This is a genomic window from Bacillus sp. AL-1R, from assembly GCF_052180195.1.
In the GTDB taxonomy this organism is placed as follows: Bacteria; Bacillota; Bacilli; order Bacillales; family Bacillaceae_G; genus Gottfriedia.
Window position 1 is genome coordinate 519,043 of the sequence record NZ_CP197469.1, and the last position, 57,671, is coordinate 576,713.

Below are 57,671 nucleotides of genomic sequence, written 5' to 3' on the forward strand. Positions count from 1 at the left end.
TAAATAATCATAATTAAAGCTGTAGAGAAAGCGAGTGGATAAGCGACTGTTGAAAATGGTGAATTTTGCAATCTAAATAATTCAGCTAATTTTAAACAAACGATCAGAATAAAGCTTATATAAATAGAAGCTAAGGCAGCACGAGTTAAATATTTAATTAAGCTTTGGTCCAGTATTTTCTTTTTTTTAAGAGCTAAATCAATACAGTATTTTATACTAACTTGTTCCAAATTGTTTCACTCCCTATGTACTTTTTGTTTCACACAAACATAGTATACAAACAAAAAATGATCGTAAGTTTGTGAAAATATGAACAAATTATGAAAATGCACAGATAGATACGCTTTATTATTTATACTTTACATTTTTTAATAATCATCTAAATAGTGGTTGAAGATATAATATAATCTCATAGTAAACAGTTTTAGGTAAAAAAAGGAAGATTCAACTTAACAATAATATGGAGAGGTGATTTCGTTTGGAAAATGAATTTGAAGGAAAATTTGATGCGTTACTAAAAAAATATACGGAATTGTTATTAGGAGATTGGTCTGAGGAAAAACAGGCAAAAGTGGAAAAGTGGGTTATGTATACATACATATCAAAATCAATGCCCGCATTAGTAAAACATTGGAATGATACATATCCGCAAGCTAAAGATGAAGTTGTTCATTTAATAAAAGAAATAAAAACGCTAAATGACCAGCATAGAGAAGCTTTAGCGAATAAAAATAAACAATAAATTTTATCCATAATTTTCAAAGATGACGGCACCTATTAATTATGATAATATAATATCAAGTAAGGGCATACATTTTTCAATAAACAAAATTCGACAAATTATTAAAAAATTGTTTTAACAAATTTCATTAGATGATACATTAGTAATAGATAGAGAGAAAAGAATAGTTAAATTTTTGGGGGTAGAGTAATGGAACAAGTTATGAAGAATGCTTTTTTATTTATGTCTAAAAATAAGTTTTTAACTAAAATGGCTAAAAAGTATGGCCTAAGATTTGGTGCAGCTCGTTTTGTTGCAGGCGAAACAATCGATTTAGCTACAAAAGTTATTAAGGATTTAAATAAAAAGAATTTAAAAGTAACAATTGATTATCTTGGAGAGTTCGTAGATACAGTTGAAGAAGCAAATGAAATGGCTGATCACTGTATCGAAGCAATTGAGGCGATTGGAAAAGAAAAATTAGATTCACAATGTTCTCTTAAAATGACTTCAATGGGACTTGATATTTCTGACGAGCTAGTTTTAGCAAATATGCGTCGTATTTTAGAAGCAGCTAAGAAAAGTGGCGTATTCGTTACAATCGATATGGAAGATTTCTCTCGCTGTGAAAAAACAATTCGTATCTTTAAGCAATTAAAATCAGAGTACGATAATATTGGAACTGTTATTCAAGCTTATTTATACAGAACTGAAAACGATATTAAAGATTTAAACAGTTTAAAACCAAACTTACGTCTAGTAAAAGGTGCTTATAAAGAGCCTGCAGAAGTAGCATTCCCAGACAAAAAAGATGTGGATGAAAACTTCAAAAAAATCATTAAAATGCACCTATTAAACGGTAACTTTACTGCAATTGCTTCACACGATGAAGCAATGATTGAGTATACAAAACAATTAGTAAAAGAGCATAATATTCCTAACGATCAATTTGAGTTCCAAATGTTATACGGAATTCGTACAGAGCGTCAATTAGAACTTGTTAAAGAAGGATATAATATGCGAGTTTATGTTCCTTATGGTACTGACTGGTACGGTTACTTCATGCGTCGTCTAGCAGAACGTCCTGCAAACGTTGCATTCGTATTAAAAGGTATGTTCAGTAAATAATTATTAAAATTAAAGAGGCTAACTAAAAAGGATTGAGTGAGGATCCTTTTTAGTCAGCCTTTTTCTCTTTATACAGGATTTTCTTGTGATAAGTAGTTAGTAGTAAAACAACATTATTCATATAAATGATTGAATATGTAAGGTCCTAGTTTTGCTATTAAATTTGAGTGAAAATTGCTTAATGACCCATATTTTTTTTACCGTACTGCTGATTGTTACTTTGTCTACCTTTTTCTTCTCTTTGATCTCCATGACTTGCATTACCTTGAACACTTGCTGCACTAACTCCACCCTTTGATGGATTTCTTTCACGTTTCATATCTTATCACCTCCATTTCTTAGACTAACCTATTTAAATAAACTTATTAGTAAAAAAATGGAGTGTAATAAAAAAAGCAGAGGAAGAATATTAATCGTAATAAAATTTTTTGTTAATTCGAACTTTTTGTTTATTGCGAAAAATAAGAATTTATCATATAGTGGAAGTAGAGGGCTCATTGATAATGGATTGTTTTATCCAGAAAGTGAATGAGTATTCATTCAAAGATATGAGGAGGAGAAATGCATATGATCCAAAAAATTAAAAAAGCCGCTGTACTCGGCTCAGGTGTGATGGGATCTGGTATCGCTGCACACTTGGCAAACATTGGAATTCCAACATTATTACTTGATATTGTCCCAAGAGAACTATCTGAGGAAGATGCTGCAAAAGGTCTAACTACCGACTCCAAAGAATTTCGTAATCGATTTAGTCAAACGGCTATTCAGAAATTATTAAAACAAAAGCCAGCTCCTCTTGCATCTAAGAAAAACTTAACGTTAATTCAAGCAGGTAACTTTGAAGATGACATGAGTCGTTTAAGCGAAGTTGACTGGATTATTGAAGTAGTTGTTGAAAATTTAGCAATTAAAAAACAAGTATTAGCTAGTGTTGATGCGTACCGCAAACCAGGCTCAATCGTGAGCTCAAATACATCAGGTATTTCAATTGAAGCTATGTCTGAGGACTGTTCGGATGACTTCAAGAAACATTTCTTAGGCACTCACTTTTTTAACCCACCACGTTATTTAAAATTATTAGAAGTTATTCCTACTAAACATACATCTGAAGAAGTACTTACATTTATGAAAAGTTTTGGAGAAGACGTTTTAGGCAAAGGCGTTGTATTAGCAAAAGATACTCCAAACTTTATTGGAAATCGGATCGGAACTTATGGATTACTTGTAACTGTACAAGAAATGCTAAAAGGCGGATACAGTGTTGGAGAAGTTGATTCAATTACTGGTCCAATGATTGGGCGCCCTTCTAGTGCTACATTCCGTACATTAGACGTTGTTGGATTAGATACATTTATCCATGTTGCAAATAATGTTTATGAGCTTGTAGAAGGTGAAGAAAAAGAAGTATTTAAAGTTCCAGAATTTATGAAGGAAATGGCAAAGCGTAATTGGCTTGGAAGTAAGTCTGGGCAAGGATTCTTCTTAAAACAAGGTAAAGAAATCTTAGAATTAGATCCAAGCACATTTGAATATGGAGAAAGAAAAAGCTTGAAAACAGCTTCAACTGAAAGCATTAAGCAAGTTAAAGGCTTAGCGAATAAATTGAAAGCGCTTGTATACGCTGATGATCGTGCAGGTAATTTCTTATGGAGCATTATTAGCCCAGTATTAGTGTATTCAGCTGAATTGTCTGATGAAATTTCTGATAACATCGTCGGAATTGACCAAGCAATGAAGTGGGGATTTGGCTGGGATTTAGGACCATTTGAAATTTGGGATGCTATTGGTGTATCTAAATCGGTCGTACGAATGGAAAGCGAAGGCCTAACTGTACCAAATTGGGTTAAGAATATGATCGATAGTGGAAACGAAACATTTTATAAAAAAGACAATGGAGTTACTAGATTCTATCATAATGGTCAATATGAAGAGCTAGTAAGAAATGAAAAAGAAGTTAAGTTAAGTGTTTTAAAAGAGCAAGGTCGAATTATTAAACAAAATTCAGGTGCAAGTTTAATTGATCTTGGAGATGGAGTTGCATGTTTAGAATTCCATACAAAAAGCAATGCAATAGGTATGGATATTACACAAATGATTAACTTCGCAGTTGATGAAGTTTCAAAAAATTATAAAGGCTTAGTTATTGGTAACCAAGCTAAAAACTTCTGCGTTGGTGCTAATTTAGCAATGATATTAATGGAAGCGCAAGATGACAACTATTTTGAAATTGAAATGGTTGTTAAAGGATTCCAACAAGCAATGATGAAAATTAAGTATTCAGATAAACCAGTAGTTGTAGCTCCTTACGGTATGACACTAGGTGGTGGTACTGAAATTTGTTTACCAGCAGCTAGCGTAGTTGCTTCTTCTGAAACTTATATGGGCCTAGTTGAAGTTGGAGTGGGCTTAATCCCAGGTGGGGGCGGTAGTAAAGAGCTTTACATTAAACAATTAAAACAGTTTCCAGAAGGTGTTGAGTTTGACCTACAAGCTCTTGCAAATCGTGTATTTGAGACAGTTGCAATGGCAAAAGTATCGACTTCAGCTCAAGAAGCATTTGAAAATGGTTTCTTAAATCATGATGATCGCAAAGTATTTAATGCAGATCACTTAATTTATGAAGCAAAACAACGAGTACTTGAGTTATATGAAGCAGGTTATAGCGCTCCGATTCGTGAAAAAGTACCGGTAGTAGGTGAGTCTGGTTATGCAACTTTATTAGCTGGTGCAAACTCAATGTACTATTCTGGCTATATTAGTGAACATGATTTAACAATCGCTAAAAAATTAGCGTATGTAATTGCAGGTGGAAAAGTGCCATTTGGAACGTTAGTTGACGAAGAGTATTTATTAAATATTGAACGTGAAGCATTTATAAGTTTAATTTCTGAAATGAAATCTCAAGCGCGTATGCAACACATGCTTGTAAAAGGAAAACCGTTACGTAATTAATCGAAAGATGGAGGGAAGAACATGAGAGAAGCTGTTATTGTAGCGGGTGCGAGAACACCTGTAGGTAAAGCGAAAAAAGGATCACTAGCAACAGTTCGCCCAGATGATCTAGGGGCATTGGTTGTAAAGGAAACATTAAAGCGTGCGGGTAATTATGATGGTCCAATCGATGATATTATTTTTGGTTGCTCATCCCCAGAAGCTGAACAAGGATTCAATATGGCACGTAATATTGGAGCGTTAGCTGGATTACCTCATTCAGTTCCAGGAATTACGGTGAACCGTTATTGTTCTTCAGGTCTACAAAGTATTGCTTATGCAAGTGAACGAATTATGTTAGGTCATTCTGAAGCTATTATTGCGGGCGGAGCAGAGTCAATGAGTTTACTTCCAATGGGAGGACATGTTGCTCGTTTAAATAGTAGATTAGTAGAAAATGCTCCAGAGTACTATATGGGGATGGGGCATACTGCTGAACAAGTTGCCAATCGCTATGGCATTTCAAGGGAAGACCAAGATGCTTTTGCAGTACGTAGTCATCAGCGCGCAGCAGCGGCTATTAAAGAAGGGCGTTTTGTTGATGAAATCGTACCAGTGGATGTAACGCTACGTACAGTTAACGCAAACAATAAATTAGAAGAAAAGAATTTTACGTTCTCTCAAGATGAGGGTGTTCGTGAAGGTACATCTTCTGAAGTATTAGCTAAATTAAGACCAGCATTTAATGTGAGAGGTTCAGTAACGGCTGGAAACTCTTCGCAAACAAGTGATGGGGCAGCAGCAGTATTAGTAATGGATCGCGAAAAAGCTGAAGCCCAAGGACTAAGTCCATTATTAAAATTCCGTTCTTTTGCAGTTGCTGGAGTAGCTCCAGAGGTTATGGGGATTGGACCAGTTGAAGCAATTCCAAAGGCTCTTAAATTAGCAGGATTAAGCTTATCTGACATCGGAATATTTGAATTAAATGAAGCCTTTGCTTCTCAATCAATTCAAATTATTCGTCATCTAGGTCTTGATGAGGACCGTGTAAATGTAAACGGTGGGGCGATTGCATTAGGGCATCCACTTGGTTGTACTGGTACTAAACTAACTTTATCTCTATTACATGAGATGAAACGTCGCGGGGAACAGTTCGGAATTGTAACGATGTGCGTTGGTGGCGGAATGGGTGCTGCCGGAGTATTTGAATTAGTTTAATAGTTGTACGAAATAGATTGTTAGAATCATGTCTTCAAACTAGTAAATAGATAATAGGAGGAATTAACGATGGAAAAAACAATCGGTAACTTACTTAAAGGCGGCAGCTTTTTAACAACAGAAGTGACTTTTGATAAAGTTTTTACACCAGAGGATTTTACAGATGAACATAAATTAATTGCAAAAACAACTGAAGATTTTGTAATTAATGAAGTTTTACCTGAACTAGAATATTTAGAGCAACACGAATTTGACCGGACTGTAAGATTATTAAAACAAGCTGGTGAGCTTGGTTTATTAGCTGCAGATGTGCCAGAAGAGTATGGTGGAATTGCTCTAGATAAAATTAGCTCAGCATTAATTACTGAAAAAATTTCACGTGGTGGTGGATTTTCACTTTCTCAAGGCGCACACGTAGGAATCGGTACACTTCCAATCGTATTATTTGGAAATCATGATCAAAAGCAACGTTATTTACCAGGTTTAGCATCAGGTGAGAAATTTGCAGCATATGCATTAACTGAACCAGGTTCAGGATCAGATGCATTAGGAGCAAAAACTGTTGCTAAATTAAATGCTGAAGGAACTCACTACATTTTAAATGGTGAGAAACAATGGATTACAAACTCTGCTTTTGCAGATGTATTTATTGTATATGCAAAAATTGATGGCGAGCACTTCTCAGCATTTATCGTTGAAAGAGATTATGAAGGTGTTTCGACTGGTCCAGAAGAAAAGAAAATGGGTATTAAATCATCTTCAACTCGTACTTTGATTTTAGAAGATGTAAAAGTTCCAGTAGAAAACTTATTAGGTGAAATTGGTAAAGGTCATGTTATTGCATTTAATATTTTAAATATTGGTCGCTATAAATTAGCTGTAGGTACAGTTGGTGGATCAAAACGTGCTTTAGAATTATCTGCAACATATGCTAATCAACGCCAACAATTTAAAACACCAATTGCTAAATTTAGTTTAATTCAAGAAAAATTAGCGAATATGGCTACTAAAATTTATGCAAGTGAAAGTTCAGCGTATCGTACAGTAGGACTTTTTGAGGATCGCTTTAGTCAATTAACGGAAGAGCAAGCAAAAGATCCAAAAGCAGTAGCAGCTGCTGTAGCAGAATATGCGATTGAATGTTCATTAAATAAATTCTTCTGTTCAGAAGTATTAGACTATGTAGCTGATGAAGGAGTGCAAATCCACGGTGGATATGGCTTCATGGCTGAATATGAAATTGAGCGTATTTACCGTGATTCTCGTATTAACCGAATCTTTGAAGGTACAAACGAAATTAACCGATTAATTGTACCAAGCACTTACCTTCGAAAAGCAATGAGCAAAGAATTGCCATTACTTCAACAAGCTCAACAAATTCAAGAAGAATTAATGATGTTAATGCCTGAAGAAGTTGGCGATGCTCCTTTAGAACAAGAGAAATATTTAGTTCGCAATGCGAAGAAAATCGCAATCATGATTGCAGGTTTAGCAGTTCAAAAATTCGGTAAAGGATTAAGTAATGAACAAGAAATTCTAGTAAATATTGCAGATATCGTAAGTAATCTTTACGCAATGGAATCGACAGTTCTACGTACTGAAAAAGCAATCAATAAAGTAGGCTTAGAAAAATCTAACCAAAAGTTACTTTATACTCAGGTATTCTGCCAAGAAGCATTTAATGAAATCGAAGCTCACGCAAAGGAAACACTTGTTGCTGTAGAGTCTGGTGATACTTTAAGAATGATGACTTCAGCACTTCGTAAATTTACACGTCATACGCCTGTTAATGTCATTGCGAAGAAGCGTGAAATTGCAGCAAATGTTTTAGCTGAGGAACGTTATACTGTTTAAGAATAGAAAAACTGCCGATCTGTTGATTGGCAGTTTTTTCTTCCTGAAGCCCTATTTCGAGGGTTCCTTAACAAAATCAAATAACTTTATATTTTCTATTTATCTTAAATAGATAAGGATAATTTTGCCATAACTTGTGCCATACTAGTATAAGTTGAGTACTCTTTTAAAGGGAAATCAATGGTTTAGGAAATTACGTTTAATTTTAAAAAGTATTTACGGTTTTTGTATAAAACTGTCGAAAAACACGAATATTCTACTGGTTTAGTGTGATGAATATTGCTATAATGTTGTTGGAACTAACTTATTACAGAATTTTCGAACGGAACTATTTTAACTCGCTTATTCCCTGTGATAAAATAGATTTTGGGAGGAGTTGCTAAAATGAGTATTATTTTTTATACATATCCAAAATGTGGAACTTGTCGAAAAGCCGCTTCTTGGCTTAAAGAACATAATATTCCGGTTGAAGCAATTGATATTACATTAAATCCACCTTCAAAGGAGTTACTTGCTGATGTTTATAAAGCAAGTGGAATTTCTATAAATAAATTATTTAATACAAGTGGCGTTAAGTATCGTGAGCTTGGGTTGAAGGATGTTATTCCAACAAAAACTGAGGACGAGCTATTAGAACTACTAAGTTCAGATGGTAAATTAATTAAAAGGCCTCTACTTTTTGATGGAGAAAAAGCTACAGTTGGTTTTAATGAAGAAGTATTTGAAAAGGTTTGGTTATAAAATAACTATATAATTTAAGGTAATTAATCAGAGGAGGATTTCACAATGTCAATTCCAAATGAACTACGTTATTCAGAAGAACATGAGTGGGTAAAAGTTGAAGGTAATAAATATTATATCGGTATTACTCATTTCGCTCAATCAGAGCTTGGAGATATCGTATTTGTTGAACTACCAGAAGTAGGCGATGAGCTTACTGTTAATGAGCCATTCGGTAGCGTTGAGTCTGTAAAAACAGTATCTGAACTATATGCTCCAATCAGTGGTAAAGTAATTGAAGTAAATTCTGATCTAGATGAAAATCCTGAATTCGTAAACGAATCTCCATACGAAAAAGCATGGATGGTAGTTGTTGAAGCTACAGACGCTTCTCAACTTGATGAGTTAATGACTGCTGGTCAATACGAAGAAATGATCAATCAAGATTAATTATCTAAAAAAGCGTCCTTTTGGGCGCTTTTTTATTTTGAGTGTATAATAAAAGTAATAAAGCTTAACTTATTTACATAAAACATAATTTAAAGGGACATTTTCATTAAGGGAAAAAAAGGAAACAACAAAGAGGAAATCGAATATACTATATACAAAAGATTTTTAGTCAAAAGTTTTTGAGTCCTATACATTAGGTGATGCCCAGTGAATATTGAAGATCAAAGAAAAGTTATCATTGTCGAAGGTACTACTGATAAGAGAAAGATACAGACGATCATAAAGGAGCCTGTTGATATTATCTGTACGAATGGTACAGTTGGTACTTCAAAGCTAGATGAGCTTGCTGAAATGTTAGATTTAAGAGAAATCTATGTGTTAGTAGATGCAGATGAGGCCGGTGAAAAGCTTAGAAGACTGTTAAAAAGAGAATTTCCACAGGCAGAGCATCTGTACATTGATCGAAGTTATCGAGAAGTGGCAACAGCTCCGAGTCAACATTTAGCTAGTGTATTATTAGGGGCGGATATTTTAGTATTTACAGATTATTTACGTACAAATTAAAAAGGAATAAAGATTATGCAGCAATGGACAAAGAATGAAATAATGCAAAGAGTTCAATCAAAAGAGACAACAGTTATTTATATCTATACCGCAATGTGTGGTACATGCCAAGTAGCGTCAAAAATGCTAGAAATAGTAAATGAGATTCTGCCAAATTTACCAATCTGTAAGGTGAATATTAATGAAATAGTGGAGGAAGCTCAAAGTTGGAAAGTTGAAAGTGTACCTTGTTTACTTATTTTTGAAAATGGGGAAATGAAACAAAAAATTTACGCTTTCAAGTCTGTACCTTATTTACATGAATTGTTAAAAAAATATAATTTATATATTAAACGATGAGTGCATACTGTTAGTTGCACTCTTTTTATATGGCTAAAACTATTTCCTGATTTTAGACATATTTCTTGGGAAATGAGTTGAATGTTGTAGAAATAAAATTAAAATATAGATTTTTATCAAGGTAAATGTCGAGAGAAATATAAAGAATACACCTCTTATCTATGAGAAAATAAGATTAAAGAATTCGGGAGAGGTGTTTATTATGGAAATCAAGGAGTGGGTTGGACAAGCAAGAAACTTATTTATAAAAAAGGAATATTTACAAATCATTTTGCCAATTGAAGAAAAGATTGTAGAAATTAATTGTCTGAATGAAAAAGTTTTTATAAAGTTAAGCAAAAAGGCTCCTTTTATTGAGGTAATTGATCGTTCGATTCCGCAACTCAGAGTTAGTTTTTCAAAGGATGGATGGGAATATCTAAATTCAGGTTTGCAAAGATTAGGGCTTTTATTAAAACTAAATGACGCTTCTTTTGAAGGGAACTATCGATTATTACTACTTATGGAAACCATTTTTCAATATACGAGTGTTGAAAACGAAAAAAAACTTATAGAAAATTGTTGACAACTTGTGTCTATCTTTGTAGAATTGGACTTACGTTAAAGAAATTGCACTCAACAACTAAATAGATCGTAAGTTAACTCTTATCGAGAGAGGTGGAGGGACTGTGCCCTGTGAAACCCAGCAACCGTCAATGATCGTCATTGAAATGGTGCTAATTCCTGCAAAGCATATGCTTTGAGAGATGAGAGAAAGGAATACTTTTTGTATGTTAAACCTTTCTGCTCATGTGAGTTGAAAGGTTTTTTTGTTTTATGCGACTAAAAAAGTACTTTCTTACAAAAAATTGAAAGAAAAGTTGTTAGAATGTTTTGAAAGGAGAACAAGTGTATGATTCAAATAAATAATGTAAGTAAAACATACAAGGGTAAAAAGGGCACAGTTACCGCAGTACAAAATGTTTCGTTAAATATTGAAGCAGGTGAAATTTTTGGCATGATCGGATATAGCGGCGCAGGGAAAAGTACGTTATTACGTATGCTGAATGGACTTGAATCACCTACAACAGGTGAAGTTATTATTAATGGTCAATCGATCTCTAAATGCTCATCTAATCAGTTAAGAAAAGCAAGACAGAAAATAGGAATGATTTTTCAGCATTTTAATTTATTGTGGTCAAGAACTGTATTAGAAAATATACTTTTCCCACTTGAAATTGCTAAAGTTCCAAAAAAGGAAAGCATTAATCGTGCGAAAGAATTAATTAAACTTGTTGGTCTTGAAGGTAGAGAAAATGCTTATCCTTCTGAACTGAGTGGAGGTCAAAAGCAACGTGTCGGAATTGCAAGAGCACTTGCTAATAATCCAGATGTTCTTTTATGTGATGAAGCGACTTCTGCACTAGATCCAGAAACAACGGATTCAATATTAGCTTTACTAACTAATATAAATAAACAGCTTGGCATTACAATTATCCTAATTACTCATGAAATGCATGTCATTCAAAAAATCTGTCAAAGAGTAGCTGTAATGGAAAACGGAAGTGTAGTAGAAGAAGGCCATGTTGTTGATGTATTTACTCGTCCTAAACAAGCAATTACAAAGAAATTTGTGACGCAAATCAAAGGCGATGAAGGTGAAGTAATTTCTCATGGTGATGGGAAGGATAATACTTACAAGCTTACCTTTAAAAATGGTCAAGCAGATCAGCCACATATTTCTGAAGTTGTTAAGCATTTTGATATTGAGATTAACATTCTGCAAGGGAAAATTGTTCAAACTGCTGAAGGCTCTTATGGGACAATGAAGATTCAACTTGTTGGAGACATAAATAACATCAAAGAGGCAATTGCTTATTTAGAATCAAAACAAGTTGAAGTGGAGGTAGCATAAGATGACACAACTTTTTCCGAATGTTGATTGGGATGCAATGCTTTTAGCCACTCAAGAAACATTATTCATGACAGTAATAGCTGCACTTGCAACGTTCATTTTTGGACTAATAATAGGTTTATTCTTATTTTTAACTAGCAAAGATCAGCTTCTTGAAAATAAATTTTTTAATACTATCCTAGCAGCGTTTGTAAATATTTTTCGTTCAATACCGTTTATCATTTTAATCATTTTATTAATTCCATTTACCATCTTTATTCTTGACACTATGCTTGGAGCAAAAGCTGCATTACCAGCATTAATAATTGGTGCTGCACCATTCTATGCAAGGATGGTTGAAATCGGATTACGTGAAATTGATAAAGGTGTAATCGAAGCTGCAAGAGCAATGGGAGCTAGTACCTTTACAATCATCGTAAAAGTATTAATACCAGAAGCATTACCAGCAATTATTTCAGGTTTAACTGTTACTACAATCGCAATTGTTGGTTATACAGCAATGGCTGGTGTAGTAGGTGGTGGTGGACTCGGTAACTTAGCATTTATGGAAGGGTACCAACGTTCAAATAACCAAGTAACACTTGTAGCGACAGTAATTATTTTATTAATCGTATTCATTCTTCAATTTATTGGTGATTTAGTAACAACAAAAATAGATAAAAGAGCTTAATCATATAAGGGAGGAACTGACAGTGAATTTCAAAAAAATCGTAGGATTATTAGGAGCAGGTGTTTTAGCATTATCTTTAGCAGCATGTAATAAAGGTGGAGAAGATAAAAATAAGGAATTAGTGGTTGGTGCATCAAATGTACCGCACGCAGTTATTTTAGAACAAGCTAAGCCAATCCTTGAAAAAGAAGGAATTAATTTAAAAATTGTTAAATTCCAAGATTACGTTTTACCAAATAAAGCACTAAATTCTAAAGAATTAGATGCAAACTATTTCCAACACATTCCATACTTAGAAGCTCAAATGAAAGAAAATGGTTACAAATTTGAAAACGCTGGTGGCATCCACATCGAGCCAATCGGAGTTTATTCTAAAAAATATAAGAGCTTAGATGATCTACCAAATGGAGCTAAAATTATCATGAGTAGCTCAGTAGCTGACCATGGTCGTATGTTAAGCTTATTACAGCATGAAGGTTTAATTAAACTTAAAGCTGGAGTAGATCCTACTACTGCTCAAATTAAAGACATAGCAGAGAATCCAAAAAACCTAAAATTCCAAGCAGATGTTGACGCTGGTATGCTTCCGAAAGTTTATCAAAACAATGAAGGCGACGCAGTGTTAATTAACACAAACTACGCGATTGATGCTGGTTTAAACCCAATGAAAGATGCTATTGCTTTAGAAGGTAAAGAATCTCCATATGTAAACATTATTGCTGTTCGTAAAGGTGATAAAGATAAAAAAGAAATTAAAGAGCTTGTAAAAGTATTACACTCTAAAGAAATTCAAGATTTCATCATTAAAAAATATAAAGGTGCTGTAGTACCTGTAAGTCAATAATAAAAATAGAGGGTACCCCAAGTAACTTTTGATGGGAACCCTCTTTTTTATTTTTAATTCTTCACTAGAATTTGATTTACAGGTGAGATTGGTGGTCGTTCAGCAATAACTTCAATAATATTTTTAGCTGCTATTTCCGACATAGCATCACGAGTTTCATATGTTGCATTTCCAATATGAGGTGTTAATACAACATTTGTAAGTGATTTTAGTTCTTCTGTTATTTTTGGTTCGAATTCAAATACATCGAGAGCAGCGCCCGCAATAATACCTTCCTTTAATGCTTCTACTAATTCCTGTTCGTTCGCTAAAGGACCTCTAGCTGCATTGATAAAAAATGCCGAGTCTTTCATCTTGCAAAACTCTTCTTTACCAAATAAATGGTGTAGCTCAGGTTTATAAGGACAATGAAGGGTTATATAGTCAGAAGTCTGTAGAAGTTCATCCAGCGATACGTAAGTGGCATTTAATTGTTGTTCTAGTTCATTACTCAATCTTCTTGGTTGATGATAAATAATATTCATATTAAACGCCTTAGCTCGTTTAGCTACTGCTTGTCCGATATTTCCAAAACCATAAATACCTAAAGTTTTTCCTGATACTTCTGTTCCTCTAAAGAATAATGGAGCCCATCCTTCAAAACCTTTTGTTCGGCAAAGTTCGTCTCCTTCGACTATTCTTCTGGAAACAGCTAAGAGAATTCCTAAAGTTAGCTCAGCGGTAGCGTCTGTAGAAACGAGTGGAGTGTTTGTCACATGAATCCCCTTACTAGTTGCATAATCTACATCGATATTATTAAATCCTGCTCCGTAATTAGCAATAATATTTACATTTTTAGCAGCATCAATTACTCTTTTTGTGATTGGAGTGGATAGTAAACTTAAAATTGCATCTACCTCACTAACAAGTTCACACAATTCATCTTCTGTAATTAATTGCTCATTTTCATAAACAATAACATGATGATCTTTTAATAATTGCTCAGCCTTTTCTGGAATTTTCCCCGCTACTAAGATATGTGCCAAATTAGAAACCTTCTTTCAACAGTTTAATAATGGATTGTTAATGTTTTTATTATAAATGAAGTTTCAAGTTTTTGTTCACTTTAGTATTTGGTTAGTTTAAAGAATCTATTTATTTTTAAGATTTGTTATCAATGGGAAAAGCAGATCGTAGTCTGCTTCACCGTTGAAATAAAGCATAATCAATATAGAACAAACGGAAGTCTAATTGTGTATTTTAGCAAAAATTTAAAATGTAATTCTTAATAAGAGGTTCATGAGGAAGGAAATCAGTGAAAAATGGAAAGGTACTTCCTCATAGGAGGTTCATGAGGAAGGAAATCAGTGAAAAATGGAAAGGTACTTCCTCATAGGAGGTTCATGAGGAAGGAAATCAGTGAAAAATGGAAATGTACTTCCTCATAAGCGGTTCATGAGGAAGGAAATCAGTGAAAAATGGAAAGGTACTTCCTCATAAGAGGTTCATGAGGAAGCAAACAAGCGAAAAATGGAAAGGTACTTCCTCATAAGCGGTTCATGAGGAAGGAAACCAGTGAAAAATGGAAAGGTACTTCCTCATAAGAGGTTCATGAGGAAGCAAACAAGCGAAAAATGGAAAGGTACTTCCTCATAAGCGGTTTATGAGGAAGGAAACCAGTGGAAAATGGAAAGATACTTCCTCATAGGGGGTTCATGAGGAAGAAAACCAGTGAAAAATGGAAAGATACTTCCTCATAGGGGGTTCATGAGGAAGAAAACCAGTGAAAAATGGAAAGGTACTTCCTCATAGGGGGTTCATGAGGAAGAAAACCAGTGAAAAAATGGAAAGGTACTTCCTCATAAGAGGTTCATGAGGAAGAAAACAAGCGAAAAATGGAAATGTACTTCCTCATAAGAGGTTCATGAGGAAGGAAACCAGTGAAAAATGGAAATGTACTTCCTCATAAGAGGTTCATGAGGAAGGAAACCAGTGAAAAATGGAAAGGTACTTCTTCATAAGAGGTTCATGAGGAAGGAAACAAGCGAAAAATGGAAAGGTACTTCCTCATAAGAGGTTCATGAGGAAGGAAATCAGTGGAAAATGGAAAGATACTTCCTCATAGGGGGTTCATGAGGAAGAAAACCAGTGAAAAATGGAAAGGTACTTCCTCATAGGGGGTTCATGAGGAAGAAAACCAGTGAAAAAATGGAAAGGTACTTCCTCATAAGAGGTTCATGAGGAAGAAAACAAGCGAAAAATGGAAAGGTACTTCCTCATAAGAGGTTCATGAGGAAGGAAATCAGTGAAAAATGGAAATGTACTTCCTCATAAGAGGTTCATGAGGAAGGAAATCAGTGAAAAATGGAAAGGTACTTCCTCATAGGAGGTTCATGAGGAAGAAAACAAGGGAAAAATGGAAAGGTACTTCCTCATAAGCGGTTTATGAGGAAGGAAACTGTGAGTAAAATGAGCTGAATAACTGTCCGTGGATTGAATGTAAAATTTTTGACTCTTATAAAATATTTCATAAATAAATTAAAAGAAACTCATACTATTTTTTAATAAAGATAGTAGGAGGAGTCTAGTGAAAAAGTTTCTATATTATTTTTTATTAATCATCATGACTAGCAGTATTAATTTGTGCTCTATTAAATTTGTTAATGCGGAATCGAAAGCCGAAATCAATGAAAACGCATTAACGAGACATATTAAAATTACTGAACAAAAACTAAATGATGCCCCGATTAAGTATCCTCAAATAAGTGGAGCATCTAATTCAAAAGCACAACAAAAGATCAATGGGATCTTAAAACAAGGTGCTGATTTAGCCAATAGTAATCGTTTGAAGCTATTAGAAGACGAGAAAGAAGCAAAGTCAAAATGGGATGCTAGCCAAGGGCCGTGGAGACCATATGAATATGTTTTTATTTATAAAGTACTATATAATAATCTTGATAAATTAAGTGTTATTTATAATGAATATTCATATACAGGTGGAGCACATGGAATGACAATTGGTACTACATATAATTTTGACGTAAAAACAGGTGAAGTAGTTCCGTTGTCTAAGTTAATAAACGAAAATACAAAATCCGTACAAGAATATGCTTATCAGCAATTACAAAAGAAATATAAAGAATATGTATTAATAAAATCTCCTAACGAGATTGACTTAAGTGACAAAAATCGATTATGGGCATTTGACCATGCGGGCATAAAATTAATTTTTAAAGAATATGAAGTAGCTGCATACGCTGCAGGCATGCCAGAAGTCTTTATACCTGTGCAGGTTTATCAATAAAGTATATTTATTAACAAAGAAAAAGGACCTTCATGTAAAAAAAAGGTTCTTTTCTTTGTTTATTTGATAAACTTGATTAATGAAAATAAACATTTTCGTAAATAATGGTAGAGTCTGCATGAAAACATTCATTTGTTTTAACAATATAAGAATAAGTTGAACAACTATATTAATATTGAATAATCTAAAATAAAGTATGTACGATTAAGAAGGTGTGTTAAAGGTCGTAAAAAAACAAAAAACAAAGAAGTTTACTAAAACAACTTAATCTTCAATCTGTTCTTTTAGTAATAAAGCATAAAGATCTTCAACTCGTTCGGACATAAATTTTTGGGAGTCTTCAACTCCCTTATTGTAAAACATTGGTCCAAGTTTTTGTGATATAAAGTCTAATAGCAACATTGAACTTAATTCACTTAACTCTTCGTCTCTTTCTTGTATGAAATACGTTTGTAGTTGATGAATCGCAAATTTTTGTTGATCTGGCGAAAGCTTAGTAGTTTTAGACATTTAATTCTCCTCTTTTTTAGTTGTAATATTAGATTTTTTATTTCCTATATATATAGTATCTCTATTCATTCATTTTTTGAGAAAAATATTTACACGTAATAAAACTTTTTTGGTAAAATAGTGCACGGCTTGAAAATACTTTTTAATTGCTTTAAGATTAGAATGAGAATAAAATGAGAATGAACTTAAAATAGCCATTTTCTATTTTATAGAATTTTTATGTAATATTATGGAGGGTGTAAAATGGGAGCTTCTACATTAAAAATAAAAGACCTTCAAGTAGCAATTGAAGGAAAGCAAATTTTAAAAGGTGTAAACCTTGAAGTAAAAGGTGGAGAAATTCACGCAATCATGGGACCAAATGGTACAGGTAAATCAACTTTATCTTCTGCGATTATGGGTCATCCTAAATATGAAGTAATCGGTGGTAGCATCGAGCTTGATGGCAACGATGTTTTAGAAATGGAAGTTGATGAGCGCGCTCAAGCTGGTCTTTTCCTTGCTATGCAATACCCAAGTGAAATTAGCGGAGTAACAAACGCAGATTTCTTACGTTCAGCAATGAATGCACGTCGTGAAGAAGGCGATGAAATTTCATTAATGAAATTTATCCGTACATTAGATAAAAACATGGAATTCTTAGAAATGGATCCAGAAATGGCTCAACGTTACTTAAATGAAGGCTTCTCAGGTGGAGAGAAAAAACGTAATGAGATTCTTCAAATGATGATGATCCAACCTAAAATTGCTATTCTTGACGAAATTGACTCAGGTTTAGATATCGATGCATTAAAAGTAGTTTCTAAAGGTGTTAACGAAATGCGTGGAGAAGAGTTTGGTTGCTTAATCATCACTCACTACCAACGCTTATTAAACTACATTACTCCTGACTTCGTTCACGTTATGATGCAAGGTCGTATTGTAAAATCAGGTGGTCCTGAATTAGCAGCTCGTTTAGAAGCTGAAGGATATGACTGGATTAAACAAGAGTTAGGTATCGAAGACGAGACTGTTGGGCAAGAAGCTTAATCGGATAGGAGGGATTCTCATGACAACTGGTACTACAATTCCATTTAGTCAAGAAACAGTTAAGCAGCTTTCTGCATTACTAAATGAACCTGCATATTTCACAGAGTTTCGTTTGAATGCACTAGCAAAAGCTGAATCACTTTCTCTTCCAAAGCCAGATAAAACAAATATCTCTAAATGGGATTTCTTTGGAAAAGAATTTAATGTTACAACTGGAAATGTTCCTACAAAAGATCAATTACCAGAGTCAGTAACATCTTTAATGAATGAAGACACTGATCAATCAGTTTATGTACAATATAATGGTTCTGCTGTATATCACTCTCTTTCTTCTGAAGCAAAAGAAAAAGGTGTAATATTCGTAGATTTACACACAGCGATTAAAGATCACGAAGATCTTGTGAAAAAATATTTTATGACAGAGGCTGTAAAAGTCGATGAAAATAAATTAATCGCTTTACATGCAGCATTAGTAAATGGTGGAGCTTTCTTATACATCCCTAAAAATGTTGTATTAGAAAAACCAATCCAATCTATTTTTGTTGTAGATGGAGAAAACGTTCCTGCATATAACCACGTTCTTGTTGTTGCAGATGCATTCAGTGAAGTTACTTATGTTGAAAACTATGTTTCTACATCTGCTGATTTAGAGGCAGCTGTTGTTAATGTCGTTACAGAAGTAATTACATTAGATAATGCAAAAGTACGATATGGTGCTGTTGATACTTTAGCTAAAGGTGTTACTGCTTATGTTGTTCGTCGTGGTCACGCTGGTCGCGATAGCAAAATCGAGTGGGCACTTGGCCTTATGAACGATGGAAACTCAGTTTTCGAAAATGTTACAAACTTAATTGGAGACGGTTCTTTCGGTGACATGAAAATGGTTACTGTTGGCCGTGGTGATCAAACTCAGAACTTTACTACAAACATTACGCACTTTGGTAAAGGATCTGAAGGTTGGATTTTAAAACATGGTGTATCAAAAGATTCTGCTACTTCAATCTTTAATGGTATTGGGAAAATTGAACACGGCGCATCTAAGTCTAATGCACAACAAACTTCACGTGTATTAATGCTTAGTGAAAAAGCTCGTGGAGATGCAAACCCAATTCTATTAATTGATGAAAACGATGTAATGGCAGGTCACGCTGCTTCTGTTGGTAAAGTAGATCCAACTCAACTTTACTACTTAATGAGTCGCGGTATTCCGAAGAAAGAAGCAGAGCGCTTAGTTATTCACGGATTCTTAGCACCTGTAGTTTCGGAATTACCAATTGAAGAAGTTAAAAAAATGCTTGTAGACGTAATTGAGAGGAAGGTTAAGTAATGGATGTTAAAGCAATCCGTGAAGCCTTTCCGATATTAAATCAAGAAGTAAATGGACATCCTTTAGTATATCTGGATAGTGCTGCAACTTCACAAAAACCTGTTCAAGTAATAGAAGCTGTTGCGAACTACTATAAAGAAATTAATTCTAATGTTCATAGAGGTGTACACACTCTAGGAACAAGAGCTACTGATGCATACGAGGGAGCTCGTGATAAAGTTCGAAAATTTATAAATGCATCATCAATTGAAGAGATTATTTTTACTAGAGGTACAACTACTGCAATTAATACAGTTGCTGCTAGCTACGGAAGAACGAACTTAAAAGCTGGAGATGAAATTGTGATTTCTTATATGGAACATCACAGTAACATTATTCCTTGGCAACAAGTTGCTAAAGCTACTGGTGCAACATTAAAATATTTACCATTAGAAGAAGATGGCTCAATCAGCGTTGAGCAAGCAAGAGCTACAATTAACTCAAATACAAAAATAGTTGCGATTATGTACGTTTCAAATGTACTTGGTTCAATTAACCCTGTAAAAGAGATTGCTGCAATTGCTCATCAAAATGGTGCAATCATGCTTGTTGATGGCGCACAAAGTACTCCTCATATGAAGGTCGACGTTCAAGACTTAGATTGTGATTTTTACGCATTTTCTGGTCATAAAATGTGTGCTCCTACAGGTATTGGTGTACTTTATGGTAAAAAACATCTACTTGAAAACATGGAACCAATTGAATTTGGTGGGGAAATGATTGATTTCGTTGACTTACAAGATTCTACTTGGAAAGAACTTCCATGGAAATTTGAAGGCGGTACGCCAATCATTGCTGGTGCAGTAGGTTTAGGCGCTGCTATTGATTTCTTAACAGAAATTGGTATGGATAATATCGAAAAGCATGAACATGAGATTGCGAATTATGCACTTGAACAGTTATCTACTGTAAAAGGAGTAACAATCTATGGTCCGAAGCATCGTGCAGGGTTAGTTACATTTAATGTGGAAGATGTGCATCCACATGATGTTGCAACTGTTTTAGATGTTGAAGGAATTGCTGTTCGAGCTGGCCATCATTGTGCACAGCCATTAATGAGATGGTTAAAGGTATCTGCTACTGCTCGTGCAAGTTTTTATCTGTATAATACAAAAGAAGATGTAGATGCTTTTGTAAGAGGATTACTTAAAACGAAGGAGTATTTCAGCGATGTCTATTAATCGAAACATTGATCTAGATGCATTATATCGTCGCGTGATAATGGACCATTATAAAAACCCTCGTAACAAAGGGGTAGGGGCCATATCAGAAAACGATGTAACAATAAACATGAATAACCCTACTTGTGGTGATCGCATTGAACTTCGTTTAAAGGTTGATGATGGAATTGTATCAGATGCTCGTTTTGACGGTGAAGGATGTTCAATTTCAATGGCGTCAGCTTCAATGATGACACACGCAATTAAAGGAAAAAAAATAGAGGAAGCCCTACAGCTTGCTCAAATATTTTCAGATATGATGCTTGGAAAAGAATACGATGAATCAATCGATTTAGATGATATTGAAGCACTTCAAGGTGTTTCAAAGTTTCCAGCACGAATTAAATGTGCAACACTTGCATGGAAAGCGATGGAGAAGGGCTTAAAATCAGAGGAATAATCCTCTGAGCTTTAATCCTCCTCTTCTATAAGAAGGGAGTATGAATAATGTCTACTAATTTGCCGGATATTAGTGATTATAAATATGGTTTTCATGACCGTGACGTATCAATCTTCCGTTCAGAGCGTGGTTTAACAAAGGATATCGTTGAAGAAATTTCACGTATGAAAAATGAACCACAATGGATGTTAGATTTCCGTTTAAAATCTTTACAACATTTCTATGATATGCCAATGCCTCAATGGGGTGGAGACTTAGCAGATTTACGCTTTGATGAAATTACTTACTATGTAAAACCATCAGAGAAAACAGAAAAGTCTTGGGATGAAGTACCTGAAGAAATCAAAAATACTTTTGATAAATTAGGTATTCCTGAAGCCGAACAAAAGTATTTAGCTGGTGTATCTGCACAGTATGAGTCTGAGGTAGTTTACCACAGCATGAAACAAGACTTAACTGATCTTGGTATCTTATTTACTGATACAGACACAGCATTACGTGAGCATGAAGAAATTTTCAAAGAGCACTTTGGAAAAGTAATTCCGCCTACAGATAACAAATTTGCTGCATTAAACTCAGCTGTTTGGTCTGGTGGATCATTCATCTACGTACCAAAAGGTGTTAAAGTTGATACGCCATTACAAGCATATTTCAGAATTAACTCAGAAAATATGGGTCAATTTGAGCGTACATTAATTATCGCTGACGAAGGTGCACACGTACATTACGTTGAAGGATGTACTGCTCCTGTTTATACAACAAACTCACTTCACTCTGCAGTAGTAGAAATCATCATTAAGAAGGATGCATACTGCCGCTATACAACAATTCAAAACTGGGCGAATAACGTATTCAACCTAGTTACGAAACGTGCTGTATGTGAAGCGAACGCAACAATGGAATGGATCGATGGAAACATTGGTTCAAAATTAACAATGAAATACCCAGCAGTTATCCTTAAAGGTGAAGGTGCTCGTGGCCTAACACTTTCTATTGCAATTGCAGGTAAAGGACAACACCAAGATGCTGGTGCTAAAATGATTCACTTAGCTCCAAATACTTCATCTACAATTGTTTCGAAATCTATTTCAAAACATGGTGGTAAAGTAACGTACCGTGGTATCGTTCACTTCGGTCGTAAAGCAGCTGGATCACGTTCAAATATCGAGTGTGATACGTTAATTATGGATAATGCATCAACTTCTGATACAATTCCATACAACGAAATCTTAAACGACAATATTTCTCTTGAGCATGAAGCGAAAGTTTCAAAAGTATCTGAAGAGCAATTATTCTACTTAATGAGCCGTGGTATTTCTGAGCAAGAAGCTACAGAAATGATCGTAATGGGCTTCATTGAGCCATTTACAAAAGAATTACCGATGGAATATGCAGTTGAAATGAACCGTCTGATTAAATTCGAGATGGAAGGTTCTATCGGTTAATATTGTTTTTAGTGGAGGCGAACTTTTTTAGTTCGTCTCTTTTTTAGTAGTTTTAAGAAATTTTCCTACCATGCAGAACAAGCTAACTATCGTGTTCGTCATTACAGTAAAGTGGCGGTAAAATAATGAAGAAATGAGCTCTGCAAAAAAGCATTCCCCAAAAAAGTGAAGAATGGTTTTTTATGACTATCTGTTTTAGGAAATGATCTTTCTACTATACAACTCATTAAGATAAATAATGGTTTTGATAAAATAGATAGACCATTTATGATAAAATTTAACTTGAAAGATAAGAGAGTAAGTGGAATTTATTTCTATGTGGGAGGGTTTTTTATGAATTTTAACCTTGAAGAAGCGATTGGAGTTTTAGAAAGAACACCTAAATCATTAGAGTACTTATTATCTGGTTTATCTCAATCTTGGTTAAATTGCAATGAAGGTGAAGGAACGTGGAATGCTTCAGAAGTAATCGACCATTTAATCGAGTGTGAAAAAACAAATTGGATTCCAAGGTTGAACTGTATTCTTAATAAAGAAGGAAGCAATCATTTTCCTCCATTCGATCGTTTTTCTCATTTGCATGAAAAACATGAAAAATCAGTAGAAGAAAGATTACTTGAATTCAAGAATTTAAGAGCAGAAAATATTACAAAACTACGATCATTGGTTAACCCTGATTTACATCTAGAATTAGAAGGGGTTCATCCAGATTTTGGAACAGTTAAATTAAGAGAATTACTATCTACTTTTGTTGTACATGATCTAACGCATATAACTCAAATTACAAGAGTGATGGCAAAAAGATACAAAACTGACGTAGGACCTTGGATTGCTAATTTAAGTATATTAAAGTAATAGCTAGTGTTTAAAATAGGTATTATTTATACTCGGGGATTTCCGAGTTTTTTTATGTTAAACTATTATTTAAACTATAGAGAAAATAGGGGAGAAATTTAGCTTGGATATCTTTCTACAAATTCTTATACTCATCAGTATTGGACTTGCTGCAGGAACGGTCGGATCATTGATTGGTTTAGGTGGAGGAATTATAATTGTTCCAATGCTACTTAATATTGATCACTTTTTATCCGCATTTTCGACAGTACCAATTCATGTTGCAGTTGGAACTTCATTGATTACAATTGTTTTTTCTTCACTTTCATCTACCCTTTCGTACCATAAACAAAAACGAATCGATTATAGGAGTGGTATTTTATTTTTAATAGGTAGTATTCCTGGTAGCTTAATCGGTACATATATCAATTCGCTTTTGAATACAGAGCGGTTTACTTTATTTTTTGGTATATTTTTAATCTGTATATCAATCTTTTTATTTATTTCTTCAAAGTTAACTAAAAAATCAAAGGAAGTACATAAGGGTATTATACGAACATATACGAATGATGAAGGCGAGGCATATACTTATAGTTATAGTCTTCCATTGGCGATTTCTTTATCAATTTGTGTTGGAATCATATCAGGATTATTTGGAATTGGTGGAGGAATATTGTTAGTACCAATGATGGCGTTTTTATTTGGTTTTCCACCTCAATTAGCTGTTGCGACTTCAATGTTTGTCGTGATGTTTACGACACTTGGAAGCTCGATTTCATATATCACATTAGGAGAAGTAAATTTCTATTATATTCTTTTACTTATTCCTGGCGCATGGTTTGGTGGAAAAATCGGGGCGTATATTAATCAAAAATTAAAAACTGAAACAATCTCATTAATTTTAAGGTTAGTCGTATTATTTTACGGCATAAAATTAATTATAGAAAATAGATAAAAAAGGATGGCGGAACAATGGAAACAAATCAAACTATAAATATTCGGTTGTTCCATACAAATGATATTCATAGCCACTTTGAATCGTGGGCAACAATCGTCGGTTTGTTGAAGTCTAAAAGAGAGATAGCTAAAGGAAAAGGTGAGGCTACACTTACTTTCGATATTGGGGATTTTGTTGATCGATTTCATCCAATTTCGGAGGCCACTTTAGGTAAGGGCAATGTGGAACTTTTAAATGATGCAAAGTTTGATGCAATTACAATTGGAAATAATGAAGGAATTACTTTATCAAAAGGTGAGTTGTTAAACCTTTACGAAAATGCAAAGTTTGATGTATTAGTCGGTAATTTAACCATTACAGATGATGGTATTGAAAGCTTTAGTAAGCCTTTTGAAATATATGAAAAAAATGGAGTAAAGCTAGGCGTAATTGGGTTAACTGTCGCTTACCCTGTCTTTTATGAAACTTTAGGATGGCGTATAAAAGATCCGTTTGAAATGTTAAGACACATCCTACCAATTGTCAAAGCGCAATCAGACATTGTTATTATACTTTCTCATTTAGGTATGAGAGACGATCAGAGAATCGCTGAGCAATTTTCAGGAGTCGATATTATCTTAGGTGCACATACTCATCATTTATTTCCAAATGGTGAGTATGCTGGTGAAACTTTACTATGTGGAACAGGTAAACACGGTAACTATTTAGGCGAGGTTTTAATTACTGTAAATAAAGAGACGAAAAGTATTATCAATACAGAAGCTTCAGTTACTGAAGTACATACAGTCCCTAAATATTATCAAGATGAAATGACGAAAATGATGTTGGCTAATTTAATGAGACTAAGTGAAGAGATTTTAAGTGAACCAGTGACACAACTACCGAGTAACATGGATGTAAATTGGTTTAAAGATAGTCCTTTACTGAAATTATTAGCGAATGCACTTCGCAAATGGACTAAATCAGATATCAGTATACTAAACTCTGGTATTTTATTGGATGGCTTAACGCAGGGGCTTATAACAAAGGGGGACATTCATCGAATTTGCCCACATCCTATTAATCCATGTGTCGTTCATTTGTCTGGTAAGGAATTACTTGAGGTTTTAAATCGATGTGAAGAGAAAGAATTGACTCATTTAAAGATGAAAGGTTTTGGATTTAGAGGAAAAGTAATTGGAAAAATGGTTTATGATGGGATCACTATTGTAAAAAGGGATAAGAAAAGGCTTTTTTATCAAGAGGATCTTTTTATTAATGGAGAAATGCTAGATTTAAATCGAATATATGAGATCGGAACTTTGGATTTATTTACGTTTGGACATTTAATTCCTACAATTCGTGATGCTAGTCATAAAAGGTTCTTTATGCCTGAATTTATTCGCGATGTGTTGTTTTGGGCTTTAAAAGATGAATAAAATTTATCAAGATTAGACAGGTTACACTTTTGCTTTTTTCTCATATTTTAGAATGAGAAAGGAGCGTTGAACTTGATCAATTTAAGTCCAATTCAAATCGAAAATCATACATTTAATGCTGTTACGGTTTTACTTCCAAAAACTACTTTATTGGTCGTTATGAATGATAAAGGGTATATAATGTGTGGAGCATTAGATGTAGCATTATTAAATGACAGACTGCGCGACCGTCAAATTATCGCAGGCCGAGCAGTTGGTGTAAAAACAATCGAAGAATTATTAAATGCGCCTTTAGAATCCATTACTGTTGAAGCAGAAAAGTTAGGCATTCAAAAAGGGATGATTGGAAGAGACGCATTATTAAAGATGATATAAAAAAGCCACTAAGTTATTTTAGTGGCTTTAGTTTATAGATAAAGTACATCCCCTTAGTCTGAATGCTCCAAAAATTGATTATTACAAAGTATTAACTGATTAGAATCAGCCATATATTTAATTATAAAATTGTTCAAGGAGAAAACAATGAGAGTTGTTGAAGCTTCAACACTTGTTCCAGGCTCGATCTTAAGAAAACCTGTTTTTAATGAACATGGAAAAATAATCGTTAATGCAAATATTCCTTTAACAGGAGAGATGATTAAGCGAATTCATAAGTTAACCATTCCATTTGTTATAGTAGATGATCAATTATCAGAACTTTTAAAGGAAAAGACAATAATTTCGGACGAACTTCGCATTGAAATCACCCAAAAAATAGAAGATGATTTTGTTAAATTAATTAATACAGATTTTTCTTTACGATGGCTATCTTCAGAAAAAAACTCATCAAGGCTCAAAGAAATGATTAAATCACTGCAAAACGAACTATGGCAACAAAAAGATGTTTTATCTCTATTAATTGACGTATTACGATATGACAAGGATATCTTCACTCATTCACTGAATGTAGCTATGTATTCTTTAGGTATTGGAATGAAATTAAATTTAAATAAAACCCAGCTTAATTTATTAGGATTAGGTGCACTTTTACATGATGTTGGGAAAATAGCTATTCCGAAAAAGATTTTAAATAAACGAGATCGCTTAACTGAGGATGAATATGATCTCATTAAACAACATACAATTGCTGGATACGACCTCCTACGACAAATACCTTCTATTCAAAGAGTTGTTTCTGATTGTGCATTACAGCATCATGAAAGGATCGATGGGAGCGGCTATCCAAAAGGATTATTTGGTGAGGAAATGCATCTATTCGCAAAGATTATTGGAATTTGTGACTTTTTTGATGCGGTTACTTCAAACCGAGTTTATCGACAAGCAATGCTCCCATGTGAAGGCTTAACATTATTAATTAGTGGGAGTGCTAAATTATTTGATGCTAAATTAATTAGCATATTTAGCTGTCTTCTAACCATTTATCCAACGGGATTACATGTAAAATTGAATGATGGTAGATGCGGGATTGTTTCTAGGCAAAATGATGCATCTTCAGAACGTCCATTTGTCCAGATAATTGAAGAAAACGGAATAAAGGTAAGTACTCCTTATGAAGTGAATTTAGATAAAGAAGTGAAATTAGAAATTATCGAGTGTACTCAAATAGTAAAAAAAATCGTTTATTAATTGTTCAAATCCTATAAGAATGAACAGGTAATGACATGCATACCCATTAATAAGGGGGCATGGATTCGATGAAAAGATTTAAATACAGACGTGTTCCAAAAAGAAAACTTTTTGTTTCAAAAAGAAAATCTTTTGGAGGATTTAAAACTGGTTCAACAACGAAAATTACTCAATCAATCCGTAATCTATTTCCAAATAAATTCGTAGTTATTAGTATTGTCTTATTATTTTTCTCCTTATATGCATTTTGGGAAATCGATAAAATTTTATCCCCAACGATCTTAAAATATTCTGAGAAACAAACAAAACGAATTGCTTCTTTAGTAATCAATGAAGCATATGAATCTGCTTCTAAAGAATTACAAGGGCAGGAAATTATTATTCGTGATATAGATGAAAACGGTAAAGCAGTAATCAGTACGAATACATATTTAATCAATAAAATAATCGGTTCGACGACTAAGCAAGTTGAAGAAAATATACGTAGGGTTGAAAATGGGGATATATCATTTTTATCGTTATCAAAAGCCGAAATGGAAAAAATGAAAGCAGATAATGATGGTTTTTATTTAAAAGTACCTATTGGAGTCGTTACTAATACAGTACTTTTAGGAAAACTTGGACCGACTATACCAGTTCGCTTTTCTGTAGTCGGTGATGCCGTGGCTAATGTTACCCAAGAAGTTAAGCCATTTGGATTTGATAATTCTGTTGTAGAAATTATTATGAATGTAGAAGTAAATATGAATGTAATTATCCCTTTTAGTACTAAATCAACAAAGGTGAAAGTAGAAGTCCCAATTGCAACTGAAATTATCGATGGAGAAGTTCCTAATTTCATTCCATTTACTCAAGATACTCAGCAAACTCCATCAACTATAAAAGGAAAAAAATAAATTTAAAATAGAGCAGACTAACTTAGTACAGTTGTATAAATTAGTCTGCTTTTTCATTTTACTTTCGAGAAACTTTCTCTTATAAGCTCGTCAAGTCTGCGAATTTTTATTTGCTTCTATCCTGACGCTCCCAAAGACGTAATTTTGGATAAGGATCAAAAGACCACTCTGCGTAGCCATTGTCTTTGTATATGCCGTAGTGCAAATGCGGAGGAAACTTTCCAGACGTCCCTGGAGGTCCATAACCAGTACTTCCAACATATCCGATGAGTGTTCCAGGCTCTACAACTTGTCCTCTTTGAATATCTTTATTGAATCCACCTAGATGAGCGTAATAATGATAATTATTATTTAAGTCTCGAATTCCGATTCTCCATCCTCCAATTCGATTCCAGCCTTTTGTCTCAATAATTCCATAACATGTGGATCTAACAGGAGTACCATAATTTGCAAATATGTCAGTACCCTCATGAACTCTTCGTCCACCAAAGCTTCGAGGTGCACCCCAAGTACTGCGATAACTATGTGTACTACGAATTGGTAATGGGAATGCATTACCTTCTATATTTAATTTTCCGTAGTATTGGTACAATTTTGCATATTCATCGATAATATCAACAGTTATTGCTCTTTGGTAGTAATCCCATAGCATCATTCGAATATATTGCCTAGTTGGGCCATAGAAATGTAATCGGTGAATGAAAGTGTACAGAATATCCTCATCATCTTCTAATGAAGCTTTTCCATCATTATTTCCATCTAAACCGATTCCACTAAATAAATGAATAGTAGGAGCGTATGTGTCTTTCTTAACTGGATTGGTTAATCCGCTCCAATCCTCTGGTTTAATATAGATCGAAAGGACTCCATTTTCACGTTTTGGTATATCGTTTCGTACACTCCGTACATTTCGTTCATAAGTATCTATCGCTGCAAAGTAATACCATGGAATAAAGGTTAGTGTTTCACCTTTTTTATATAAGGCCATTCGTTCTTTGTTAAGCTGAGCTTGATCTATTTCTTCTGCATTTGCAAATGATGGCATAATGAAGATAACCACCATACATAAAAGTACAATTATTTTTTTCAAAACCATCATCCTTTAAATTGATTTACATCTATAGTTTGGTTAAAGGAGCGACTTTCATAAATGGAAATTATAGGATAATAGAGATATTAATACGAAAGTTTTTCATATCCTCGAAAAATGTAGTAATATATAAACTATTGGAAGAGAAAATGAAATATGTCGTAAACGAATAAACGTTGGAGGAATTTCAAATGGCATCAAAAAAAGAAGAATATTTAAGAAAGCCTGAGTGGCTAAAAATAAAATTAAACACAAATGAATCTTACACAGAATTAAAGAAGATGATGCGATCAAAAAATCTTCACACTGTTTGTGAAGAAGCTCGTTGTCCAAATATCCATGAATGTTGGGCGGTTAGAAAAACAGCTACATTTATGATACTTGGTGCAGTTTGTACTCGTGCATGTCGTTTTTGTGCAGTTAAAACTGGTTTACCAACTGAACTTGATCTACAAGAACCAGTTCGAGTTGCCGAATCAGTCACTCAAATGAATTTAAAGCACGTAGTAATTACAGCGGTTGCTCGTGATGACTTAAGAGATGGCGGAGCAGCTATATTTGCAGAAACTGTTAGAGAAGTTAGAAAAGCAAATCCATTTACTACAATTGAAGTATTACCATCTGATATGGGTGGGAAGTTTGAAAACCTTAAAATGCTAATGGATGCAAAACCAGATATTATGAACCATAATATTGAAACGGTTAGAGAATTAACTCCACGTGTTCGTGCAAGAGCTACGTATGAAAGATCACTTGAATTTTTACGTAGAGCAAAAGAAATTAACCCTAGCATCCCTACAAAATCAAGCATCATGCTTGGATTAGGTGAAACAAACGAACAAATTTATGAAGCAATGGATGATCTACGTGCTGCAGGTGTAAATATCATTACATTAGGTCAATATTTACAACCTACGAAAACTCATTTAACTGTAAAAAAATACTATACTCCTGACGAGTTTGCGGCTCTAAAAGAAATTGCTTTAGGAAAAGGTTTCTCACACTGTGAGGCTGGTCCTTTAGTTCGATCATCATACCATGCTGACGAACAAGTAGAAGCTGCTAAACAAGCATAAAAAAAAGCACTAGCTGATGCTAGTGCTTTCAGTGTGTAGACAAAGTACAAAAAACTTGATTTTCAGACTGATTGCAAGCGCTTGTCTTTCGAAGCGCGAAGCCTGGTGAGGAGCAGAGTTACCCTAGACGGTAATGAGCACCGCAGACAGGCGAAGCAACGAAGAAAGCGAGCGTTTGTCAACAGTCTGAAAGCACTAGCTGATGCTAGTGCTTTTATTTTGTGATTATTATTTTGAAATCTGATCAAAATGCAAGCTTTGTTTATCGATATCAAAACCTTTAGCCAATTCTTTTATTTGTTGCTCTAATTGACCATCATTAAGCTGACCGTATTTATTTAGGTCCTCGATATTATTTATATTTTGAATTGAATTTGAAGTAAAGATATGGTAATAACTAGGAAGTGCAGATTGAGCAGTTTTTTCAACTTGTTTTCTAGCTAGTTTTTTATCACCATCAGATCGATAAGCAATCAATACTTCCTGGTCTGTTACTAGTGTAGCTGCATCGTCAATATTAGGAAGCTTTACAACTAAATAAGAAATGAATTTTGACACTTCTTGTTTATCAATTGTTAATGTATAATCACCATCTTTACCTAAAACATCTTGCTTTTGTAGTCTAGAAAAGCCATAATCTTTGTAAGAGTTATTTGACATTTTTGCATTAACATCGCCTAAATCCATTGGACTCGTATTTAATTGTTTAGGTGTTGGATTTGATCGATGTTCATTTTTATATGTTACATCCTCATAATCGAACTGTCTCGATTTACTTGGACCGAATGAACATCCTGTTAATAAAAATAAAGTTAATAAACAAACTAAATATTTACGCATATTAAATACCACCTTTTAATAATCAATGTAAAATTAGTATGCCTTAATATTGGTTACATATTAATGGGAGTAAAAGGAAGGAGAATACAAAGTGGTTTGCATACAGAATATTTGCTATGAAATAGTTGAAAATTATCGTGAAGGATTTAATGAAGAAGCCTTCAAAGCGAGATATGCAGAAATCCTTTCAAAATATGATTACATTGTTGGGGATTGGGGCTATGAGCAATTAAGACTTAGAGGATTTTTTGATGATTCTCAAAAAAATGTTCCATATGATTCAAAAATAAGTACGTTACGTGAATATATTTATGAGTATTGTAATTTTGGTTGTAAATATTTTGTAGTTAAGAAAGTAAAAAATTGATGGGGAAAAAATCCCATCATTTTTTTATTTTATTTTGTGGATAAAATATTTTTTGATTTTTTGAAACAGTATAAACCTTGTGGATAAGTTTGAATCTTTCAACAAAACATGTGTATAACTATAGACTTAATCACAAAAATAGTGGACAACTCTTTAGTTATCCACTATTTTTCAGATTATTTAGTAAAAATAATTTATTTATCCACAGAAATGTAATATTAGAAAATTATTTCACCAAGAAAATCTAATAATTCTGCAGCCTTTTCTTCAGAAATTCCGAAAGCAAATTCTAAGTAACCTTCTTCTTTTAAATCATCTGGACCAATAATTGCAAATCGATTACTTTGCATGTCCATTATCATTACTTTGCCATAATGACGATCAGAATATACTAAAGCAAGATCATGTCTTTGTTCTTCTCCCATAAAGCTTACAAAACGAGTCTTTGCTTGAATAGTGTCATCATATAAGAAAAAACGCTCTGACATTTTTTATTCCTCCATTATACTAATTAGATTGGGTTTGTATCCTAAATGGTGATGCGCTTTAATATGTCGCACAGTTTTTGTTTTACTTCTCATAACAATCGAATGAGTTTCGACTAAGTCTCCTCCTAAGAAAGTAACACCTTCAAGTAATTCACCTGAAGTAACGCCTGTAGCAGCAAAAATTGCATCGTCACCTTTTACTAAATCATTTAATGTTAATAATTGTCTTGGGTTAGAAAGACCCATATCCATACAACGTAGTTCTTCTTCTTTATTCATTGGTATTAATCGGGCTTGCATGTCACCACCAAGAGCTTTTATTGCTGCAGCGGCTATAACACCTTCTGGAGCACCTCCAGTACCTACGAAAAGATCGATTCCGGTTTGAGGTAATGCTGTAGCTATAACAGCACCAACATCTCCATCACCAAATAATTTAACTCTAGCACCTTTTTCACGAATTCGTTCAATAATTTCCTCATGACGAGGTCTTTCTTGGACAATTACTGTTAAATCATGTACACGTTTATTGTTTGCTTCAGCAATAATATCTATCGTTTTTTCAATCGGATCATCTAATGATATTTTACCAGCAGCACGAGGACCTACAGCTATTTTTTCCATATACATGTCAGGTGCATGTAATAAGTTACCTTTATCAGAAATTGCGATTACTGCCATTGCATTTGCATGGCCTTTAGCAAGGATATTTGTTCCTTCTAGAGGGTCAACTGCAATGTCTACTTCTGGTCCATTACCAGTTCCTAATTTCTCACCTATATAAAGCATTGGTGCCTCATCGAGTTCACCTTCACCAATTACTACAGTACCCGCCATATTTACTGAATCAAACATCGAACGCATTGCAGAAGTAGCAGCGTCATCAGCTTCATTTTTCTTACCGCGTCCCATCCATTGAGCAGAAGCAAGGGCAGCAGCTTCAGTAACTCTTACAATCTCTAGTGCTAATTCACGCTCCAAAAGTCCAACCCCCAGAAAAATATTCACCTATATAATATAACAAAAATCGGTAAGAAACGCTTTCATTTGTCGATTTTTTTCGAATTTAGCTATAAAATAAATATAAGTCCATAAAATGTAGAAGATAGAACTGAGAAGGAAGTGTACATATGTATTTTGTAAATCGTCAAAACATATTAGATCGAATTGAAATTTTAAATTCTATGCTGGAGTTTTATGTGTCAAACAGCCATCCAAAAAATAAAGTAGAAGAATTAGCATTGGAAAGAATGACACATCTTTTGATTGACAGTATGTTAGATATTGGAAATACAATGATTGATGGCTTTATCATGAGGGACCCAGGAAGCTATGATGATATTGTTGATATTCTAATGGATGAAAAGGTTATAACTGCATCAGTTGGAGAATCAATAAAAAAATTAATTCCAATTCGAAAACATCTATTACAAGATTACACATCTTCAATTACAGAAAAAATAGTGATGACATTAAGCGAAAATATAGAAGCATATAAGGAATTCCCAGTTTCGGTTCAAGCTTTTCTTGATAAAGAACTAGGAGTAATAAATGCTTTTAGTGGTGATGAGGAAAAATAATCTTAATTTCTCATTTGAAAATTTGATTCTGACGCTGTTTGCTCCACTTACTGAGTGAACAGCTACTAGTAAGGAGTGGCAATATGAAACAATATAAAGGATACTTAATCGATCTAGATGGAACGATGTATCGTGGTGAGGAGCAAATAGAGGAAGCTAGTCTTTTTATAAAAGCGCTGAAGGAAAAAAATATTCCATATCTTTTTGTAACGAATAATTCTACACGTAGACCAGAACAAGTTGCTGATAAACTTAATTCCTTTAATATTCCAACTACAAAAGAACAGGTCTTTACAACGAGTAACGCCACAGCAAATTACATAAAAGAACAAAAGGCAGATGCTACGGTTTATATGATTGGTGAAGAAGGCTTACAATATGCCTTAGAGGAAGTTGGCTTAACAATTACAGATGAAAATCCTGATTTTGTAATTAGTGGTTTAGACCGTAGTATTAATTACGAGAAATTAGCAAAGGCTTGTATAGCTGTAAGAAATGGCGCGACATTTATTTCTACTAATGGCGACATCGCAATTCCAACAGAAAGAGGTTTATTACCTGGAAATGGTTCACTAACATCTGTTATCACAGTTTCTACTACAGTAAAACCAATTTTTATTGGAAAACCTGAATCAATTATTATGGAACAAGCATTAAAAGTTCTTGGTGTAGCAAAAGAAGATACACTAATGATTGGTGATTATTATGATACAGACATTATGGCTGGGATTAATACTGGTGTTGACACATTAATCGTCCATACTGGTGTTACGACGAGAGATATGTTGTCAAATTACGAAGCGCAGCCAACTTATTCAGTTGACTCATTAGAAGAGTGGATTAAGTATATTTAAGCGTAAACCAGAAAGAAACCACTAGTAAAGTAAATACTAGTGGTTTTTTTGTGCATTTCAAATGTAAAGTAGTCTCAAATGTGGATTCACATTTTTTTTTTCCACTCTTTTTTATTCATCTTCCGCTTTAATTTGATCAGCCTTTTTATGTGCGGCGCGATGAGCAAGTCTGCTAGAAGCAGCTGCTGCAATCGCTCCAACAATATCATCTAAAAATGTATTTACTAAGCCTGTTGATTTATCGTTTAATCTTTCTAAAATTCCAGGTTTTAATTTATCGATGTAACCGTAATTCGTGAATCCAATTGAACCATATACATTTACGATCGATAAGGCAATTATTTCATCAATACCATAAAGACCTTCATCTTTTTTGATAATAGCCAACAAAGGCTCCTGTAATTTATCTTGCTCTGCCAAAATATCTAATTCAATACCAGTAATGATGGCATTTTGTATCTCACGTTTTGTCATGACCCTCTCAACATTGTGTTTACACTCTTCTTTAGATAAATTTTCATGATATTTACTTTGTAAAAAGTAAACTAATTCCGCAATGTCATCGAGTGTAACACCTCTTTTTTCTAATAACGATAATGCAGTCTTTTCTAAATCGTGATTTAAATATTCCATTTCATCACCTTTTCCTTATCGATTGATTTAATTACTATAAAAATAACTAAAATGGAGATTTCATAAAATAAGTAAAACTTTTACTATAAATTATTTGAAATAAGAGGATTAATTATATATGATTCGATATCGAACAAAATTCCCCTTTATAAATAAAGTTAAAAGATCGTAAAAATTGTTAGAACATCTAATTTATTACTAATTTCTTATCTGTTGAATCATTGCCTTTATATTTTTGTATAGTAGAGTTCAAACGATTAGCCCTTCTTCTTATGCTTGTCGGGGCTGACCAACTCGCTTCCACATTTCGTGATGTCTAGTTCCAGCGAGTAGCCCCTCGAGGTCATAAGCCCAATGCCAATAAAGGTAAAAAGCAACCTTTTTTGTCATTGTTCTTATGCTTGTCGGGGCTGACCAACTCGCTTCCACATTTCATATATACTACGTCATTCTCTCCTTTTTTGTGTATGGCCATTCGGGTTTATCTATAGAAAGTGAAAAAGTAGGGTACAGGTTTTGGGATTTGTGACATATATATTAATTAAGTAGTTATAAGAAGGATGTGAGTGATGATGTTTATTCGCAACCAAAACATCATTCAAGACATGTTTACTCATTATCAAATACAACCAGCTGAATTACTTCAAGTACAGTCATATTACATGTTTTGGCAGCGGAATAGGGTGTATTTTCTTGCACCTATTGTAAATTTAAAAGAAGATGATTTGCAAGAAATGAAAAGCTTAAGTGATTTTATGAGCTCAACTGGAGATCAATCGGTCGCAACCTTTGTTCAAAATGTTCAAGGGTATTATGTGAGTAAGATTGATGGAAATAATTATTCATTATTTAAAAGTAACAGACAAAATGAACGCAGTAATAATAACGGTGAAGAACTGGCAATTTTTCATTTAAGAGGGAAAAAATATTCAGGTGAATTGAAAAGATTAAATAGGATCGGGAAATGGAAGAATTTATGGGAAAAGCGTTTAGAGCAGTTAGAAAGATTTTGGCAAAGTAAAGTGAATAGTCATCCTGAAAATTTTTTCGAACAAATATTTATTGAATCTTTTCCTTATTATCTCGGAATGACTGAAAATGCCATTCAATATGTTGTAGATACAGAACTAGATGATATTCCTCAAATTGTTGATGCAGCAACAATTTGTCATCAAAAAATGACTGAAAGAAGACAGAAAGAAATTCATTTTGCGAAAGTACCGATTGAATGGATTTATGATCATCCAAGCAGAGACCTTGCAGAATGGGTTCGGGATGAATATTTAGAGAATCCCAGTAATCATCAAAAGAAAATCCTTTCATTTTTTTATGGTTATGAAAAGAAAAGTCCATTGTCGACTTTTGCGTGGCGTTTGTTATTTGCAAGACTTCTTTTCCCTGTTCACTATTTTGAAACAATTGAAGGGTATTACTTGGCAAAAAGCGATTCGGATCGAAAAAGGTATGAACGTAAGTTAGTTAATTATCTTGAAAATACTAACGAGTTCGAAGCTTTTTTAGGTGGATTTTATGATTTAATCGGACTACCAACTGCTAAGTTAGGGATTCGCGAAATTAAATGGCTAAAGTAAAAGAGAGGGTGGTTATCCCTCTCTTTTAGTATTGAAAATATATTAGAATACTTGCTCTACTTCAATTACACCAGGTACTTCTTCTAATAAAGCTCGCTCAATACCAGCTTTTAGTGTAATCGTTGAACTAGGGCAGCTGCCACATGCACCTAAAAGGCGAAGTTTAACAATTCCATCCTCAATATCAACTAAATCAACGTCTCCACCATCACGTAGTAAAAACGGTCTTAATTTATCTAAAACTTCTTGTACTTGTTCTTTCATGTCCATTCATATCGACTCCTTTCACTAATTTTATTATAATCAGTTAAGAGGAAAAAATCTATTACAGAGTACTTTGTGTGTTTGAAATTATTTTAGGACACACATTTATTGTATGCTAGGAGGAGAAAATGAGTAATAAAATTTTAGTGGAAGTTTTTGGAGCTGAAGTAATATGTGCAAGTTGTGTAGGAATGCCATCATCAATTGAAACATTTGAATGGCTTCAAGCTGCACTTCAAAGAAAATATCCTGACTTAGCCTTTGATTTTCAATACATTGATATATTTAATGTAGAGAATAAAGAAAAAGAAGATTTCGCCAACCGAGTTAGAAATGATGAATTTTTCTATCCGGTAGTTTTAGTAAATGGAAATGTTGTTGGTGAAGGTAATCCAAGATTAAAAGATGTATATAACGCCATTGAATTATAATAAATTAAACCCCTTTACAAAAATATGTAAGGGGTTTTTTACTGCTATTGAAGCAAAAAATTTGAGTAAATGATTCTTTGCAAAAATTAAAATGTTTTAATAAAATTCAATATTTTAGGTAAAATGCAAGGGATAATCATGATAGAATAGAAGTGTAAAATAAATAAATTACAATTTTTGGCATATATATAGAATTGGGAGGAGGGGTGGAATGGTTGCGATCAGTTTATTTGTAATTGGAGTTTTATTAATTATCATCGAAATGTTTTCATTAACCTTTGTATTCTTATGGATCGGTATTGCGAGTATTCTAGCATCAGTTGTAAGTTATTTAACAGGATCAAACACCTTTACTTTTATCGTTTTTGTTATTAGTGCATTAATTTTGTGGCTTAGTACTAAGAAATTTGCAAAAAGAATCCACCAACAAAAAACGATTGAAAATGGAGTATATGCTTTAGTTGGTAAAGAGGTCGTTGTAGCATCTGTTGAATTAAATGATGATACAGTAGGTACGACCAAAGTTTATGGTGATGAATGGACAATCCGTTCTACAGAACCATTATTTATAAATAAAAAGGTAATTGTAACAAAAATTGAAGGTGCAACTTTATACGTAAAAAATAACTAATTGAGGAGAAATGTTATGTCTGATGTAGGTTCTATGGTTGGTCCAATTATTATTGGAATTATTGTTTTATTTGTTGTTTTACTTTTGTTATCTAGTATTCGCATTGTTAGACAATCTGAAGTGTATCTAGTGGAACGATTAGGGAAATTCCATCGTAAATTAGAGAGTGGAATTCACGTTGTCATACCATTTGTTGAACGCGTAGCTAGTAAAAAAACTTTGCGTGAGACTGTGGTAGATTTCCCACCACAATCGATGATTACAAAAGATAATGTTAGTATCCAAGTAGACTCAGTTGTCTTCTATCAAGTAACTGATGTTGTACGACATGAATACGAAATTGCTAATCCACTGTCTGCAATTTCTAATTTAACAGCTACTACTTTACGTAACTTAATAGGGGAATTAGATTTAGATGAAACTTTAACAAGTCGTGATACTGTTAATAATAAACTCCGTGCTGTTCTTGACCAAGCAACGGATAAATGGGGTATGAAAGTAAATCGTGTAGAGATCCGAAATATCATTCCACCAATTGATATACAAAATGCGATGGAGCGACAAATGCAAGCAGAACGTACTCGTCGTGAAAAAGTATTAAATGCACAAGGTGAAAAAGAATCAAAAATCCTGAAAGCAGAAGGAGAAAAGCAATCAAAAATTCTTGAAGCTGAAGGGGAACGTTTAAGCCAAGTTGAAAAAGCTCGAGGAGATAAAGATTCTCAAGTTTTACGTGCTGAAGGGGAAGCAGAGGCAATCATTAAACTTGCTGAAGCAAAAGCTAGAGGGGAACAACTTGTGTTAGATGTTTGGAGAAATGCAGAGCCAACTAAAGAAATGGTTCAATTGCGTTCAATGGAAGCTTTAGAAAAAGTAGCTTATGGTCATGCATCAAAACTTGTTATTCCGACAGACGCTACAAAGCTTCTAGGTATGGTTGAAAGTGTAAAAGAGGTTATTAAATCTGATAAAACAGAATAAAAAAAAGCCCCTTAGCCATTTTGTTAAGGGGCTTTTAAGTATAGCTAAAAAGATGATTAGTTAATCAACCATTGTGGTATTTATACATCCATAAGATTCCGGATTTAATTAATCTTGGAACACGACCGATTAGTGGGCGTTCATTGAATAGTCCAAAACCGTGTTTTTTACCTAATGAGCCCATAATACCTTTTAGTTTTATTTTAGGCATTACTTCTGGAAGGTCTTCACCTTTCCATTTTTTTTGTAGAACCATAACGATTTGTTCTGCTTGAGCTTCCGCAAGTTGTGCAGAAGGTGCATATGGTAATGAAGCACAATCTCCAACTACATAAACATGCTCATCGTCTGGTAAATGATGATATTTCGTTACAACGACTCTTCCTGTATTGTCTTTTTCTACGTCTAAATTGCGGACAACTTCAACAGGTTGAATTCCCGCTGTCCAAATAACAGCGTCACAATGAATCTTGTCATCATGATTAAATAAAGTATTTTTCTCTACTTTTGTAATGTTAGAATTGCTAACAATTTTTACATCGTGCTCAATAAACCAGTTTTGAACATAATAACTAAGTTTTTCTGGAAACATTGATAAAATTCGGCTTCCACGATCAAAAAGTAAAATTTCTAAATCGCTTCTACTTTCTCTTAGCTCACTAGCTACTTCTACTCCACTTAATCCAGCACCTACAACACCGACTACTGAATTAGGAGGTAGACTGTTTACATTTTCATAAGCGTTTCTTGTTTTTTCAATTGTTTGAATACTATAAGTATATTCAGGTGCACCAGGTACGTTATGATATTTATCCTCACAACCTAAACCGATAATTAAATCATCATAAGAAACTGATTTTCCATTGCTTAATTCTACTTTCTTGTTTGCCGTATCAATTGTAGTAATATCTCCATATACAACTTTTAATTTCTCATGAGTTGGTAATGGTATTCTAATGTGTTGCTCTGGAACCGTACCTGCAACTAATGCATAATACTCAGTTTTAAAGCAATGAAAAGAATTTCGATCAATCAATGTGATATGAACATCCTCAGGCAAATCAGATGTTAATAGACGTGACAAAGCACGAATATTTCCATATCCGGCACCTAGTAATACGAGGTTTTTCATAGTTGATGTTCCCCTTTTGTTTTATTAGCGTTGAATGAAAAAATTTTTCTATTTTTCGACAATTATATTATATATATTTTATGTTAAAATAACAACGCTTAACTCTGTAAAATAACGCTCATTCCATATATTCTCAAAAGGTTGACGTTTTTAAAAAAAAAGAGTAACTTTATGAGGAGCAAGGAGTGAAAAAGAGTGAGACCATTAATCGAATTTTGTATAAAAAACCTAGCAGACGGTGCACAAAAGGCTTTAGAACAGCTTGAACGTGATCCAAATCTAGATATACTAGAATATGGCTGCCTTGGATATTGTGGAAAATGTAATCTATCACTTTTTGCACTAGTTGAAGGGGAAGTAGTAACTGGAGAAACGGCAACCGAGCTAGTAGATAATATTTATATTTTCTTAGAAGAAAATATGTTAATATAAGTAGCACTGTTAATAATTAACAGTGCTTTTTTATATGTTTCGAGCAATTTCTACAAAAGTTCAGTCGTAACTCGTTAACCATTCATCGACGATCCTCTTATTTAACCATTTAAAATACTCTTCTTTCGTTTAATCACATTAACAAATACAATTATAATTACGTAAACTATTTTAAAAAATTTAGCAAAATTGATGCAAAAAAATGAGCATTCACCTAAGTGAAGCTCTTAAAATGTTTCTATATCGAGAAACGGGGGATGTTCTTATTGTGCTCAATTCATTAAAATTTTATACTTGTATTAATAAAAAAAGTAAGGAGTCATGAAAATGAATTCTTTTCGTTATACAAAAATGCATGGATTAGGAAATAACTATATTTATGTTAATCTGTTTGAAGAAAATTTAAGAGAAGAAGAGCTGGCTAAACTTGCAGTCGAAGTTTCAAATATTAATACAGGTATTGGTAGTGATGGAATGATATTAATCTGCCCATCAGAAGTTTGTGATGTTAAAATGCGCGTATTTAATAATGATGGATCAGAAGCTAAAAATTGTGGTAATGGCCTAAGATGTGTAGCGAAATATGCATACGAACATGGAATTGTAAATAATACTTCGTTTAAGATTGAAACGATCAGTACAATTGTTGAAGCTACAGTACATGTTGAAAATAATATTGTTAATGAAGTAACAATAAATATGGGTAAACCAATATTCCAAAGATCTCTAATTCCAATGATTGGTGATGATCAGGAATATGCTAGAGACAGTATTTTATTTGAAGAAAAAAGCTATGAATTTTCTGCGGTATCGATGGGAAATCCACATGCTGTTTTTGAAGTAAGTGATATAAAAAAGGCACCATTAACAACTTTAGGTCCAATTGTTGAAAAACATGATTTATTTCCGGAGAGCGTAAATGTTGAATTTATCGAATGTTTGCCGCATAATGAGATAAATTTCGTTGTATGGGAGCGAGGTTCTGGCGTAACTCAAGCCTGTGGAACAGGAGCTTGTGCTGCAGCAGTCGCTATGATACAAGAAGGAAAATATAAACGAGATGAACCGATAACTGTTCACCTACAAGGTGGAGATTTACAAATTACTTGGTCTACTGATGGGGATGTATGGATGAAAGGCCCAGCAGTTACAATAACAGAAGGCATATACTATACTAAAAGAGGAGTGAAATAAATGATTACAGTTACTGAACAAGCAGGTTTAAAAATTAAAGAAATGATTGAAAACGAAGAAGACAAAAACACTTTTGTTCGCTTAGGTGTTAAAGGTGGAGGTTGCTCTGGACTTTCATATGGACTTGGTTTCGATCCACAAAAAAACGACGATGACACAGAATTAGAATATCATGGCATTAAGTTTTTAATTGATAATGAAAGTGCTCCTATTTTAAAAGGAGTTGTAATTGATTTCAAAGAATCATTACTAGGTGGCGGATTTACAATCGATAATCCAAATGCAATTGCATCATGTGGTTGTGGTTCTAGTTTTAGAACAGCTACGAATGCAGGTACTCCTGAAGAGTGCTAATTCAGACTACCTGAAATCATTCTTTAGTCAGTCTAAATTTCAATATTTTTGAACTAAGATTACGCACTTATAGGATACTTTTGTATCCTATTTTTTCTTTTAAACAACTTAGGCTAAATTCTTAATTGTTAATATTTTTACAAATTCACGGGAAATTGTTGAATCTTTTTTGAAGTTGTGTACTATTATATAGTGTAGATAAAAATTGAATTGGTTTTTTAAGGAGTTGGTTGTGAAGTAGTTCACGAATTATGGTGTATATTGTTCAATATATCACAAGTGATTCTAAAAAAGACTGCCTTAGAAAATTGAAGGACCTGGAAGTACTTTTGCAGTTGGATCAATATGCGATGTATAAATGCTTGTCATCTATTATAGAATAATATCATATTTTATGCAGAAAAATTGAGGTGTGGCCAAAAAATAACCAATTTAGCTTAAAATTTCGAGAATTCTACAGATTAGATTTATCTTGAAATCTTATACAAAAAACTTTAATATTGTTATAGGCAAATTGTTAACATTTTGTGACAATTTATACGAAATATTTAGACAAATATTCCTATATAATCATTTGCTTAACTTTATACTAATTTATAATGTATCAGATTGCTCACTATTGAGCTTAGTTATAAATTTAGAGATATGACAGCAAATTGTAGGTACTTAATATAATTTAAAAGGATGGTATGTATATCATGAACAAGCCTAAGATTGTAATCCTTGGAGCTGGGTACGGTGGAATTATTACTGCAACTCGACTTCAAAAAACATTATCTGCAAATGAAGCGGACATTACATTAGTAAATAAAAATAGTTACCACTACCAAACGACTTGGTTACATGAAAATGCAGCAGGTACATTACATCATGACCGTACACGCCTTGACATTAAAGACGTGATTAACCCAAGTAAAGTAAACTTTATCCAAGATACTGTTACTCAAATTAAACCAGAAGAAAAGAAAGTTATTCTTTCTAACGGCGAATTAAACTACGACTATTTAGTAGTTGGACTTGGTTTTGAGTCAGAAACATTTGGAATTAAAGGTTTAAAAGAACATGCATTCTCAATCGCAAGCATTAATGCTGCTCGTCAAATTCGTGAGCATATTGATTATAGCTTCTCTAAATATTACAATACACCAGTTGAAAAACGCGATGAGTTATTAACAATTATCGTTGGTGGAGCTGGATTTACAGGTATCGAATTTGTTGGAGAACTTGCAAACCGCGTACCAGAACTATGCAAAGAATATGATATCGATCGTGATTTAGTTCGTATTATCTGCGTAGAGGCTGCTCCAATGGTATTACCAGGTTTTGATCCTGAATTAGTTGACTATGCTGTTTCTCAATTAGAGAAAAAAGGCGTTGAATTTAAAATTGGTACAGCTATTAAAGAATGTACTGAAGATGGAATCATCGTTGCTAAAGGTGATGTAGAAGAGAAAATCAACTCTGCAACAGTTGTTTGGGCTGCAGGTGTACGTGGAAATGCATTAGTAGAGCAAGCTGGCTTCGAAGCTATGCGTGGACGTGTAAAAGTTACAAAAGATATGCGAGTTCCAGGATATGATGATGTATTTATCGTTGGTGATTCTGCTTTATTAATCGACGAATCAAGTAACCGTCCATACCCACCAACAGCACAAATTGCAATCCAACAAGGATTTAACGTTGCACATAACTTAGCTGTATTAGTTCGTGGAAAAGGTGAACTTGAAGAGTTTACACCGGACATTAAAGGTACAGTATGTTCATTAGGACATGATGATGCAATTGGTGTAGTTTATGGTAAAAAATTAACTGGTTGGAAAGCTTCATTTATGAAGAAAGTAATTGATAACCGTTACTTATTCTTACTTGGCGGACCAATGTTAGTTCTTAAAAAAGGTAAATTAAACTTCCTATAAGCATATTAGCTCGACTTAAGTCGGGCTTTTTCTTTGTATATTGATTAAATTGGCAGTGGTGAAGAATTCTAGACGTAGTTGCCTATTTTAGGCATTAAGTTTAAAATAGGCAACTACGTTCTCTATCATCGCCTAAAAGCTCGCCAATAGATGATTTTTCTTTATTGTAAAGGTGGTCATAATTAGATGAGTAAAAGAAGCAATGTATGGCTAGGAGTAGCTGGTTTAGTGAAAGACTCTAACGGAAGATGGTTAGTTGTAAAGAAAAAATATAGTGGATTAAAAGGTTTATGGTCTTTACCAGCAGGTTTTGTAAAACAAGATGAAACTGTCGACCAAGCAGTATTAAGAGAGATTAAAGAAGAAACAGGCGTTAATGCAACCTTAATTGGGTTAATAGGTGTTAGGACTGGTGTTATTCGCGAAGAAATTAGTGATAATATGTTAATTTTCTTATTACAGGCAGATGATACAATGATAACGATTCAAGAAGAAGAGTTATCAGATGCCCGTTTTATTTCTGAAGAAGAGCTAATAGATGATCCAACATCTTCATTACTAATTAAATACTTAATTGAAAATCCTCCGAATAAGCCAATGGAAGTTGTAAAAGGCTTAAACCCAGGAGATCAATTCCAATATACTACCTATCACTTTATTAAGTGATTTTTTAATGGTTTGAATTTTTAGAAAATTGACGATAGGACAAGAAGGTTTTACACTGTATATAGAAAAAATGTGGGGTGTTTTTATATGGTGATGAGTATTCCAGTTTTACTAATTTCAATATTGCTATTTTTCGTATTAGCCTTTGGAATCGGTTTCCTAGCTAATATGCTTTTTCGAACAACTTGGTTTATGGTAGTAATTTATCCACTATTAATCGTTATGATTGTGGACAAGATTAGTACAGTAAAATATTTTACGAATACTTCTGCAGCTTTTGAGACATTAAAAACAAATCTAATGTCAGTAGGAACTGGTGATATTGTTATTTTAACAGCTGGTTTAATAGGTGCAATTATGTCAGGTGTAGTAATCCTGTCATTAAGAAAAAATGGATATCAAATGTTCTAACTTTCTCACGTATGAGAAAGTTTTTTTTATATTTTTTTTGTTTTGGGGAAAGATGAAAAGATGAAAAGGAGTGAAATGATTCATTGGGTATAAATAAAAAATTATTTAGACATATTATTTTATCTATTTTATTCATTATTGCTTTGGTTTCTTCTTTAAAAATCCTTGCAAATATTCAAGTCGCAACGATAAAAGGATGGTTTAGCGATTCAATTGCTATAAATAAAGTATTTGCAGAAGAAAATAAAACGATCACAAATGAGAGCATAATGATTACGATGGCAAAAAACATCGAACATAATACGAATTGGAATAATTATAAAAAGATAACAGTTACAGCAACTGGCTATACAGCCGGAAGGGAATCAACGGGAAAAAGTCCTAAAGATCATTCATATGGAATTACTTACTCAGGTGTAGAAGTAAAAAGGGATTTATTTTCAACCATTGCAGCCGACTTAAACGTATTTCCAATCGGAACGATATTATTTATCCCAGGGTACGGATATGGAGTAGTCGCAGATAAAGGTGCAGCAGTTAAAGGAAATCATTTGGATTTATATTTTCAGACAGTTGGAGATGTATTTGAGCATTGGGGCAAGAAGAAATTAAATGTATATATCATTAAACAAGGTAATGGACGGTTTACAGAGTCTGATCTAAAGGAATTAAATGAGCAAAATTCATTACAAGTATTCAGGCAGCAAACAAGAAATTAGGTGAAAAATGGATAATGTCAAAAACAAAATATAGTTTAATCATTCATGCACCAATTGAAGCGGTATTTGAAGTTGTTGATTCAGATGCTCATATAAAAGAGTGGATGGAAGGATTTATTGAGAATACTTAAAAGTTAAAAGAAGGTGGAAAAATTCAAGAATATGATGGAGAAATCATTTCTTATTTACCACCAAAAGAGTTAGGAGTTCGCTTAAAGCATTCAAGTTTTACAGTTGAGGCAATTTATCACTTTTTTTCTGTAGCTACTAATCAACCCAGTTTAGATTACGAATGTAGGTTGGAAATGCATTCGATTGCAGCTAAAATGATGGGCTTTTTATTCGGTTGGATTTCAAAACGAATACTCATAAAACAAATGAGTAGTTTAAAAGAGTATGCAAAAAAAGCGATTTGATGGTGTACTATAAAATCATGCCCCTTGCATATTAAAAGCAAGGGGTTTACAACGTTATTTGGATATTTGTTTTGATTAAAAGGAAAATCTTTTCATTATCTCGAATTTAAAATAAGTAAAATTTTTAATAAAATAGAATTTGTTAAACAGAAATTTTTTTTCAAACAAGTATGACGAAAACAGATTTTGTTTATAGCAGGTCAGCTTTAATCGAGAGGCGGAGGAGAAATGGAAGAGAAAATGACATTAATGCATGCTTTAGGCATGACGATAGAGTCAGTTGAAGAAGGAAAAGTAGTAATGAAAATGGAAGTAACGGACAAAGTACATCAACCATTTGGATATTTACACGGTGGAGCTTCGGTTGCTTTAGCTGAAACGGTTGCGAGTGTAGGGACGTTTTCGATGATTGATCAAGAGAATCAACTTGCTTTTGGCTTGGAAATAAACGCAAATCATTTACGTTCTGTTCGTGATGGTGTCGTAACTGCAATTGGAACTGCAGTACATACAGGTAAAACGACAATGGTTTGGGATATAAAAATTTATTCAGAAGATGAGCAGTTAGTTTGTATCTCGAGATGTACAGTAGCGATTAAAGATAAACGAAATTAGCTCTTATGAACTGTTAAATTACAATTGTAATTTTGCAGTTTTTTTTTTGACTCTAAAAAAGAAAAAAATAGAAACTCATCAATTTTAGCTTAAACTTATGGTAAAATAATTAAGTTGTGTATATAAAAATTCGAAGATAAGTGAGACATCCTCTAATTAAGATTTTTCTTGAGATAGAGAAGAAAGGAGACATTCGATGAAAAATATATATTACACAGGCTTTAATGCACTTTTATCAATTATTATGTTTACGGTCGCCATTACATTAAACTTCTTTCAAATGACTATAAACTTTTTATCAGTATCTGGTATTCTACAACCACTTACAGATCTACTTCCAGAGAAGGAAATTAGAATCCTTACATTTCTAGGCATAGCATTTCTTTTCTATTTAGTTTTGAGTGGATTCAAATTAATTTCTGAAATGATCTGGCAATTTGCGCTACTACTATTCTCAAAAGACAATGAAGGCGTAGACTTATTAGCATCTAAGAAATATTCTTTTGTCTTTTTAATAGGTGGATTAATTGCTATCTTTTTAAATAAATCTTTAGTGTATATTGCTATTATTCTACTATTATCAGTAATTGCATTTTATATTTTATTTTTAATAAAGCAACGATCTAACTATACAATTGTTGGAATCATTGGGTTTATAATGATCCAATTAATCATGTGGGGATTAGTAGGAAGCGGTGTAGTATACGGGGCATTTACAGTTTTAGCTAAATTTAAAACTTCAATGCCATTTTAAAAAAAGTAGCACTTTTGATGATTTCAAAAGTGCTACTTTTTTGTTTATAGATTAATATAATTTGCCATTCACAACGATATTTTGCCATATGCGTTGAGTAGGTGGGTAAGAATAGTTTTTTGGAATTGGAATTCTTTGTTTATCATTACCAATCCATGTACCTATTGTATAATTCGAAGTTAATCCCATGAACCATAGATTCGTATTATCGTTAGTTGTACCTGTTTTACCGCCTATATAGTTTAACGGCATATAGATATGTCTAGCAGTACCATTTTTCACGACAGAGTTTAACATGCTTCTCATTGTTTCGTTCGTTGATGGATTGTATACACGAATTGCTTTTGGCTCATTCTCATATAATACGGTACCATCTCTTAACGTAATTTTTTTAATAGCAGTATTTTCATAGAATACCCCATTGTTACCAAATGTAGAGTATGCATCTGTCATTTCTAATGGCGACATACCAACATTAAAGCCACCAAGAGCACGACCAAGCTCTATACGATCTTTATTTGTAATCGTTCTAAACCCGAACTTATCTAAGTATGAATATCCTACACGTGGTGTAAGTTGCTCATATAATCGAACTGCAGCTGTATTATATGAATTCTGCATAGCAGTACGTAGGGTTACATCTCCGTATTCTTTTTTACTATCATTTTTAGGACAATACGTGCCTTTACAGTAGTTATCTGCATTTACTTTTGTATCTGGAGTAGCACCAAAAGTTTCGATATATGGCGCATAAACTAGTATTGGCTTAATAGTTGAACCTGGCTGTCTATATGATTGGAATGCTCGATTTAGATTGTGAGGTTCATAGTTTCTTCCCCCAGAAATTGCAATAATTTCATGTGTATCATTTTTTACGACAACTGCAGCGCCCTGCGTATTTGTTGAGATTGTACCTCGATTCACTGCGCTGACTGTTGCTTGTTGAACTGATGGATTTAAGCTTGTATAGACTTTTAAACCTTGATTTTGTAAATACAATGCTCTTTCTTGAAGAGTTTTTAATTTTTTCAATTCAGTTTGTTGTGCGACTGATAGTTTACCAGTATTAAATTTTCCTTTTTTACCAGCTAAAATACTCTTCAGTTCAGATTCGACGTAAGAATAGTAATCAGGATATTCCTGTGTTTTACTATCTTTCTTTAGTGTGATCTTTTCTTTCATAGCAGCTGTATACTGTTGTTCAGTAATTTTTCCCTGATCTCTAAGAATACCTAAGATTCTTTCTTGACGTTTTTTAGCATTATTAAAGTTTCTCAACGGATCATATAAAGTTGGGTTATTTGGAATTGTACATACAAAGGCTGTTTGAGCAATACTCAAATCTTTTGCCGATTTGCTAAAATATGCTTTACTTGCAGCTTCAATTCCATAGTTTCGATTTGCAAAATAAATTGTATTAATGTACATTTCTAAAATTTCATCTTTAGAGTATTGCTTTTCAAGTTGTAAAGAGATTTGAATCTCTTTCATTTTGCGCTCGACTGTACGCGCTTGAGTTAAATATAAATTTCTTGCAAGTTGCTGTGTAATTGTACTAGCTCCCTGTTCTATTCCACTATTCGAAACATTCACCATAAATGCCCTAGCAACTCCAAATAAATCAATACCCTTATGTGAATAAAAATATCGATCTTCGGTAGAAATAAAGATATCTTTTACTAGTTGCGGAATATCACCGCTTTTTAAATTAATTCTATTATCACCAGAAGCAGGAATATAAAAAGGATTATTATTACGATCATAAAATACACTGTTCTGTGATAAAGAAACAACAGGCAGTTCTTCTACCTTCTTTTTGGGAATATGTTTTGAGGTCTCATATGCCATCATAGCTTGCTGAGATGTGAAATAAAAGACAAGAAAGCTTATTATAATAATAATAAATCCAATAATTTTTTTCATAATAGCCCTCTATATACTTTCTATTTTTTAATTCGTTTAAAGAATTAAATAAACGAACGATATTATTTTAACACGATTTTTCAACTTGATGGGCATCTTATGTTATTTTTTACACAAATTGGTTGTATTAATAAATAAGGAATAAAGTTGAAAATAGGAAATTTGTCTTACTTGAATATTCGCTAATCATATAAGACAATAAGTAAAAATCAGAAAATTTATTTTTCTGGAGGTGAGGAAATGAAAGAGCAGTTCCTGTTTATTGATTTTGAATTTACAATGCCCGATGGAAAATCAAAAGGAATTAAATTTTTTCCGGAAATCATTGAAGTTGGTTTTGTAAGTGTCATTAATGATGAGATTAATCAAACATATTCTTCATTTGTTAAACCACTGCAATTTCCAATGTTATCCTCAAGATGCAAAAGGTTTCTCAATATTTCACAAGAGAATGTTGACCATGGAATACAGTTAAAAGAACTTGCAGAAATATTAAATGAATCGACAAAAAACTATCGAACCACTGTTATTACTTGGGGAAATATGGATATGAGAGTACTAAAACATAATTGCGAGGCTGCCAATATTTCATTCCCAATTCATGGGGAAGTAAGAGATTTATGTCTTGAGTACAAAACCTTCTTCGGCAACCAAAATCAAACCGGCCTTTGGAACGCAATGAAAGAGTATGGGAAAGATGGAACTGGAAATCACCACAAAGCACTAGACGATGCATTAACGACCTATCATATTTATAAATTAGTAGAAAAAGATAAGCAATATATGAAAAAGCCTGCACCAGCGACCTTAGGAGATTTAATTGATTTTTCTTTATTAAAGAAAAGAATATCTTCATACTAAAAACCAATTGATTTTAAATCAGTTGGTTTTTTATTCTGTTGAAATAGGAAATGAACCTTAAGGAAAGCGAGCATCCCGCAGGAAATCACCAAGAAACAACTTAATTATCATGAGAATCTTTTGGACAATACTTCATTTTACTTTGATTATTATAGAATACTTTGTATAATTGGCAATGGGGTGATGGGACTATGATGGAGTTTTTATATTTTCCTGAAGATAAAACTGAATATATACCTGCCGTTATTTCATTAATTATTTTTATGATCGGTGCATTTTTAACTTTTTATTTAATAAAAAGAGTATCGAAAAAAGAAGAAAAGCGAATAACAGACTTAATGGAATCGAAAGAAAAAAAATCATTACGTGAATAAAATATTTCAAAATGGGGACTTACTAAGGAAGGTCTCTTTTTTTTGGAGTTACATCACATTTTCATCACATTTTTGTGATAGATTATTTTTGTGAAATTATTAACTACAAATTACTAATCAGAACAAGGTACGTTTAAAACATTCATTTTATTGATCTAAAATGTAAGATCTGTTTTAATTTAGCAGAATCTTAGGAGGTATTACATATGAAAAAATTATTAAGTCTATTAATTGTAAGCATTATGATAACTACAGGCTGTTCTAATGAGAAGAAGGAACCCGTAGTTGAAAAACCAGTTGATGTAAATATACTTCTGCCAACATCAGATATTAATTTAAATAAAGAAATTACTATACGTGCTGAAGTTAGTCAAAATCATAAAGCTGTTTCTGACGCAGATGAAGTACAATTTGAAATTGGTAAAAATGGTGAAGATAGTATTGCTATGCTTGAAGCAAAAAATGGTGCTGATGGCATTTATTCGGCTACATACAAATTTACTAACCCTGGAGATTATTATGTAATTGCCCATGTTACTGCTAGGGATCAACATTCAATGCCTAAAAAGGATTTTAAAGTTCAAACTACCTCTTCAACTAGTAATAGTAATGGTGAAAAGAAAGAGCATGCATCTCACAGTGGAAACGATCATCATGGAGATGTAATGATTCACTTAATGGGTACTGAAAATATTCATGTAAATAAAGAAAATCTATTTACGATTCATCTTATGACGAATGATGAAAAACCATTAGAAAAAGCGAACGTGAGAATTGAAACATGGAAAGATGAGCAAGCAAAACATGACTATACTGATGCAAAAGAAGTCGCACCAGGTGAGTATGAAGTTAAGTATACCTTTAAAGAAAAGGGAACAAATACAGTAAAGGTTCATGTTGAAAAAGACGAATTACATGACCATACTGTAAAAGAGCTTACTGTAAATTAATAATAACCTTGGCTATCCTATCTCTGATGAATAGAAGGATAGCCTCTTTTATGGGGGGATATTTTGAAAAAGATTTCGATTTTCAGCACGATTTTACTTTTCCTATTTTGTACTGGTTGTGTGTCAAATGATTTGACACATATTAAGACTTCGGAAAATATCCTTATTTCAGTAAATAAAAAAGTAGGAAGTTTAACGTTCCTAAGTTTAGATGATTTACATAAAGTAACAGATTGGAATTTAAATAGAGATGTAAGTGGAGCGGTATTATTACATAGCGGTGATGATATTGCGGTATATCATCCAACAAATCCAAAAATAGATATTTATCAACTATCAACAGGGGACCATGTTGATTGTTGGAATGTAGGTACAGGAATTACTAATATAATTTCCTTAAAAAGTAAACGAGTGATTGCTGTCACAAATGGAGAAGAGAATAACATTACATTTTTTAACCATAACGGTAAGGTGCTTAAAAAAATTAAAATAGGTAGAAGTCCAATTTCTATGGTTGAAGATACGATTCATCATAAATTATATGTTAGCTTGTTTAACGAACGAAAAGTAATTGGTATTAACTTAAGTAGTTTTAAAATTGAACAAACAATCGAAGTGCCGTACACATCGGTCGGTTTAATTTTAAACAACGATTCATCAGAACTATTTGTTGGGGGACACGGAAATGGTGAAGAGGAAAATGAGGATGTAAAAATATATTCAACTATTACTGGTAAGCAACAAAAGTCTCTTCATACGCCATTAATGCCTATTTCGTTTTTTCAAAATGAAGACGGATTGTTTACGATCGCCCATGGTACAAACCAAATTTATAAACTAAATCCGAATGTTGTTAATCAGACAAATTTTATTGAAGTTGGTTCGAATCCATATACGGCTATTGGCTTTAAACATAGTGCATATGCAGCAAGCTATGATTTAAATAAGTTGTATCAAATTAATACGACAACGATGAAAATTGAAAAAGAAGTTGCAGTTGGAAGAGGACCTTTTCAATTATTGATAAGAGAGGGCTTAAGTCATGATTGAAAGAAAAATATTGATTGTTGATGATGAACAAGAGATTTGCCAATTGGTTGGAATGTATTTAGAAAATAGCGGATATAGTTGGGACGAAGCAAACAATGGGGAGTCGGCATTGTCAAAAATAAGTCAATCAAACTATGATTTATTAATTTTAGATATTATGATGCCCATAATGGATGGATGGACTCTTTGTAAAAAGATAAGAGAAACATCTAATGTGCCTGTGATTTTTTTAACAGCAAAAGGTGAAGAGTGGGATAAAGTAAATGGATTAAAAATGGGAGCGGATGACTATATTGTAAAACCATTTAGTCCTGGAGAATTAATTGCAAGAGTAGATGCAGTTTTAAGAAGAACGAAAAATACTGATGCTTCTGTGTTACAGATCGGACAAATCATAATAAATGAAAAGTCTAGGAATGTTTTTGTCGCAAGCAAACCTATATCACTTACTTTAAAAGAATATGATTTACTTCTCTTCTTTTGTAAGCATCAAGACCAAGTTTTTAGTCGCGAACAAATTTTAGAAAAGGTTTGGGGTTTCGATTATTTTGGTACAGCTAGAACAGTTGATACACATATAAAAACATTAAGAATTAAATTAGGACAGGATGCAGATTATATTTCTACGGTTTGGGGTGTAGGGTATAAATTTGGGATAAACGGATGAGGAAATTAATCTATTCATTATCGTTTTTACAAAAGCTTTGGTTAACGATTTGTTTAATCGTAATTTGTACAACAATCTTTTTCTTTTTAATGTTTCAGTTTGCCTATAAGCAATTATATGTTTCATATGTTCGTTCCACTTTAATTCAAGAAGGTACAAGTTTAGTCAAACATTATCATAAAACGAATAATGTTAATGACTTTTCAGAGTTTGTTTCAAAATTTGATGCTGTTTCAAATGCCAATGTTTTATTTATTAGTAATCCAAGAGATTTAAGTGCATGTATCCCTTATAATGTTAGCCACGAATCTTTCATTACAGAAGATGATCGTGAAACTTTATTAAAAGGAAAAGTGATTACGAAAACCGGGTTCGAAAAAAGATTTAAGCATCAAATAATCGGTGCTGTAGTTCCGGTTGTAAAAAAAGAAAAACTTGAAGGGATTATTTATTTACACTTGCCATTAAGAAGTGTTACTGAATTAATTCGACAATCAAAATGGATCTTTATGGTAAGTACATTTTTATTTGCTTTTGTTATTCTTTTAATTGGCAGAAGAATCATAAAACAAATGATTAAGCCTTTATCAAGAATGGAGCATATATCTTATAAAATGGCAAATGGTGATTACACTGAACGTATCCATTACAATAGTGGTGATGAAATAGGAAAACTCGCGACTGCGTTTAACTCAATGTCTGATTCTTTGCAAAAAGAAGATGAAAATAGAAAAGAGTTTTTAGCCAATGTTTCTCATGAATTAAGAACACCATTAAGTTATGTTAAAGGGTATAGTGAAGCCATATTAGATGGTGTAATAAAACAAGAACAACAACTTAAATATGTTGGTATCATTCAAAAAGAGGCTAGTCGGATGCAAAGATTAGTTAGAGATTTACTTGATTTAGCTACATTAGATGGTCAGCAATTTCCACTTAATCAAGAACCTAACGTAATTGCGCAGCTGATTGAAGAGACAATCGAAACATATTCGCAGCTCCTCATTAAACGTAATATTAAAATTCATAAGAATTTAGATGAGACGATTATTGCAAATGTTGACCCAGATCGCTTCCAGCAAGTAATCCATAATTTACTTGATAACGCAATCCGTTATACACCTTCAGGTAAAACAATTTATATTACTCTTTTTCAAGATAAACAAGTCACTTTGGAAATATTAGACGAAGGAAAAGGGATCCCGTCTGAAGAGATTCCGCATTTAGGAGAAAGATTCTATCGGGTCGATAAAGCAAGATCTAGAAATGAAGGTGGAACCGGGTTAGGACTTGCGATCGTAAAGCAAATTATTGACCAACACAATGGTAAAATAAAATTCATGAATATAGATGGCAGCGGCTTAAAGGTAATTGTTACTTTGCCGATATTTGAATTAGAATAAATGCGAAAAGAGTCCATTATCGTGGACTCTTTTTCTTATACAAAATTTGATATACGTTCATAAATATGTTCAGGAATTTCTTCTGGAATTAAGTGCCCTGCTTCTGGATAAGTATATAAAGTTGAGTACCTTAAATCGCGATGCAATCTTTCCCCTACTTCTAATGGAACGACTTTATCCTTTTCACCCCAAATTAAAAGTGTAGGTACAGATATATTTTGTAAATCTTCTGGACTTAAATCACCTTCTCGATCACGAATCATCTTTGTTAATGCTCTAAAAATTTCATCTCGCAAAAAAGGTTCCTTGTATCCGTTAATCATCTCATCATCGATTAACTTCTGATCATGAACAACTGAAATTAGTGAATTCATAATACCTTGTTTAGCTAAATGCCTTTTTATATATAGATAGAAAAAAGGGAAATAAGATGAAATAATCAAATGTGGATTTGCCCTTCCTAAATAACCTGAGCTACATAATAAAACCACCTTTTTAACAAGCTCCGGTGCTTTTTTCGTTACATATAAAGCAATTTGACCACCCATAGAATGTCCGACTAAATAAATGTTTTGCAGATTTAAATGATTTACAAGAGAGATCACGACATTCGCAAAGTTATCATACGAATATTTAAAATTTAAATGTTTTCCACTTTTACCAAATGGGGGTAAGTCAATGACAACAACTACATGATCTTTTGAGATAAAAGGGATTAGTCTCCGGAAACTGAAGCAAGATGATAAAAAACCGTGAATTAATACAAATACTTTTGAATCTTGCTTATTGCTATTATGGTATCCGTAAAGTTCATAATAAACATCAAGTCCAGAAACCTTATATGTTGACTGTATTGTTCTAGAATGATTCATCATCCAAACTCTCCTTATTAGATTTTTGGATTATTATGTCCAAACGGGAGGAATACATTCTTTAACTAAGTAATGCTCTGTATGTCACCATATGATTTGCAAAAAGCTAAAATACTTTTAAATTATAAGTTTTTCGTCAATTCTAATAGAGACTGATTTTATTTAAAATAATTGAAATAGCCCAACCTTTAAAGTGACTATAATTAAGTAAAGGGATTTTTAAAGAAGTGCCATTTATGAGTGGAAGTAAGCAAACTTTAAAAGTTGGTCTGTGTGTGCTAAAATTTAGTTAGTGGAATTGAACGAAAATTAGGAGTGTTTTGAATGGCACAAAACTACAATATTGGAAAAATTTACACTGGTAAAGTAACAGGGATTCAAACGTATGGTGCCTTTATTTCACTTGATCACCAAACACAAGGACTAGTACATATTTCTGAAATTATTAATGGATATGTTCGAGATATTCGAGACTATATCTCTGTTGGGCAATTAGTAAATGTACGTGTACTGTCTATTGATGAAATGACAGGAAAAATAAGTTTGTCTTTAAAAGGAGCAAGTATCGATCAAGGATTTAATGGTGACGAGAACTTAAAACATGCAGCTAGACTATTAAGAGAGCTTAAACCAGATGGATTTAGCACCCTGCATAAAAAATTAAATGAATGGCTTCGCGTTGAGATGAAGAAAGAAAATATGACGAATTAAAAAGGAAGGGGATTAACCCTTCCTTTTTAATTTTTAGAAAAGTATAGATAGTAATGAGACTAATTTCGTCTGCAATTTATCTTACTTCATTTGTTTCAGGATGAGTTCCTAGCTCTTCTGAAGGTTTAAATAATAAGCCAAGGTTAATAAGTCCTGAAATACCAACGATACCATAAATAATTCGAGCAAAAGCAGAATCTGCACCACCAAAAATTGCTGCAACTAAATCAAATTGAAAAAATCCAATTAATCCCCAGTTTATAGCCCCAATAATTGTAAAAATAAGTGCAATACGTTGTAATGTACTCATATAGGTTAACCTCCTTTTTATTACCTTCTAACATAGCTTTCCTCATTTATTTTTGTTTATGTACTTAAAAACAAATCTCTTTTAACTTTTTGTTAATTTTTTCACATAAATATAGTTGCATTTACTTGCTTTCAATAATTTAATTAGGTACATTGTAAAGGTATTATAACTATTTAAGGAGGTTTGATGTATGACTTCTCATATTAAATTTGACTATTCAAAAGCGAAAATGTTTTTTCAAGATCATGAAATATCTTATTTAAGGGATGCAGTGAAATTATTTCACCATACAATTCATGAAAAAACAGGAGCAGGTAGCGACTATTTAGGATGGGTAGAGTTACCTAATGATTATGATAAAGAAGAATTTTCTCGAATTCAAAAAGCAGCAGAGAAAATTAAATCAGATTCAGACGTTCTTTTAGTAATTGGTATTGGTGGATCTTATTTAGGTGCACGTGCTGCCATTGAAATGTTACAACACTCATTTTTTAATATTGCTTCTAAAGAAGAAAGAAAAGCACCTCAAGTTTTCTTCGTAGGAAATAATATTAGTTCTACATATATGCACGATTTAGCTCAAGTTTTAAAGGATAAGGATTTTTCAATTAATGTTATCTCAAAATCTGGGACAACTACTGAACCAGCTATTGCATTCCGTATTTTTAGAAAGTTGTTAGAAGAAAAATATGGTGTTGAAGAAGCTAAACATCGTATTTATGCTACAACTGACAAAGCACGTGGGGCATTAAAAACTGTTGCAGATGAAAAGGGATATGAAACATTTGTAATTCCT

Annotated in this window: 64 protein-coding genes and 1 riboswitch (2 of these 65 only partly in view); of the genes, 50 read left to right on the forward strand and 14 right to left on the reverse strand. The window is 33.2% G+C overall.

The window, feature by feature from the left end:
- Window positions 1–230: the beginning of a formate/nitrite transporter family protein gene (locus tag ACSBO6_RS02435; RefSeq protein ID WP_098845677.1), read on the reverse strand. Its footprint begins 574 nt before the window's first position; only the first 230 of its 804 coding nucleotides appear in the window; the start codon lies at window positions 228–230; its stop codon lies off the left edge, out of view.
- 248 nt (window positions 231–478) lie between these two features.
- Here ACSBO6_RS02435 and ACSBO6_RS02440 point away from each other — a divergent pair, with 248 nt between their 5' ends.
- Together ACSBO6_RS02440 and ACSBO6_RS02445 are read left to right on the forward strand one after the other, a co-directional pair.
- Complete coding sequence (locus ACSBO6_RS02440) at window positions 479–742, forward strand: DUF2573 family protein (protein ID WP_098845678.1); 264 nt, start codon at window positions 479–481, stop codon at window positions 740–742.
- Window positions 743–931: 189 nt separating this feature from the next.
- Window positions 932–1,849 carry a proline dehydrogenase family protein gene (locus ACSBO6_RS02445; RefSeq protein ID WP_098845679.1) on the forward strand — a complete coding sequence of 306 codons (918 nt, stop codon included), beginning with the start codon at window positions 932–934 and terminating at the stop codon, window positions 1,847–1,849.
- A gap of 178 nt (window positions 1,850–2,027) precedes the next feature.
- On the opposite strand, the gene ACSBO6_RS02450 is transcribed toward ACSBO6_RS02445, so the two are convergent.
- The gene (locus tag ACSBO6_RS02450; RefSeq protein WP_098845680.1) at window positions 2,028–2,168 is read right to left on the reverse strand and encodes a YuzL family protein; all 141 of its coding nucleotides are present in this window, start codon (window positions 2,166–2,168) and stop codon (window positions 2,028–2,030) included.
- Window positions 2,169–2,419: 251 nt separating this feature from the next.
- Here ACSBO6_RS02450 and ACSBO6_RS02455 point away from each other — a divergent pair, with 251 nt between their 5' ends.
- The 11 genes from ACSBO6_RS02455 to metQ all read left to right on the forward strand — a co-directional run bounded on the left by ACSBO6_RS02455 (window position 2,420) and on the right by metQ (window position 13,333).
- Window positions 2,420–4,801 carry a 3-hydroxyacyl-CoA dehydrogenase/enoyl-CoA hydratase family protein gene (locus tag ACSBO6_RS02455; protein ID WP_498844644.1) on the forward strand — a complete coding sequence of 794 codons (2,382 nt, stop codon included), beginning with the start codon at window positions 2,420–2,422 and terminating at the stop codon, window positions 4,799–4,801.
- 21 nt (window positions 4,802–4,822) lie between these two features.
- Window positions 4,823–5,998, forward strand: coding sequence for an acetyl-CoA C-acetyltransferase (locus tag ACSBO6_RS02460; RefSeq protein WP_098845681.1), 1,176 nt, complete (start codon window positions 4,823–4,825; stop codon window positions 5,996–5,998).
- Window positions 5,999–6,067: 69 nt separating this feature from the next.
- Window positions 6,068–7,852 (forward strand): acyl-CoA dehydrogenase FadE, encoded by a 1,785-nt coding sequence (locus ACSBO6_RS02465; protein ID WP_498844101.1) that lies wholly within the window; start codon window positions 6,068–6,070, stop codon window positions 7,850–7,852.
- A gap of 384 nt (window positions 7,853–8,236) precedes the next feature.
- Complete coding sequence (locus tag ACSBO6_RS02470) at window positions 8,237–8,593, forward strand: arsenate reductase family protein (protein ID WP_098845684.1); 357 nt, start codon at window positions 8,237–8,239, stop codon at window positions 8,591–8,593.
- Window positions 8,594–8,638: 45 nt separating this feature from the next.
- Window positions 8,639–9,022, forward strand: a complete 384-nt coding sequence (gene gcvH / locus ACSBO6_RS02475; RefSeq protein WP_098845685.1) for a glycine cleavage system protein GcvH — start codon at window positions 8,639–8,641, stop codon at window positions 9,020–9,022.
- A 213-nt stretch (window positions 9,023–9,235) separates the two neighbouring features.
- Entirely contained in the window at window positions 9,236–9,586 is a 351-nt protein-coding gene (locus tag ACSBO6_RS02480; RefSeq protein WP_088014517.1) for a ribonuclease M5, read from the forward strand.
- Window positions 9,587–9,601: 15 nt separating this feature from the next.
- The gene (locus ACSBO6_RS02485) at window positions 9,602–9,925 is read left to right on the forward strand and encodes a thioredoxin family protein (protein WP_498844102.1); all 324 of its coding nucleotides are present in this window, start codon (window positions 9,602–9,604) and stop codon (window positions 9,923–9,925) included.
- Between the two features lie 202 nt (window positions 9,926–10,127).
- Window positions 10,128–10,490, forward strand: coding sequence for a hypothetical protein (locus tag ACSBO6_RS02490; RefSeq protein ID WP_098845687.1), 363 nt, complete (start codon window positions 10,128–10,130; stop codon window positions 10,488–10,490).
- Window positions 10,491–10,567: 77 nt separating this feature from the next.
- Window positions 10,568–10,678, forward strand: a riboswitch (SAM riboswitch).
- Between the two features lie 139 nt (window positions 10,679–10,817).
- The gene (locus tag ACSBO6_RS02495) at window positions 10,818–11,819 is read left to right on the forward strand and encodes a methionine ABC transporter ATP-binding protein (RefSeq protein WP_098845688.1); all 1,002 of its coding nucleotides are present in this window, start codon (window positions 10,818–10,820) and stop codon (window positions 11,817–11,819) included.
- Between the two features lies 1 nt (window position 11,820).
- Window positions 11,821–12,489: a methionine ABC transporter permease gene (locus ACSBO6_RS02500; protein ID WP_098845689.1), complete on the forward strand. Its 669-nt coding sequence runs from the start codon at window positions 11,821–11,823 to the stop codon at window positions 12,487–12,489.
- Between the two features lie 22 nt (window positions 12,490–12,511).
- Window positions 12,512–13,333 (forward strand): methionine ABC transporter substrate-binding lipoprotein MetQ, encoded by an 822-nt coding sequence (gene metQ / locus ACSBO6_RS02505; protein ID WP_098845690.1) that lies wholly within the window; start codon window positions 12,512–12,514, stop codon window positions 13,331–13,333.
- 53 nt (window positions 13,334–13,386) lie between these two features.
- Here the strand turns inward: metQ and ACSBO6_RS02510 are convergent, their stop codons facing one another.
- Window positions 13,387–14,358 (reverse strand): 2-hydroxyacid dehydrogenase family protein, encoded by a 972-nt coding sequence (locus tag ACSBO6_RS02510; RefSeq protein WP_098845691.1) that lies wholly within the window; start codon window positions 14,356–14,358, stop codon window positions 13,387–13,389.
- A 1,541-nt stretch (window positions 14,359–15,899) separates the two neighbouring features.
- On the opposite strand from ACSBO6_RS02510, the gene ACSBO6_RS02515 reads away from it, so the two are divergent.
- Window positions 15,900–16,616, forward strand: coding sequence for a DUF3298 and DUF4163 domain-containing protein (locus ACSBO6_RS02515; RefSeq protein WP_498844103.1), 717 nt, complete (start codon window positions 15,900–15,902; stop codon window positions 16,614–16,616).
- A gap of 264 nt (window positions 16,617–16,880) precedes the next feature.
- On the opposite strand, the gene ACSBO6_RS02520 is transcribed toward ACSBO6_RS02515, so the two are convergent.
- The gene (locus tag ACSBO6_RS02520) at window positions 16,881–17,126 is read right to left on the reverse strand and encodes a DUF2164 family protein (protein WP_098848667.1); all 246 of its coding nucleotides are present in this window, start codon (window positions 17,124–17,126) and stop codon (window positions 16,881–16,883) included.
- Between the two features lie 243 nt (window positions 17,127–17,369).
- Here ACSBO6_RS02520 and sufC point away from each other — a divergent pair, with 243 nt between their 5' ends.
- The 11 genes from sufC to yunB all read left to right on the forward strand — a co-directional run bounded on the left by sufC (window position 17,370) and on the right by yunB (window position 28,318).
- Window positions 17,370–18,155, forward strand: a complete 786-nt coding sequence (gene sufC, locus ACSBO6_RS02525) for a Fe-S cluster assembly ATPase SufC (protein ID WP_056468759.1) — start codon at window positions 17,370–17,372, stop codon at window positions 18,153–18,155.
- Between the two features lie 19 nt (window positions 18,156–18,174).
- The gene (gene sufD / locus ACSBO6_RS02530; RefSeq protein WP_098848668.1) at window positions 18,175–19,482 is read left to right on the forward strand and encodes a Fe-S cluster assembly protein SufD; all 1,308 of its coding nucleotides are present in this window, start codon (window positions 18,175–18,177) and stop codon (window positions 19,480–19,482) included.
- Entirely contained in the window at window positions 19,482–20,702 is a 1,221-nt protein-coding gene (locus ACSBO6_RS02535) for a cysteine desulfurase (RefSeq protein ID WP_498844104.1), read from the forward strand. Before sufD ends, ACSBO6_RS02535 begins: the two co-directional genes overlap by 1 nt.
- Window positions 20,692–21,141, forward strand: coding sequence for a Fe-S cluster assembly sulfur transfer protein SufU (sufU, locus tag ACSBO6_RS02540; protein WP_025671513.1), 450 nt, complete (start codon window positions 20,692–20,694; stop codon window positions 21,139–21,141). The genes ACSBO6_RS02535 and sufU overlap by 11 nt, the downstream gene beginning before the upstream one ends.
- A gap of 47 nt (window positions 21,142–21,188) precedes the next feature.
- Window positions 21,189–22,586 (forward strand): Fe-S cluster assembly protein SufB, encoded by a 1,398-nt coding sequence (sufB, locus tag ACSBO6_RS02545; protein ID WP_025671514.1) that lies wholly within the window; start codon window positions 21,189–21,191, stop codon window positions 22,584–22,586.
- A 333-nt stretch (window positions 22,587–22,919) separates the two neighbouring features.
- Complete coding sequence (locus tag ACSBO6_RS02550; RefSeq protein WP_498844105.1) at window positions 22,920–23,441, forward strand: DinB family protein; 522 nt, start codon at window positions 22,920–22,922, stop codon at window positions 23,439–23,441.
- Between the two features lie 103 nt (window positions 23,442–23,544).
- Entirely contained in the window at window positions 23,545–24,375 is an 831-nt protein-coding gene (locus ACSBO6_RS02555) for a sulfite exporter TauE/SafE family protein (protein ID WP_286138570.1), read from the forward strand.
- 17 nt (window positions 24,376–24,392) lie between these two features.
- Window positions 24,393–25,796, forward strand: coding sequence for a bifunctional metallophosphatase/5'-nucleotidase (locus ACSBO6_RS02560; RefSeq protein ID WP_498844106.1), 1,404 nt, complete (start codon window positions 24,393–24,395; stop codon window positions 25,794–25,796).
- Between the two features lie 72 nt (window positions 25,797–25,868).
- Window positions 25,869–26,171, forward strand: a complete 303-nt coding sequence (locus ACSBO6_RS02565; RefSeq protein ID WP_098848684.1) for a YunC family protein — start codon at window positions 25,869–25,871, stop codon at window positions 26,169–26,171.
- Between the two features lie 147 nt (window positions 26,172–26,318).
- Window positions 26,319–27,422 (forward strand): HD-GYP domain-containing protein, encoded by a 1,104-nt coding sequence (locus tag ACSBO6_RS02570; RefSeq protein ID WP_498844107.1) that lies wholly within the window; start codon window positions 26,319–26,321, stop codon window positions 27,420–27,422.
- A 68-nt stretch (window positions 27,423–27,490) separates the two neighbouring features.
- Window positions 27,491–28,318 carry a sporulation protein YunB gene (gene yunB, locus ACSBO6_RS02575; RefSeq protein WP_180233033.1) on the forward strand — a complete coding sequence of 276 codons (828 nt, stop codon included), beginning with the start codon at window positions 27,491–27,493 and terminating at the stop codon, window positions 28,316–28,318.
- Between the two features lie 106 nt (window positions 28,319–28,424).
- Here yunB and ACSBO6_RS02580 read toward each other — a convergent pair whose 3' ends face one another.
- Window positions 28,425–29,414 (reverse strand): M23 family metallopeptidase, encoded by a 990-nt coding sequence (locus ACSBO6_RS02580; RefSeq protein WP_098848687.1) that lies wholly within the window; start codon window positions 29,412–29,414, stop codon window positions 28,425–28,427.
- 185 nt (window positions 29,415–29,599) lie between these two features.
- On the opposite strand from ACSBO6_RS02580, the gene lipA reads away from it, so the two are divergent.
- Window positions 29,600–30,484 carry a lipoyl synthase gene (gene lipA, locus ACSBO6_RS02585; RefSeq protein WP_098848688.1) on the forward strand — a complete coding sequence of 295 codons (885 nt, stop codon included), beginning with the start codon at window positions 29,600–29,602 and terminating at the stop codon, window positions 30,482–30,484.
- A 228-nt stretch (window positions 30,485–30,712) separates the two neighbouring features.
- On the opposite strand, the gene ACSBO6_RS02590 is transcribed toward lipA, so the two are convergent.
- The gene (locus tag ACSBO6_RS02590; RefSeq protein WP_098848689.1) at window positions 30,713–31,324 is read right to left on the reverse strand and encodes a YhcN/YlaJ family sporulation lipoprotein; all 612 of its coding nucleotides are present in this window, start codon (window positions 31,322–31,324) and stop codon (window positions 30,713–30,715) included.
- Between the two features lie 91 nt (window positions 31,325–31,415).
- Here ACSBO6_RS02590 and ACSBO6_RS02595 point away from each other — a divergent pair, with 91 nt between their 5' ends.
- Window positions 31,416–31,691: a YutD family protein gene (locus ACSBO6_RS02595; RefSeq protein WP_098848690.1), complete on the forward strand. Its 276-nt coding sequence runs from the start codon at window positions 31,416–31,418 to the stop codon at window positions 31,689–31,691.
- A 218-nt stretch (window positions 31,692–31,909) separates the two neighbouring features.
- Here ACSBO6_RS02595 and ACSBO6_RS02600 read toward each other — a convergent pair whose 3' ends face one another.
- On the reverse strand, window positions 31,910–32,179 hold the full coding sequence (locus tag ACSBO6_RS02600) for a DUF3055 domain-containing protein (RefSeq protein ID WP_498844108.1): 270 nt from the start codon (window positions 32,177–32,179) through the stop codon (window positions 31,910–31,912).
- A gap of 3 nt (window positions 32,180–32,182) precedes the next feature.
- Window positions 32,183–33,160, reverse strand: a complete 978-nt coding sequence (glpX, locus tag ACSBO6_RS02605; protein WP_498844109.1) for a class II fructose-bisphosphatase — start codon at window positions 33,158–33,160, stop codon at window positions 32,183–32,185.
- A 149-nt stretch (window positions 33,161–33,309) separates the two neighbouring features.
- Here glpX and ACSBO6_RS02610 point away from each other — a divergent pair, with 149 nt between their 5' ends.
- Both ACSBO6_RS02610 and ACSBO6_RS02615 read left to right on the forward strand, forming a co-directional pair.
- Complete coding sequence (locus tag ACSBO6_RS02610) at window positions 33,310–33,759, forward strand: DUF86 domain-containing protein (protein ID WP_098848692.1); 450 nt, start codon at window positions 33,310–33,312, stop codon at window positions 33,757–33,759.
- Window positions 33,760–33,842: 83 nt separating this feature from the next.
- Entirely contained in the window at window positions 33,843–34,613 is a 771-nt protein-coding gene (locus tag ACSBO6_RS02615) for a TIGR01457 family HAD-type hydrolase (RefSeq protein ID WP_498844110.1), read from the forward strand.
- Window positions 34,614–34,724: 111 nt separating this feature from the next.
- Here the strand turns inward: ACSBO6_RS02615 and ACSBO6_RS02620 are convergent, their stop codons facing one another.
- The gene (locus ACSBO6_RS02620) at window positions 34,725–35,246 is read right to left on the reverse strand and encodes a phosphatidylglycerophosphatase A family protein (RefSeq protein WP_098848694.1); all 522 of its coding nucleotides are present in this window, start codon (window positions 35,244–35,246) and stop codon (window positions 34,725–34,727) included.
- Window positions 35,247–35,839: 593 nt separating this feature from the next.
- On the opposite strand from ACSBO6_RS02620, the gene yutH reads away from it, so the two are divergent.
- On the forward strand, window positions 35,840–36,838 hold the full coding sequence (gene yutH, locus ACSBO6_RS02625; protein WP_498844645.1) for a spore coat putative kinase YutH: 999 nt from the start codon (window positions 35,840–35,842) through the stop codon (window positions 36,836–36,838).
- Window positions 36,839–36,880: 42 nt separating this feature from the next.
- Here yutH and ACSBO6_RS02630 read toward each other — a convergent pair whose 3' ends face one another.
- Window positions 36,881–37,108: a NifU family protein gene (locus tag ACSBO6_RS02630; protein ID WP_025671774.1), complete on the reverse strand. Its 228-nt coding sequence runs from the start codon at window positions 37,106–37,108 to the stop codon at window positions 36,881–36,883.
- Window positions 37,109–37,230: 122 nt separating this feature from the next.
- Between ACSBO6_RS02630 and ACSBO6_RS02635 the strand changes: the two genes are divergently transcribed.
- The 3 genes from ACSBO6_RS02635 (at window position 37,231) to ACSBO6_RS02645 (ending at window position 39,145) form a co-directional block, all read left to right on the forward strand.
- Entirely contained in the window at window positions 37,231–37,533 is a 303-nt protein-coding gene (locus ACSBO6_RS02635) for a DUF1462 family protein (protein WP_098845115.1), read from the forward strand.
- Between the two features lie 211 nt (window positions 37,534–37,744).
- The gene (locus ACSBO6_RS02640) at window positions 37,745–38,164 is read left to right on the forward strand and encodes an NfeD family protein (protein ID WP_098845114.1); all 420 of its coding nucleotides are present in this window, start codon (window positions 37,745–37,747) and stop codon (window positions 38,162–38,164) included.
- Between the two features lie 15 nt (window positions 38,165–38,179).
- Window positions 38,180–39,145 carry an SPFH domain-containing protein gene (locus ACSBO6_RS02645; protein WP_218937218.1) on the forward strand — a complete coding sequence of 322 codons (966 nt, stop codon included), beginning with the start codon at window positions 38,180–38,182 and terminating at the stop codon, window positions 39,143–39,145.
- Between the two features lie 64 nt (window positions 39,146–39,209).
- Here ACSBO6_RS02645 and ACSBO6_RS02650 read toward each other — a convergent pair whose 3' ends face one another.
- On the reverse strand, window positions 39,210–40,277 hold the full coding sequence (locus ACSBO6_RS02650; RefSeq protein WP_098845113.1) for an NAD(P)/FAD-dependent oxidoreductase: 1,068 nt from the start codon (window positions 40,275–40,277) through the stop codon (window positions 39,210–39,212).
- Window positions 40,278–40,472: 195 nt separating this feature from the next.
- On the opposite strand from ACSBO6_RS02650, the gene ACSBO6_RS02655 reads away from it, so the two are divergent.
- The 9 genes from ACSBO6_RS02655 (at window position 40,473) to ACSBO6_RS02695 (ending at window position 47,754) form a co-directional block, all read left to right on the forward strand.
- The gene (locus tag ACSBO6_RS02655; protein ID WP_098845112.1) at window positions 40,473–40,709 is read left to right on the forward strand and encodes a YuzB family protein; all 237 of its coding nucleotides are present in this window, start codon (window positions 40,473–40,475) and stop codon (window positions 40,707–40,709) included.
- A gap of 327 nt (window positions 40,710–41,036) precedes the next feature.
- Window positions 41,037–41,903: a diaminopimelate epimerase gene (gene dapF / locus ACSBO6_RS02660; RefSeq protein ID WP_098845111.1), complete on the forward strand. Its 867-nt coding sequence runs from the start codon at window positions 41,037–41,039 to the stop codon at window positions 41,901–41,903.
- On the forward strand, window positions 41,904–42,257 hold the full coding sequence (locus ACSBO6_RS02665; RefSeq protein WP_098845110.1) for a HesB/IscA family protein: 354 nt from the start codon (window positions 41,904–41,906) through the stop codon (window positions 42,255–42,257).
- A gap of 698 nt (window positions 42,258–42,955) precedes the next feature.
- Window positions 42,956–44,173: an NAD(P)/FAD-dependent oxidoreductase gene (locus tag ACSBO6_RS02670; protein ID WP_142339186.1), complete on the forward strand. Its 1,218-nt coding sequence runs from the start codon at window positions 42,956–42,958 to the stop codon at window positions 44,171–44,173.
- Between the two features lie 186 nt (window positions 44,174–44,359).
- Complete coding sequence (locus ACSBO6_RS02675) at window positions 44,360–44,839, forward strand: NUDIX domain-containing protein (RefSeq protein WP_098845109.1); 480 nt, start codon at window positions 44,360–44,362, stop codon at window positions 44,837–44,839.
- 93 nt (window positions 44,840–44,932) lie between these two features.
- Entirely contained in the window at window positions 44,933–45,250 is a 318-nt protein-coding gene (locus ACSBO6_RS02680; protein ID WP_286138270.1) for a YuiB family protein, read from the forward strand.
- A gap of 83 nt (window positions 45,251–45,333) precedes the next feature.
- Window positions 45,334–45,969: a 3D domain-containing protein gene (locus tag ACSBO6_RS02685; protein WP_286138269.1), complete on the forward strand. Its 636-nt coding sequence runs from the start codon at window positions 45,334–45,336 to the stop codon at window positions 45,967–45,969.
- 644 nt (window positions 45,970–46,613) lie between these two features.
- Window positions 46,614–47,000 carry a PaaI family thioesterase gene (locus ACSBO6_RS02690; protein WP_286138268.1) on the forward strand — a complete coding sequence of 129 codons (387 nt, stop codon included), beginning with the start codon at window positions 46,614–46,616 and terminating at the stop codon, window positions 46,998–47,000.
- A gap of 196 nt (window positions 47,001–47,196) precedes the next feature.
- Window positions 47,197–47,754, forward strand: a complete 558-nt coding sequence (locus tag ACSBO6_RS02695) for a DUF5366 family protein (protein ID WP_098845107.1) — start codon at window positions 47,197–47,199, stop codon at window positions 47,752–47,754.
- 51 nt (window positions 47,755–47,805) lie between these two features.
- On the opposite strand, the gene ACSBO6_RS02700 is transcribed toward ACSBO6_RS02695, so the two are convergent.
- Complete coding sequence (locus ACSBO6_RS02700; protein ID WP_098845106.1) at window positions 47,806–49,677, reverse strand: transglycosylase domain-containing protein; 1,872 nt, start codon at window positions 49,675–49,677, stop codon at window positions 47,806–47,808.
- 240 nt (window positions 49,678–49,917) lie between these two features.
- Here ACSBO6_RS02700 and kapD point away from each other — a divergent pair, with 240 nt between their 5' ends.
- From kapD to ACSBO6_RS02730, 6 genes are all read left to right on the forward strand, one after another.
- Entirely contained in the window at window positions 49,918–50,538 is a 621-nt protein-coding gene (gene kapD, locus ACSBO6_RS02705; protein WP_098845105.1) for a 3'-5' exonuclease KapD, read from the forward strand.
- Between the two features lie 191 nt (window positions 50,539–50,729).
- Window positions 50,730–50,912: a hypothetical protein gene (locus tag ACSBO6_RS02710; protein ID WP_098845104.1), complete on the forward strand. Its 183-nt coding sequence runs from the start codon at window positions 50,730–50,732 to the stop codon at window positions 50,910–50,912.
- A 206-nt stretch (window positions 50,913–51,118) separates the two neighbouring features.
- Window positions 51,119–51,862: a FixH family protein gene (locus ACSBO6_RS02715; RefSeq protein WP_098845103.1), complete on the forward strand. Its 744-nt coding sequence runs from the start codon at window positions 51,119–51,121 to the stop codon at window positions 51,860–51,862.
- Between the two features lie 63 nt (window positions 51,863–51,925).
- A complete protein-coding gene (locus tag ACSBO6_RS02720) occupies window positions 51,926–52,912 on the forward strand; it encodes a YncE family protein (protein ID WP_098845102.1) in 987 nt (328 codons plus the stop codon).
- Window positions 52,905–53,579 carry a response regulator transcription factor gene (locus ACSBO6_RS02725; RefSeq protein WP_098845101.1) on the forward strand — a complete coding sequence of 225 codons (675 nt, stop codon included), beginning with the start codon at window positions 52,905–52,907 and terminating at the stop codon, window positions 53,577–53,579. The genes ACSBO6_RS02720 and ACSBO6_RS02725 overlap by 8 nt, the downstream gene beginning before the upstream one ends.
- The gene (locus ACSBO6_RS02730; RefSeq protein ID WP_498844111.1) at window positions 53,576–54,982 is read left to right on the forward strand and encodes a sensor histidine kinase; all 1,407 of its coding nucleotides are present in this window, start codon (window positions 53,576–53,578) and stop codon (window positions 54,980–54,982) included. The genes ACSBO6_RS02725 and ACSBO6_RS02730 overlap by 4 nt, the downstream gene beginning before the upstream one ends.
- A 35-nt stretch (window positions 54,983–55,017) precedes the next feature.
- Here the strand turns inward: ACSBO6_RS02730 and ACSBO6_RS02735 are convergent, their stop codons facing one another.
- Complete coding sequence (locus ACSBO6_RS02735) at window positions 55,018–55,854, reverse strand: alpha/beta fold hydrolase (protein WP_483295167.1); 837 nt, start codon at window positions 55,852–55,854, stop codon at window positions 55,018–55,020.
- Between the two features lie 324 nt (window positions 55,855–56,178).
- On the opposite strand from ACSBO6_RS02735, the gene ACSBO6_RS02740 reads away from it, so the two are divergent.
- Window positions 56,179–56,565 carry a CvfD/Ygs/GSP13 family RNA-binding post-transcriptional regulator gene (locus ACSBO6_RS02740; RefSeq protein WP_098845098.1) on the forward strand — a complete coding sequence of 129 codons (387 nt, stop codon included), beginning with the start codon at window positions 56,179–56,181 and terminating at the stop codon, window positions 56,563–56,565.
- A 76-nt stretch (window positions 56,566–56,641) separates the two neighbouring features.
- Here ACSBO6_RS02740 and ACSBO6_RS02745 read toward each other — a convergent pair whose 3' ends face one another.
- Window positions 56,642–56,875, reverse strand: a complete 234-nt coding sequence (locus ACSBO6_RS02745; RefSeq protein WP_056468643.1) for a DUF378 domain-containing protein — start codon at window positions 56,873–56,875, stop codon at window positions 56,642–56,644.
- A 190-nt stretch (window positions 56,876–57,065) separates the two neighbouring features.
- Between ACSBO6_RS02745 and ACSBO6_RS02750 the strand changes: the two genes are divergently transcribed.
- Window positions 57,066–57,671, forward strand: partial view of a glucose-6-phosphate isomerase gene (locus ACSBO6_RS02750; RefSeq protein ID WP_098845097.1) — the start only. It continues 747 nt past the right edge of the window; the window shows 606 of its 1,353 coding nt (coding positions 1–606); the start codon lies at window positions 57,066–57,068; its stop codon lies beyond the right edge, outside the window.

Coding starts and splice junctions, on each gene's coding strand:
- ACSBO6_RS02445 (WP_098845679.1), top strand. CDS start 932: ATGGAACAAGTTATGAAGAATGCTTTTTTATTTATGTCTAAAAATAAG.
- ACSBO6_RS02450 (WP_098845680.1), bottom strand. CDS start 2,168: ATGAAACGTGAAAGAAATCCATCAAAGGGTGGAGTTAGTGCAGCAAGT.
- ACSBO6_RS02460 (WP_098845681.1), top strand. CDS start 4,823: ATGAGAGAAGCTGTTATTGTAGCGGGTGCGAGAACACCTGTAGGTAAA.
- ACSBO6_RS02465 (WP_498844101.1), top strand. CDS start 6,068: ATGGAAAAAACAATCGGTAACTTACTTAAAGGCGGCAGCTTTTTAACA.
- ACSBO6_RS02470 (WP_098845684.1), top strand. CDS start 8,237: ATGAGTATTATTTTTTATACATATCCAAAATGTGGAACTTGTCGAAAA.
- gcvH (WP_098845685.1), top strand. CDS start 8,639: ATGTCAATTCCAAATGAACTACGTTATTCAGAAGAACATGAGTGGGTA.
- ACSBO6_RS02485 (WP_498844102.1), top strand. CDS start 9,602: ATGCAGCAATGGACAAAGAATGAAATAATGCAAAGAGTTCAATCAAAA.
- ACSBO6_RS02490 (WP_098845687.1), top strand. CDS start 10,128: ATGGAAATCAAGGAGTGGGTTGGACAAGCAAGAAACTTATTTATAAAA.
- ACSBO6_RS02495 (WP_098845688.1), top strand. CDS start 10,818: ATGATTCAAATAAATAATGTAAGTAAAACATACAAGGGTAAAAAGGGC.
- ACSBO6_RS02500 (WP_098845689.1), top strand. CDS start 11,821: ATGACACAACTTTTTCCGAATGTTGATTGGGATGCAATGCTTTTAGCC.
- ACSBO6_RS02520 (WP_098848667.1), bottom strand. CDS start 17,126: ATGTCTAAAACTACTAAGCTTTCGCCAGATCAACAAAAATTTGCGATT.
- sufC (WP_056468759.1), top strand. CDS start 17,370: ATGGGAGCTTCTACATTAAAAATAAAAGACCTTCAAGTAGCAATTGAA.
- sufD (WP_098848668.1), top strand. CDS start 18,175: ATGACAACTGGTACTACAATTCCATTTAGTCAAGAAACAGTTAAGCAG.
- ACSBO6_RS02535 (WP_498844104.1), top strand. CDS start 19,482: ATGGATGTTAAAGCAATCCGTGAAGCCTTTCCGATATTAAATCAAGAA.
- sufU (WP_025671513.1), top strand. CDS start 20,692: ATGTCTATTAATCGAAACATTGATCTAGATGCATTATATCGTCGCGTG.
- sufB (WP_025671514.1), top strand. CDS start 21,189: ATGTCTACTAATTTGCCGGATATTAGTGATTATAAATATGGTTTTCAT.
- ACSBO6_RS02550 (WP_498844105.1), top strand. CDS start 22,920: ATGAATTTTAACCTTGAAGAAGCGATTGGAGTTTTAGAAAGAACACCT.
- ACSBO6_RS02560 (WP_498844106.1), top strand. CDS start 24,393: ATGGAAACAAATCAAACTATAAATATTCGGTTGTTCCATACAAATGAT.
- ACSBO6_RS02570 (WP_498844107.1), top strand. CDS start 26,319: ATGAGAGTTGTTGAAGCTTCAACACTTGTTCCAGGCTCGATCTTAAGA.
- yunB (WP_180233033.1), top strand. CDS start 27,491: ATGAAAAGATTTAAATACAGACGTGTTCCAAAAAGAAAACTTTTTGTT.
- ACSBO6_RS02580 (WP_098848687.1), bottom strand. CDS start 29,414: ATGGTTTTGAAAAAAATAATTGTACTTTTATGTATGGTGGTTATCTTC.
- lipA (WP_098848688.1), top strand. CDS start 29,600: ATGGCATCAAAAAAAGAAGAATATTTAAGAAAGCCTGAGTGGCTAAAA.
- ACSBO6_RS02590 (WP_098848689.1), bottom strand. CDS start 31,324: ATGCGTAAATATTTAGTTTGTTTATTAACTTTATTTTTATTAACAGGA.
- ACSBO6_RS02600 (WP_498844108.1), bottom strand. CDS start 32,179: ATGTCAGAGCGTTTTTTCTTATATGATGACACTATTCAAGCAAAGACT.
- ACSBO6_RS02610 (WP_098848692.1), top strand. CDS start 33,310: ATGTATTTTGTAAATCGTCAAAACATATTAGATCGAATTGAAATTTTA.
- ACSBO6_RS02615 (WP_498844110.1), top strand. CDS start 33,843: ATGAAACAATATAAAGGATACTTAATCGATCTAGATGGAACGATGTAT.
- ACSBO6_RS02620 (WP_098848694.1), bottom strand. CDS start 35,246: ATGGAATATTTAAATCACGATTTAGAAAAGACTGCATTATCGTTATTA.
- ACSBO6_RS02630 (WP_025671774.1), bottom strand. CDS start 37,108: ATGGACATGAAAGAACAAGTACAAGAAGTTTTAGATAAATTAAGACCG.
- ACSBO6_RS02635 (WP_098845115.1), top strand. CDS start 37,231: ATGAGTAATAAAATTTTAGTGGAAGTTTTTGGAGCTGAAGTAATATGT.
- ACSBO6_RS02640 (WP_098845114.1), top strand. CDS start 37,745: ATGGTTGCGATCAGTTTATTTGTAATTGGAGTTTTATTAATTATCATC.
- ACSBO6_RS02645 (WP_218937218.1), top strand. CDS start 38,180: ATGTCTGATGTAGGTTCTATGGTTGGTCCAATTATTATTGGAATTATT.
- ACSBO6_RS02650 (WP_098845113.1), bottom strand. CDS start 40,277: ATGAAAAACCTCGTATTACTAGGTGCCGGATATGGAAATATTCGTGCT.
- dapF (WP_098845111.1), top strand. CDS start 41,037: ATGAATTCTTTTCGTTATACAAAAATGCATGGATTAGGAAATAACTAT.
- ACSBO6_RS02665 (WP_098845110.1), top strand. CDS start 41,904: ATGATTACAGTTACTGAACAAGCAGGTTTAAAAATTAAAGAAATGATT.
- ACSBO6_RS02670 (WP_142339186.1), top strand. CDS start 42,956: ATGAACAAGCCTAAGATTGTAATCCTTGGAGCTGGGTACGGTGGAATT.
- ACSBO6_RS02675 (WP_098845109.1), top strand. CDS start 44,360: ATGAGTAAAAGAAGCAATGTATGGCTAGGAGTAGCTGGTTTAGTGAAA.
- ACSBO6_RS02680 (WP_286138270.1), top strand. CDS start 44,933: ATGAGTATTCCAGTTTTACTAATTTCAATATTGCTATTTTTCGTATTA.
- ACSBO6_RS02690 (WP_286138268.1), top strand. CDS start 46,614: ATGGAAGAGAAAATGACATTAATGCATGCTTTAGGCATGACGATAGAG.
- ACSBO6_RS02695 (WP_098845107.1), top strand. CDS start 47,197: ATGAAAAATATATATTACACAGGCTTTAATGCACTTTTATCAATTATT.
- ACSBO6_RS02700 (WP_098845106.1), bottom strand. CDS start 49,677: ATGAAAAAAATTATTGGATTTATTATTATTATAATAAGCTTTCTTGTC.
- kapD (WP_098845105.1), top strand. CDS start 49,918: ATGAAAGAGCAGTTCCTGTTTATTGATTTTGAATTTACAATGCCCGAT.
- ACSBO6_RS02710 (WP_098845104.1), top strand. CDS start 50,730: ATGATGGAGTTTTTATATTTTCCTGAAGATAAAACTGAATATATACCT.
- ACSBO6_RS02715 (WP_098845103.1), top strand. CDS start 51,119: ATGAAAAAATTATTAAGTCTATTAATTGTAAGCATTATGATAACTACA.
- ACSBO6_RS02725 (WP_098845101.1), top strand. CDS start 52,905: ATGATTGAAAGAAAAATATTGATTGTTGATGATGAACAAGAGATTTGC.
- ACSBO6_RS02730 (WP_498844111.1), top strand. CDS start 53,576: ATGAGGAAATTAATCTATTCATTATCGTTTTTACAAAAGCTTTGGTTA.
- ACSBO6_RS02735 (WP_483295167.1), bottom strand. CDS start 55,854: ATGAATCATTCTAGAACAATACAGTCAACATATAAGGTTTCTGGACTT.
- ACSBO6_RS02740 (WP_098845098.1), top strand. CDS start 56,179: ATGGCACAAAACTACAATATTGGAAAAATTTACACTGGTAAAGTAACA.
- ACSBO6_RS02745 (WP_056468643.1), bottom strand. CDS start 56,875: ATGAGTACATTACAACGTATTGCACTTATTTTTACAATTATTGGGGCT.